General features: G+C 67.4%; 51 protein-coding genes, 1 tRNA gene and 1 pseudogene. 25 read left to right on the top strand and 28 right to left on the bottom strand.

Going from position 1 to position 54,907, the window contains the following annotated elements; all coding sequences use genetic code 11:
- Window positions 1-207: 207 nt before the first annotated feature.
- From ACZ5IK_RS09415 to ACZ5IK_RS09395, 5 genes are read right to left on the bottom strand one after another with little or no spacing between them, the layout of a single operon-like run.
- Window positions 208-852, bottom strand: coding sequence for a response regulator transcription factor (locus ACZ5IK_RS09415; protein WP_410605567.1), 645 nt, complete (start codon window positions 850-852; stop codon window positions 208-210).
- Window positions 853-869: 17 nt separating this feature from the next.
- Entirely contained in the window at window positions 870-2,135 is a 1,266-nt protein-coding gene (locus ACZ5IK_RS09410; protein WP_465487302.1) for a sensor histidine kinase, read from the bottom strand.
- A 47-nt stretch (window positions 2,136-2,182) separates the two neighbouring features.
- Window positions 2,183-2,386, bottom strand: a complete 204-nt coding sequence (locus tag ACZ5IK_RS09405) for a hypothetical protein (protein WP_101609572.1) — start codon at window positions 2,384-2,386, stop codon at window positions 2,183-2,185.
- 10 nt (window positions 2,387-2,396) lie between these two features.
- Window positions 2,397-3,512, bottom strand: coding sequence for a fatty acid desaturase family protein (locus tag ACZ5IK_RS09400; RefSeq protein WP_465487301.1), 1,116 nt, complete (start codon window positions 3,510-3,512; stop codon window positions 2,397-2,399).
- 12 nt (window positions 3,513-3,524) lie between these two features.
- A complete protein-coding gene (locus ACZ5IK_RS09395) occupies window positions 3,525-4,616 on the bottom strand; it encodes a ferredoxin reductase (protein WP_465487300.1) in 1,092 nt (363 codons plus the stop codon).
- Window positions 4,617-4,705: 89 nt separating this feature from the next.
- Here ACZ5IK_RS09395 and ACZ5IK_RS09390 point away from each other — a divergent pair, with 89 nt between their 5' ends.
- The 5 genes from ACZ5IK_RS09390 (at window position 4,706) to ACZ5IK_RS09370 (ending at window position 9,131) form a co-directional block, all read left to right on the top strand.
- Window positions 4,706-5,362 (top strand): TetR family transcriptional regulator, encoded by a 657-nt coding sequence (locus tag ACZ5IK_RS09390; RefSeq protein ID WP_465487299.1) that lies wholly within the window; start codon window positions 4,706-4,708, stop codon window positions 5,360-5,362.
- Window positions 5,363-5,588: 226 nt separating this feature from the next.
- The gene (locus ACZ5IK_RS09385) at window positions 5,589-6,707 is read left to right on the top strand and encodes a Re/Si-specific NAD(P)(+) transhydrogenase subunit alpha (RefSeq protein WP_465487298.1); all 1,119 of its coding nucleotides are present in this window, start codon (window positions 5,589-5,591) and stop codon (window positions 6,705-6,707) included.
- Window positions 6,707-7,006 (top strand): NAD(P) transhydrogenase subunit alpha part 2, encoded by a 300-nt coding sequence (locus ACZ5IK_RS09380; RefSeq protein ID WP_007032801.1) that lies wholly within the window; start codon window positions 6,707-6,709, stop codon window positions 7,004-7,006. Before ACZ5IK_RS09385 ends, ACZ5IK_RS09380 begins: the two co-directional genes overlap by 1 nt.
- On the top strand, window positions 7,003-8,388 hold the full coding sequence (locus ACZ5IK_RS09375; protein WP_101609567.1) for an NAD(P)(+) transhydrogenase (Re/Si-specific) subunit beta: 1,386 nt from the start codon (window positions 7,003-7,005) through the stop codon (window positions 8,386-8,388). Before ACZ5IK_RS09380 ends, ACZ5IK_RS09375 begins: the two co-directional genes overlap by 4 nt.
- A complete protein-coding gene (locus ACZ5IK_RS09370) occupies window positions 8,385-9,131 on the top strand; it encodes a lipoate--protein ligase family protein (protein ID WP_465487297.1) in 747 nt (248 codons plus the stop codon). Before ACZ5IK_RS09375 ends, ACZ5IK_RS09370 begins: the two co-directional genes overlap by 4 nt.
- Window positions 9,132-9,214: 83 nt before the next feature.
- Here ACZ5IK_RS09370 and ACZ5IK_RS09365 read toward each other — a convergent pair whose 3' ends face one another.
- Window positions 9,215-9,943: an Lsr2 dimerization domain-containing protein gene (locus tag ACZ5IK_RS09365; protein WP_465487296.1), complete on the bottom strand. Its 729-nt coding sequence runs from the start codon at window positions 9,941-9,943 to the stop codon at window positions 9,215-9,217.
- A 157-nt stretch (window positions 9,944-10,100) separates the two neighbouring features.
- Here ACZ5IK_RS09365 and ACZ5IK_RS09360 point away from each other — a divergent pair, with 157 nt between their 5' ends.
- A complete protein-coding gene (locus ACZ5IK_RS09360) occupies window positions 10,101-11,474 on the top strand; it encodes a dihydrolipoyl dehydrogenase family protein (protein ID WP_465487295.1) in 1,374 nt (457 codons plus the stop codon).
- On the opposite strand, the gene ACZ5IK_RS09355 is transcribed toward ACZ5IK_RS09360, so the two are convergent.
- Window positions 11,471-12,928 carry a hypothetical protein gene (locus ACZ5IK_RS09355; protein ID WP_465487294.1) on the bottom strand — a complete coding sequence of 486 codons (1,458 nt, stop codon included), beginning with the start codon at window positions 12,926-12,928 and terminating at the stop codon, window positions 11,471-11,473. The two genes, ACZ5IK_RS09360 and ACZ5IK_RS09355, sit on opposite strands and share 4 nt — an antisense overlap.
- A gap of 535 nt (window positions 12,929-13,463) precedes the next feature.
- Between ACZ5IK_RS09355 and ACZ5IK_RS09350 the strand changes: the two genes are divergently transcribed.
- The 3 genes from ACZ5IK_RS09350 (at window position 13,464) to ACZ5IK_RS09340 (ending at window position 17,029) form a co-directional block, all read left to right on the top strand.
- On the top strand, window positions 13,464-13,967 hold the full coding sequence (locus ACZ5IK_RS09350) for a DUF3145 domain-containing protein (protein ID WP_005154552.1): 504 nt from the start codon (window positions 13,464-13,466) through the stop codon (window positions 13,965-13,967).
- A gap of 41 nt (window positions 13,968-14,008) precedes the next feature.
- Window positions 14,009-14,602 (top strand): hypothetical protein, encoded by a 594-nt coding sequence (locus ACZ5IK_RS09345; protein ID WP_465487293.1) that lies wholly within the window; start codon window positions 14,009-14,011, stop codon window positions 14,600-14,602.
- Window positions 14,603-14,668: 66 nt separating this feature from the next.
- Entirely contained in the window at window positions 14,669-17,029 is a 2,361-nt protein-coding gene (locus ACZ5IK_RS09340; protein ID WP_465487292.1) for a cation-translocating P-type ATPase, read from the top strand.
- A 92-nt stretch (window positions 17,030-17,121) separates the two neighbouring features.
- Here ACZ5IK_RS09340 and ACZ5IK_RS09335 read toward each other — a convergent pair whose 3' ends face one another.
- The 5 genes from ACZ5IK_RS09335 to ACZ5IK_RS09315 all read right to left on the bottom strand — a co-directional run bounded on the left by ACZ5IK_RS09335 (window position 17,122) and on the right by ACZ5IK_RS09315 (window position 22,029).
- Window positions 17,122-18,372 carry a beta-ketoacyl-[acyl-carrier-protein] synthase family protein gene (locus ACZ5IK_RS09335; protein ID WP_465487291.1) on the bottom strand — a complete coding sequence of 417 codons (1,251 nt, stop codon included), beginning with the start codon at window positions 18,370-18,372 and terminating at the stop codon, window positions 17,122-17,124.
- Window positions 18,373-18,412: 40 nt separating this feature from the next.
- On the bottom strand, window positions 18,413-18,658 hold the full coding sequence (locus ACZ5IK_RS09330) for an acyl carrier protein (RefSeq protein WP_004559006.1): 246 nt from the start codon (window positions 18,656-18,658) through the stop codon (window positions 18,413-18,415).
- A gap of 68 nt (window positions 18,659-18,726) precedes the next feature.
- Window positions 18,727-19,710 (bottom strand): beta-ketoacyl-ACP synthase III, encoded by a 984-nt coding sequence (locus ACZ5IK_RS09325; protein WP_465487290.1) that lies wholly within the window; start codon window positions 19,708-19,710, stop codon window positions 18,727-18,729.
- Complete coding sequence (locus ACZ5IK_RS09320; RefSeq protein WP_465487289.1) at window positions 19,707-20,633, bottom strand: ACP S-malonyltransferase; 927 nt, start codon at window positions 20,631-20,633, stop codon at window positions 19,707-19,709. Before ACZ5IK_RS09320 ends, ACZ5IK_RS09325 begins: the two co-directional genes overlap by 4 nt.
- Window positions 20,634-20,814: 181 nt before the next feature.
- Window positions 20,815-22,029 carry a PucR family transcriptional regulator gene (locus ACZ5IK_RS09315; RefSeq protein WP_465487288.1) on the bottom strand — a complete coding sequence of 405 codons (1,215 nt, stop codon included), beginning with the start codon at window positions 22,027-22,029 and terminating at the stop codon, window positions 20,815-20,817.
- 341 nt (window positions 22,030-22,370) lie between these two features.
- Between ACZ5IK_RS09315 and ACZ5IK_RS09310 the strand changes: the two genes are divergently transcribed.
- Both ACZ5IK_RS09310 and ACZ5IK_RS09305 read left to right on the top strand, forming a co-directional pair.
- Window positions 22,371-23,108, top strand: a complete 738-nt coding sequence (locus ACZ5IK_RS09310) for a mechanosensitive ion channel family protein (RefSeq protein ID WP_101609558.1) — start codon at window positions 22,371-22,373, stop codon at window positions 23,106-23,108.
- A 237-nt stretch (window positions 23,109-23,345) separates the two neighbouring features.
- Complete coding sequence (locus ACZ5IK_RS09305; protein ID WP_465487643.1) at window positions 23,346-23,990, top strand: nicotinamide mononucleotide transporter family protein; 645 nt, start codon at window positions 23,346-23,348, stop codon at window positions 23,988-23,990.
- Here ACZ5IK_RS09305 and ACZ5IK_RS09300 read toward each other — a convergent pair.
- Together ACZ5IK_RS09300 and aceE are read right to left on the bottom strand one after the other, a co-directional pair.
- Entirely contained in the window at window positions 23,962-25,173 is a 1,212-nt protein-coding gene (locus tag ACZ5IK_RS09300) for an alpha-hydroxy acid oxidase (RefSeq protein ID WP_465487287.1), read from the bottom strand. The two genes, ACZ5IK_RS09305 and ACZ5IK_RS09300, sit on opposite strands and share 29 nt — an antisense overlap.
- Window positions 25,174-25,299: 126 nt before the next feature.
- Window positions 25,300-28,095 (bottom strand): pyruvate dehydrogenase (acetyl-transferring), homodimeric type, encoded by a 2,796-nt coding sequence (aceE, locus tag ACZ5IK_RS09295; protein ID WP_465487286.1) that lies wholly within the window; start codon window positions 28,093-28,095, stop codon window positions 25,300-25,302.
- A 401-nt stretch (window positions 28,096-28,496) separates the two neighbouring features.
- On the opposite strand from aceE, the gene ACZ5IK_RS09290 reads away from it, so the two are divergent.
- From ACZ5IK_RS09290 to ACZ5IK_RS09275, 4 genes are all read left to right on the top strand, one after another.
- Window positions 28,497-28,928, top strand: a complete 432-nt coding sequence (locus ACZ5IK_RS09290; RefSeq protein WP_034311133.1) for a DUF3052 domain-containing protein — start codon at window positions 28,497-28,499, stop codon at window positions 28,926-28,928.
- A 77-nt stretch (window positions 28,929-29,005) separates the two neighbouring features.
- The gene (locus ACZ5IK_RS09285; RefSeq protein WP_101609554.1) at window positions 29,006-29,467 is read left to right on the top strand and encodes a peroxiredoxin; all 462 of its coding nucleotides are present in this window, start codon (window positions 29,006-29,008) and stop codon (window positions 29,465-29,467) included.
- Window positions 29,468-29,506: 39 nt separating this feature from the next.
- A tRNA-Val gene (locus tag ACZ5IK_RS09280) sits at window positions 29,507-29,581 on the top strand.
- 76 nt (window positions 29,582-29,657) lie between these two features.
- On the top strand, window positions 29,658-30,188 hold the full coding sequence (locus tag ACZ5IK_RS09275) for a hypothetical protein (protein ID WP_465487285.1): 531 nt from the start codon (window positions 29,658-29,660) through the stop codon (window positions 30,186-30,188).
- Window positions 30,189-30,377: 189 nt separating this feature from the next.
- Here the strand turns inward: ACZ5IK_RS09275 and ACZ5IK_RS09270 are convergent, their stop codons facing one another.
- The 3 genes from ACZ5IK_RS09270 to ACZ5IK_RS09260 are packed head-to-tail and all read right to left on the bottom strand — an operon-like array spanning window position 30,378 to window position 31,485.
- The gene (locus ACZ5IK_RS09270; RefSeq protein WP_465487284.1) at window positions 30,378-30,800 is read right to left on the bottom strand and encodes a hypothetical protein; all 423 of its coding nucleotides are present in this window, start codon (window positions 30,798-30,800) and stop codon (window positions 30,378-30,380) included.
- Window positions 30,797-31,084 carry a hypothetical protein gene (locus ACZ5IK_RS09265; RefSeq protein WP_465487283.1) on the bottom strand — a complete coding sequence of 96 codons (288 nt, stop codon included), beginning with the start codon at window positions 31,082-31,084 and terminating at the stop codon, window positions 30,797-30,799. Before ACZ5IK_RS09265 ends, ACZ5IK_RS09270 begins: the two co-directional genes overlap by 4 nt.
- Window positions 31,081-31,485 carry a recombinase family protein gene (locus ACZ5IK_RS09260; protein WP_465487282.1) on the bottom strand — a complete coding sequence of 135 codons (405 nt, stop codon included), beginning with the start codon at window positions 31,483-31,485 and terminating at the stop codon, window positions 31,081-31,083. Before ACZ5IK_RS09260 ends, ACZ5IK_RS09265 begins: the two co-directional genes overlap by 4 nt.
- A 534-nt stretch (window positions 31,486-32,019) precedes the next feature.
- On the opposite strand from ACZ5IK_RS09260, the gene ACZ5IK_RS09255 reads away from it, so the two are divergent.
- The 5 genes from ACZ5IK_RS09255 (at window position 32,020) to ACZ5IK_RS09235 (ending at window position 38,865) form a co-directional block, all read left to right on the top strand.
- Entirely contained in the window at window positions 32,020-33,405 is a 1,386-nt protein-coding gene (locus tag ACZ5IK_RS09255) for a helix-turn-helix domain-containing protein (RefSeq protein WP_465487281.1), read from the top strand.
- Entirely contained in the window at window positions 33,402-33,956 is a 555-nt protein-coding gene (locus tag ACZ5IK_RS09250) for an NUDIX domain-containing protein (protein ID WP_465487280.1), read from the top strand. Before ACZ5IK_RS09255 ends, ACZ5IK_RS09250 begins: the two co-directional genes overlap by 4 nt.
- 395 nt (window positions 33,957-34,351) lie before the next feature.
- On the top strand, window positions 34,352-36,520 hold the full coding sequence (locus ACZ5IK_RS09245; RefSeq protein WP_465487279.1) for a hypothetical protein: 2,169 nt from the start codon (window positions 34,352-34,354) through the stop codon (window positions 36,518-36,520).
- Window positions 36,521-36,587: 67 nt separating this feature from the next.
- The gene (locus ACZ5IK_RS09240; protein WP_465487278.1) at window positions 36,588-37,430 is read left to right on the top strand and encodes a hypothetical protein; all 843 of its coding nucleotides are present in this window, start codon (window positions 36,588-36,590) and stop codon (window positions 37,428-37,430) included.
- A 934-nt stretch (window positions 37,431-38,364) separates the two neighbouring features.
- A complete protein-coding gene (locus ACZ5IK_RS09235) occupies window positions 38,365-38,865 on the top strand; it encodes a hypothetical protein (RefSeq protein ID WP_465487277.1) in 501 nt (166 codons plus the stop codon).
- A 170-nt stretch (window positions 38,866-39,035) separates the two neighbouring features.
- Here the strand turns inward: ACZ5IK_RS09235 and ACZ5IK_RS09230 are convergent, their stop codons facing one another.
- Window positions 39,036-40,487, bottom strand: a complete 1,452-nt coding sequence (locus tag ACZ5IK_RS09230) for an amidase (RefSeq protein ID WP_465487276.1) — start codon at window positions 40,485-40,487, stop codon at window positions 39,036-39,038.
- A gap of 113 nt (window positions 40,488-40,600) precedes the next feature.
- Between ACZ5IK_RS09230 and ACZ5IK_RS09225 the strand changes: the two genes are divergently transcribed.
- Entirely contained in the window at window positions 40,601-41,566 is a 966-nt protein-coding gene (locus tag ACZ5IK_RS09225) for a GNAT family N-acetyltransferase (RefSeq protein ID WP_465487275.1), read from the top strand.
- A gap of 245 nt (window positions 41,567-41,811) precedes the next feature.
- Here the strand turns inward: ACZ5IK_RS09225 and ACZ5IK_RS09220 are convergent, their stop codons facing one another.
- Window positions 41,812-42,315: a carboxymuconolactone decarboxylase family protein gene (locus ACZ5IK_RS09220; protein WP_465487274.1), complete on the bottom strand. Its 504-nt coding sequence runs from the start codon at window positions 42,313-42,315 to the stop codon at window positions 41,812-41,814.
- Between the two features lie 14 nt (window positions 42,316-42,329).
- Here ACZ5IK_RS09220 and ACZ5IK_RS09215 point away from each other — a divergent pair, with 14 nt between their 5' ends.
- Window positions 42,330-42,848, top strand: coding sequence for a MarR family winged helix-turn-helix transcriptional regulator (locus tag ACZ5IK_RS09215; protein WP_465487273.1), 519 nt, complete (start codon window positions 42,330-42,332; stop codon window positions 42,846-42,848).
- Window positions 42,849-42,854: 6 nt separating this feature from the next.
- Here the strand turns inward: ACZ5IK_RS09215 and ACZ5IK_RS09210 are convergent.
- From ACZ5IK_RS09210 to ACZ5IK_RS09200, 3 genes and pseudogenes are all read right to left on the bottom strand, one after another.
- Window positions 42,855-42,962 (bottom strand): annotated as a pseudogene (locus ACZ5IK_RS09210) (cupin); the annotation flags it as partial.
- A gap of 11 nt (window positions 42,963-42,973) precedes the next feature.
- Window positions 42,974-44,470, bottom strand: a complete 1,497-nt coding sequence (locus ACZ5IK_RS09205) for an AMP-binding protein (protein WP_465487272.1) — start codon at window positions 44,468-44,470, stop codon at window positions 42,974-42,976.
- Entirely contained in the window at window positions 44,467-45,093 is a 627-nt protein-coding gene (locus tag ACZ5IK_RS09200) for a TetR/AcrR family transcriptional regulator (RefSeq protein WP_465487271.1), read from the bottom strand. Before ACZ5IK_RS09200 ends, ACZ5IK_RS09205 begins: the two co-directional genes overlap by 4 nt.
- A 63-nt stretch (window positions 45,094-45,156) precedes the next feature.
- Between ACZ5IK_RS09200 and ACZ5IK_RS09195 the strand changes: the two genes are divergently transcribed.
- Window positions 45,157-45,648 (top strand): DUF1453 domain-containing protein, encoded by a 492-nt coding sequence (locus tag ACZ5IK_RS09195; protein WP_465487270.1) that lies wholly within the window; start codon window positions 45,157-45,159, stop codon window positions 45,646-45,648.
- Here ACZ5IK_RS09195 and ACZ5IK_RS09190 read toward each other — a convergent pair.
- Complete coding sequence (locus tag ACZ5IK_RS09190) at window positions 45,645-46,823, bottom strand: aminotransferase class V-fold PLP-dependent enzyme (protein WP_465487269.1); 1,179 nt, start codon at window positions 46,821-46,823, stop codon at window positions 45,645-45,647. The two genes, ACZ5IK_RS09195 and ACZ5IK_RS09190, sit on opposite strands and share 4 nt — an antisense overlap.
- 46 nt (window positions 46,824-46,869) lie before the next feature.
- Here ACZ5IK_RS09190 and ACZ5IK_RS09185 point away from each other — a divergent pair, with 46 nt between their 5' ends.
- Together ACZ5IK_RS09185 and ACZ5IK_RS09180 are read left to right on the top strand one after the other, a co-directional pair.
- Window positions 46,870-47,499, top strand: coding sequence for a GntR family transcriptional regulator (locus ACZ5IK_RS09185; protein ID WP_465487268.1), 630 nt, complete (start codon window positions 46,870-46,872; stop codon window positions 47,497-47,499).
- Window positions 47,500-47,503: 4 nt separating this feature from the next.
- Window positions 47,504-48,265 carry a metallophosphoesterase gene (locus ACZ5IK_RS09180; protein ID WP_465487267.1) on the top strand — a complete coding sequence of 254 codons (762 nt, stop codon included), beginning with the start codon at window positions 47,504-47,506 and terminating at the stop codon, window positions 48,263-48,265.
- Here ACZ5IK_RS09180 and ACZ5IK_RS09175 read toward each other — a convergent pair.
- From ACZ5IK_RS09175 to ACZ5IK_RS09155, 5 genes are all read right to left on the bottom strand, one after another.
- Complete coding sequence (locus ACZ5IK_RS09175; protein WP_465487266.1) at window positions 48,262-49,884, bottom strand: CocE/NonD family hydrolase; 1,623 nt, start codon at window positions 49,882-49,884, stop codon at window positions 48,262-48,264. The genes ACZ5IK_RS09180 and ACZ5IK_RS09175 overlap by 4 nt on opposite strands.
- Window positions 49,885-50,078: 194 nt before the next feature.
- On the bottom strand, window positions 50,079-51,467 hold the full coding sequence (gene aspA, locus ACZ5IK_RS09170) for an aspartate ammonia-lyase (protein ID WP_465487265.1): 1,389 nt from the start codon (window positions 51,465-51,467) through the stop codon (window positions 50,079-50,081).
- A 10-nt stretch (window positions 51,468-51,477) separates the two neighbouring features.
- The gene (locus tag ACZ5IK_RS09165; protein ID WP_465487264.1) at window positions 51,478-52,431 is read right to left on the bottom strand and encodes an asparaginase; all 954 of its coding nucleotides are present in this window, start codon (window positions 52,429-52,431) and stop codon (window positions 51,478-51,480) included.
- Complete coding sequence (locus tag ACZ5IK_RS09160; RefSeq protein ID WP_465487263.1) at window positions 52,428-53,867, bottom strand: amino acid permease; 1,440 nt, start codon at window positions 53,865-53,867, stop codon at window positions 52,428-52,430. Before ACZ5IK_RS09160 ends, ACZ5IK_RS09165 begins: the two co-directional genes overlap by 4 nt.
- A 4-nt stretch (window positions 53,868-53,871) precedes the next feature.
- A complete protein-coding gene (locus ACZ5IK_RS09155) occupies window positions 53,872-54,543 on the bottom strand; it encodes a FadR/GntR family transcriptional regulator (RefSeq protein WP_465487642.1) in 672 nt (223 codons plus the stop codon).
- Window positions 54,544-54,907 lie beyond the last annotated feature (364 nt).

Here is a 54,907-nt window from a genome sequence, read left to right as displayed (position 1 = left end):
AAAAAAGCGCTCTGTGGAAGGGGAGGAAAAAGGATACGGGGGGGAAGGGGGGGGGAAAAAAAACAGGGGAAAAAAGGGGGGGGGCCCCCCCCCCCCCCCCCCCAACACCCCGTCCCGCAACCGACGCCGAAGGACGGAACGAGCACGCCACGTTTGACTTACCCCTCGTAAAATCGCCGACGTCGTCGCGAAACTGGAAACCCTGGTCTAGGACTCCAGGTACCGGAGCACGGCGAGCACCCGCCGGTTGTCCCCTTCGGACTGGGGCAGCGCCAATTTCCCGAAGATGCTCGACACGTACTTCTCCACCGAGCCCGCCGAAAGGAACAGTGCCGTCGCGATGGCCGAGTTCGACCGGCCCTCGGCCATCAGACCCAGCACCTCCCGCTCCCGTGGGGTCAGCCCGGCGAGCGCGTCCGTTTTCCGTGTGGCGCTGAAGAGTTGGCTGACCACCTCGGGGTCGAGCACGGTCTCGCCCTCGGCGACCCGCCGAAGCGCGTCGAGGAAGTCCGACACCTCCGCGACGCGGTCCTTCAGCAGGTAGCCGACACCGCCCGCGCGGTCGGCCAGCAGTTCCGTCGCGTACTGCGTCTCGACGTACTGCGAGAAGAGCAGGATCGCGCACCCCGGCATTTCCGCGCGCAGCGCGATGGACGCGCGGAGGCCTTCGTCGGTGTGCGTCGGCGGCATTCGGATGTCCACAATGGACACGTCCGGCCGGTGTTCGCGGACCGCCGCGCACAGGCTGTCGCCGTCGGCGACGGCCGCGACGACCTCGTGCCCCCGAAGGTTCAGCAGTTCGACCAGCCCCGCCCGCAGGATGGCCGAATCCTCCGCGATCACGACGCGCACGCCGCCCCCCAATGTTCCTATGTCCGTAGTGGTATCTCAGCGCTGATCACCGTAGGCCCTCCGGGAGGGCTGTCGATGTCGAGCCTGCCGTCCACCGTCGCGAGCCGCTCGGCGATCCCGGCGAGGCCGCCGCCCCGTTCCGGCCTCGCCCCGCCCTCGCCGTCGTCCCGCACGACGAGCCGCAGGCCGTCACCGAAGATACCCACATCGACCTCGATCGCGGCCGAAGTGTGTTTGGCGGCATTGGTCAGCAGTTCGGCGACGGTGAAGTAGGCGATGGTCTCGATCGACGGCGACGGCCTGCTCGGCAGGGTCACGGTGATCCGCGCGTCTATGCCCGAGCCCGCGGCCAAAGTGGACAGTGCGACGTCGAGGCCGGCGTCGAGCGCGGCGGGGTGGATGCCGCGGGCGAGATCGCGCAGTTCGACCAGCGCCTGTTTCGCGTTGACGTGCGCGGCGGTGACCAGGGCGGTGACCTGTGCGACATCGGCGCCGTCCGAGGCGAGTTCGTCCTTCGCGATGCCGAGCTTCATCGCCAGCGCGACCAGCTGGGCCTGCGCGCCGTCGTGCAGGTCGCGTTCGATCCGGCGCAGCCGCCGCGTCGCGTCGTCGACGGCGGCCGCCCGGCTGCGTTCGAGGTCGCGCACGCGTTTGGAGAGGTCTTCGGCGCCGAGGACGCCGCGCACCAGCAGGCGGTCGAGTTCGGTCAGGCCGTGGACCACCCACGGCGTCGCCAGCAGCACGGCCAGCCCGGTGAGGGCGAGCGGCAGGGTCAGGAGCCAGGTGTCGACGCGGAGGTCGAACGTCGGCATGGCTTCGCCGTTCAGGGTGAACCAGAACAGCGGGTACGTCAGCGCGCTGACGGCGTACGTGAGCAGGGTCGCGACCAGGAAGAACTCGATGAACGACAGCGGCAGCCGGATCACCAGGTAGGCGATCGACCGCCAGCCGATCGGATCCCCGATCTTGCTCTTGACGCCGTTCCACAGACCCGGCCGCAGTTCGGGCCGGGCGGGCGGGGTGACCGTGGTCCCGAGCAGGGCCCGCGCCAGGGCGATATGCGCGGCGCCGATCAGCCGCGCGCCCGCCAGGACACCGATGAGCACCGGCAGTCCGACGGTGAGCAGGCTCAGGCCGATCCCGAGGACCAGCCCGACGACGACGAGCGCGACGAACACCAGTGTCAGCGGCGCGCCGATGATCACCCACGCCAGTTCCGCCCAGTACGCGCGGCTCAGCTGTGCGCTGAGGACGCGTCGTGGCAGAGCGAAACGGGTGGTCACGGCTTCACCTTGCCGTGACCACCCGCCTCGTGCCCATCCAGGTTTCCCTAGTCTTCGCGGTGCTCTTCGTCCGCCTGCGCCCGCTGGGACGCCTCGCGCATCTCGATGACGTCCGTCAGCCAGTCGCCGGTTTCGCGGGCGATGTCCCGGATCGCGCCGGTGATGATCGTCGCGATGTTGCCGATGTGGGTGGCCGCCGACTCGGTGACCTCTTGGACCACGTCCTTGGTGCTTTCGAACTGACCGACCATGTCAGACACCTTAAGCCGCTCGGAGGGTCTTGTCGCTCTCCACGGTAGCGGGAGTGCGGGGTTCACCGTTCCAGGGCATGGCGAGTTTCACGATCTTCTTGGCCACCGAGAACAACTGCTTGTGCAGGGGGCCGGTGTTGTACGGCAGGCCGTACTTCTCGCAGATCGCCCGCACCTCGCCCGCGATCTCCGGGTAGCGGCGCGCCGGGATGTCCGGGAAGAGGTGGTGCTCGATCTGGTGCGAGAGGTTCCCGGTCATGATGTGGAAGAGCTTGCCGCCGGTGATGTTCGCCGACCCGAGGATCTGCCGCAGGTACCACTGGCCCCGCGACTCGTTCTCGGTCTCTTCCTCGGTGAAGCTCTCGACGTCGGCGGGGAAGTGCCCGCAGAAGATGATCGAGAACGACCACAGGTTGCGGGTCAGGTTCGCGGTCGCGTTGCCGAGGAAGGTCAGCGGCGCGAGCGGACCGGTCAGCAGCGGGAAGAGCACGTAGTCCTTGCCGACCTGGCGGCCCGCCTTCTTGATCATCTTCAGGCCGACCTCCTTGTTGTCCGACCACTTGCGCTCGCCCTTGACGATGCGGTCGAACTCGAGGTCGTGCAGCATGACGCCCCACTGGAACATGAACGCCAGCGCCAGGGCGTACACCGGGTTGCCGAGGTAGTACGGGTGCCATTTCTGCGCCGGGTCCATCCGCAGGACGCCGTAACCGATGTCGCGGTCCTTGTCGAGGATGTTGGTGTAGGTGTGGTGCATGTAGTTGTGCGAATGACGCCAGTTCTCGGCGGGCGCGACGTTGTCCCACTCGAACTTCTGCGAGCTCAGCGCCGGGTCACGCGTCCAGTCGTACTGGCCGTGCATGACGTTGTGGCCGATCTCCATGTTGTCGAGGATCTTCGCCACCGAAAGCGCGGTCACGCCGGCGATCCACGCGGGCGGGAAGAACCCGGCGAACAGCAGCCCGCGGCCCGCGACCTCGAGCGCGCGCTGGGTCTTGATGATGTTGTGGATGTAGTCGACGTCGACCTGGCCGAGATCGGCGACGATCCGCTGCCGGATCTCGTCCAGTTCGCGGCCGAACTCCTCGACCTGGGCGGGGGTCAGTTTGTCCTGCAAGCCTGTCATCGCGGCTCCCTTCTAAGCGTTGATCTCGACGTCCCCGACCGGGACGGAGATGCAGAGCTGGATCTCTTCGTTCTCTTCGCTGGAGGTCTCGCCGGTCTTGGCGTTCCGCACACAGCCCGACGTCTTGACCTGCGTGCAGGAGAAGCAGATGCCCATCCGGCAACCGTGTTCCGGGCTCAGCCCGCCGTCTTCGGCCTGCTCCAGCAACGGCTTCCCGGAGTTCTCGAACTCGCGGCCGCTGCGCGCGAACCGGACCTGCCCCTCGGCGTTCTCGGTGTCGAAGGTGAGCGCCGGCGGCGTGAACTCCTCGGTGTGCAGATGTGTGCCGAGGCCGTCGGCCTCGAACGCCTCGCGGACCGAATCCATCAGCGGCTTCGGACCGCAGAGGAAGGTCTCGGCGTCGGGGTACCAGGGCGCGGCCTCCGCGAGGTGGTCCTTCGAGAAGAACCCGTGCAGGTCGCCGCCGGTTTTCGCGTGAGTGAACGCGTGTATCAACCGCAGGCCGGGCAGGCGTCGGGCCAGGTCGGCGAGTTCGGCGCGGTAGAGCGCGTCTTCGGCGCCGTTGGAGTAGTGCAGGAAGGCGATGTCGCCCTCGTGGCGCTCGTCGGCCAGCGTGCGCAGCATCGACAGGACGGGCGTGATCCCGCTCCCGCCGCTCACCAGCAGGATCCGCCGCGGCCTCGGCGAGGGCAGGGTGAACTCACCGTCCGGAGTGGACAGACCGAGTACCGAACCGATCGTGACCGTGCGGTTCAGGTGCCGTGAGACGAGGCCCTGCGGATCGGCCTTGATGGTCAGTTCCAGTGTTCCGTCGTGCTCCGAACCGGCGGGCGAGTAGCAGCGGGTCCGGCGGACGCCGTCGATCTCGACGGTCACCCGCACGTACTGCCCCGCGACGAATCCCCGCCAGGCCCGGGTCGGCCGGATGGTCAGCGTGACCGTGTCGGGTGTTTGCCGCCGGACGCCGGTGACCAGGCCGCGGATTTCGCGGCGGACCAGCATCGGGTCGACGAGTTCGAGGTAGCGGTCCATTCCGTGGGGCGTGAGCAGGGCCTCGGCCAGCGAGGCCAGCCGCCTGGCCCTGCGCGGTACCAGTGCCGTCATCACATCTCCAGAATTCAGTGAACGCTTGTACACTGAACAGTGAAGTGGCGATGGTCGCGCTTGTCAACGCGAGAGGAGGGCGATGTGACGTGGGTGATAGTGCGGAGGCGATTACGCTGTCCGTCGTGACAACAGAGCCCGTTTCCCGGCAGGAGCGCAAACAGCGCACGCGGCAGGCGCTGCTGGACGCCGCCCTGGATCTGGTGGCGGAACGAGGGTTCTCCGGGCTGAGCCTGCGTGAGGTGGCGAAACAGGCCGGGATCGTGCCGACGGCGTTCTATCGCCATTTCGCATCGATGGACGAACTGGGCGTCGCGCTGGTGGAAGAGTCGATGCGCACTTTGCGCACGATGATCCGCTCCGCGCGCACCAGGCCCGCCGCGTACAACGACATGATCCGGATGTCCGTGCGCATCCTGCGCGAGCATGTGCGCGCGCACGAGGACCACTTCCACTTCCTGACGCGCGAGCGTTACGGCGGCACCGGACCGGTCCGGCAGGCGATCGGTTTCGAACTCAAGCTCTTCGTCAGCGAACTCGCCGTCGACCTGGCTCGGTTCGACAATCTCCGCGAATGGCTGACCGAGGATCTGCACCTGCTGGCCGACCTGATCGTGACGACCATGCTCACGACGGTGCTGGAACTGCTCGAAGCGCCTTCGCGTGACGACGAGATCGGCCACACCGCCGAACGGCGGCTGCGGTTGATCTTTCTGGGGGTGCCGAACTGGCGCAGCGTTCCGTGATGCGGAAAGTCGTTGCTCCGTAAGTGTCACAAGGGGTCCCCATAGGACGGCAACCGTCCTATGGGGACCCCTTATGACGTCGCACACCTGGATCGATGGCTGGATCGATCGTGATGAGCGATGTCACGGAAAGATGCCGTCCGGATACGTTCAGCCAGGAAAGTTGTCGGTCGGACGTGGTAAACAGTGCGGGTTCGTGTGGTCCTCTCCAGCGAGGAGGTCGCCTGTGGCGGCAGAAAACGAGCAGCTCACGGTCGGTGTTGTCCGGGAGACCGGACAAGGTGAACGCCGCGTCGCGCTGGTACCGAAGCTCATCGAGCGCGTCTCAGGACGCGGACTGCGGGTGGTGGTCGAGCCCGGTGCGGGCGCCGGCGCGCTGCTCGCCGACGAGGTCTTCGAGCAGGCGGGCGCGGTGATCGGCGATCCGTGGGATGCCGACATCGTGGTGAAGGTGGCGCCTCCGAGCGCGGCCGAAGTCGCGAAGCTCAAGCAGGGCACCATCCTCATCGGCTTCCTGAATCCCCGGGGCGATCCGGACGGGATAGCGGCGCTGGAGTCGGCGGGCGTCCGCGCCTTCGCCGTCGAGGCGATCCCCCGGATCTCGCGCGCGCAGGCCATGGACGCGTTGTCGTCACAGAGCAGCGTCGCGGGTTATCGCGCGGTTCTGCTGGCAGCGGAGAAGCTCACCCGCTTCTTCCCGATGCTCACCACCGCGGCCGGAACGGTGCCGCCGGCGAAGGTGCTCGTGCTCGGCGCGGGTGTCGCCGGGCTGCAGGCCTTGGCGACGGCGAAACGGCTCGGCGCGCAGACCACCGGCTACGACGTCCGGCCCGAGGTCGGCGAGCAGGTGAAGTCGATCGGCGCGAAATTCCTCGCCCTCGGCATCGAGGCGGCCGGCGAAGGCGGGTACGCCCGCGAGCTGACCGAGGAGGAAAAGGCCGAGCAGCAACGCAGGCTCACCGAGGCGATCACGAGGTTCGACGTGGTGATCACCACCGCGCTCGTCCCCGGCCGCAAGGCGCCGATCCTCGTCACCGCCGACGCGGTGAAGGGGATGCCCGCCGGTGGTGTCGTGGTCGACCTCGCCGGCGAGTCCGGCGGCAACTGTGAACTGACGAAACCGGGCGAGGAGATCGTCGAGCACGACGTCACCATCTGCTCGCCGCTGAACCTGGCGGCGGAAATGCCGGCGCACTCCAGCGAGCTCTACGCGCGCAACGTCACCGAGTTGCTGGAACTGCTCGTCGACAAGGAGGGCAAGCTCGCGCTCGACTTCTCCGACGAGATCGTCGCCGGGGCCTGCGTGGCCGGAGCTCGCGATTCCGAAAAGCAAGGGGGCGAGTGATGCTCGTAGGCAGCCTGGCGATCCTCGTACTCGCCGGATTCGTGGGATTCACCGTCATCTCGAAGGTGCCCAACACCCTGCACACCCCGCTCATGTCGGGGACCAACGCCATCCACGGCATCGTCCTGCTCGGCGGGCTGATCGTGCTCGGCCTCGGGGTGGACGGCGTACTCAACAAGATCCTGCTGGTGATCGCGATCGCCTTCGGCACGATCAACGTGGTCGGCGGCTTCCTCGTCACCGACCGGATGCTTTCGATGTTCAAGGCGAAGAAGCCGGAAGACGGTGGTGACAAGTGACGACCTTCATCGCCGTCCTCTACATCATTTCCTTCGCACTGTTCATCTACGGCCTGATGGGCCTGACCGGTCCGCGCACCGCGGTGCGCGGCAACTGGATCGCCGCGGTCGGCATGGGCATCGCGGTGATCGCGACGCTTTTGACGCCCGGTATGAGCAACTGGCTCTTGATCGCCCTCGGCGTCGCGATCGGTGTCGTCGTCGGCGTGCCGTCCGCGCGCAAGGTCAAGATGACCGCGATGCCGCAGATGGTGGCGCTGTTCAACGGCGTCGGCGGCGGGGCGGTGGCCCTGATCGCCTGGGTCGAGTTCCGCACCACGGAGGGCTACGCGCACGAGCCCGCGTACGTCGCGATCGCGTCGCTCTTCGCCGCGATCGTCGGTTCGGTGTCCTTCTGGGGCTCCAACATCGCGTTCGGGAAACTGCAGGAACTCATCTCCGGCCGCCCGATCACCCTCGGCAAGCTGCAGCAGCCGGTCAACGCGCTGGTGCTGATCGCCGCGATCGTCTTCGCGGTCGTCATCGCCACCGGCGGTGACGCCGAACTGCTGATGATCGGCCTGCTGGTCGCGGCGGGCGTGCTCGGCGTGGTGGTCGTGCTGCCGATCGGCGGCGCGGACATGCCGGTCGTCATCTCCCTGCTGAACGCGCTCACCGGGTTGTCGGCGGCGGCCATGGGGCTCGCGCTCGACAACACCGCGCTGATCGTGGCGGGCATGATCGTCGGCGCGTCGGGTTCGATCCTGACGAACCTGATGGCGAAGGCGATGAACCGGTCGATCCCGGCCATCGTCGCCGGTGGGTTCGGCGGCGGCACGGCGGTCGCGAGCAGCGGGTCCGGCGAGGTCCGGCCGGTACGCAGCACCAGCGCGTCCGACACCGCTATCCAGATGGCGTACGCGAACAAGGTCGTGGTCGTCCCCGGTTACGGCATGGCCGTCGCGCAGGCGCAGCACGTGGTCCGCGAGATGGCGAAGCTCCTGGAGGCCAAGGGGATCACCGTCGAATACGCCATCCACCCGGTGGCGGGCCGGATGCCGGGGCACATGAACGTGCTCCTCGCCGAGGCCGACGTCCCGTACGAACAGCTCAAGGAAATGGACGAGATCAACTCCGAGTTCGCCCAGACCGACGTCGCGCTGGTGATCGGCGCGAACGACGTCACGAACCCGGCCGCGGAGACCGATCCGGGCTCGCCCATCTACGGGATGCCGATCCTCAAGGTGAACCACAGCCGGTCGGTGATCGTGCTCAAGCGCTCGATGAGCTCGGGCTTCGCGGGCATCGACAACGAGCTCTTCTACGATGCGAAGACAAGCATGCTCTTCGGCGACGCCAAATCGTCGGTGGGCGAGATCGTGGAGGAACTCAAAGCACTGTGACCGGTCCTTCGGAAGTCGTCGCTTCGTTCGACGACCCGGCCGACAACCTCGCGTTCGACGAAGCCCTCCTGCGTGCCGCACCGGAGGCGCCGGTCCTGTGGATCTGGCGCAACACCGACAGTGTGGTCGTGGGGCGGGGGCAGAAGATCGAACGCGAGGTCAAGGCCGAAGTCTGTGCGAGCGACGGCGTCCCGGTGCTGCGCCGGGCCAGCGGCGGCGGCACGGTGTTCCACGATCCCGGCAATCTCAACATCACCCTCGTCCTGCCGGGGCTCGGTCTCTCGGGGAACAACGTCAAACCGCTCGAAGCGCTCGGGGAACTGATGACCGCGACGGTGGCCGGACTCGGGCTGCCGTCGCGGCTCGGTGATCGGGGCCTGTTCGTCGGTGACTCGAAGTTGTGCGGTTTCGCCGTGTTCCGGACGAGAACGGGCTTGCTCGCGCATTCCACCCTGCTCGTTTCGACCGCGGCCGAACGGGTCGGCCGGTACCTCACTTCGGCACCCGCGGATCCCCGTCCGCTCGACTCCCACCGGAGCCCGGTGGCGTCGCTCGCCGACCATGGCCTGCGCAAAGGTGTTGCCGACGTCACGGCCGCGGTCCGCGCGGCGGCGGCCGCGCAACTGGGTGAACTCACCACCCGGAAGCCCTCGGCGGCGGAGCGGGAGTGGCACCGCTCGCTCCGGCACACGCGGTACCACTACCCGGAATGGCATTCCGAGGGTTCTCAACGAGCTTCTTGATCGGCGACGACGATATCGCCGATCGCGAAACAAAAGGGCCCATTCGCTACTCGAGCGAATGGGGCCCCTTTTGTTTCGGAGAACTACTTTTCCGTGGCCGAGAAAGTGACGGCGGGCACCTTGCGGGTGGCCCGGCTGGTCTTCTTCGGCTCGGCAGCCTTCTTCACCGGCGCCTTGGCGGCGGCCTTCGGCGCGGCCTTGGCGGCGGTCGGCTTCGCGGCCGCGGCCTTCGGAGCGGCTTTCGCGGTCACCGTCTTGGCGGCGGTCTTCGGGGCGGCCTTGGCCGGGGTCTTCGCCGCGGCGGCGGCCTTCGCGCGGCCGGCCGGAGCCTTGGCCGCGGTGGTTTTCGCCGCGGTGCCGCGGGCCGACTTCGCCTTGGCCGCGGTGGCTTTCGCCGTGGTCTTGGCGGGTGTCTTGGCTTCCGCCTTGGGGGCGGCGGCCTTCGCGGCAGTGGTCTTGGGAGCGGCCTTGGCGGCGGCGGGCTTGCGGCCGGCGACGCCCTTCGCGGCGGGTTTGCGACCCGGCTTCGCGGCGGTCTTCGCTTCGGCCTTCGCGGCGGTCGCCGCGGTCTTCGGCGTCGACTTCGCCACCCGCGCGCCCTTGGGCCGCTGCACGATCCGCGGCCGCAGTTTCCGTCCACCGATCCGGCGGCCGCTCTCCACATAAGCACTTAGGATTTCCCGGAGTGCCGTGGCGTTGTCGGCCGAAAGGTCGATGTCGTAAGCGATTCCGTCCAGACCGAAAGCGACCGTTTCTTCGGCCGCCTCGCCGGTCAGATCATCCAGCAAATGCACAGCAGTGTTCCTGGCCATGAAAAAACCTCCCGCGCTCGATCGTTCTACTGCGCAACCGGCACGGTGCAACCTGAACCCGCGGCTGATGACTCACGCAGCGACACGAGGATAGCGGCAGGTTGCGCGAAGCTGCGCGGTGGTGTGCGCTGAATGCATGTCAGCACAGACTTTTGACGTGATCGTGATCGGAGGCGGCCCGGTCGGCGAGGTCGCCGCCGAACGAGCCGCGCGTGGTGGTCTTCAGGTCGCCCTCGTCGAACACGAGCGCTTCGGCGGCGAATGTTCTTACTGGGCCTGCATTCCGAGCAAGGCGTTGCTGCGGCCGGGGAACCTCCTCGCCGCCGCCAAACGCGTCCCCGGCGTCCCGGTGGGCGACGCGGTCGACCCGGCCAAGGTGTTCGCGCGCCGGGACTGGTTCACCGGCAAGGGAGACGACACCGGACAGGTCGAGTGGGCCGAAGGCGCCGGGATCGCCCCGATCCGCGGGCACGGCCGGATCACCGGTGAGCGGGAGGTCACGATCGACGGCGGTGACGTGCTGACCGCACGGCACGCCGTGATCGTCGCCACCGGCAGCGTCCCGCGCACGCCGTCGATCCCCGGGCTGGACACCGTTTCCCCGTGGGGCTCGCGAGAGGCGACCTCGGCGGAAGAGGTCCCGCGCCGTCTCGGCGTCCTCGGCGGCGGAGTCGTCGGCGTCGAAATGGCGCAGGCCTTCGCCACCCTCGGCGCCGAAGTCCACCTGATCATTTCGGGGGCGCGCCCCCTGCCGCGGCTGCCGGACTTCGCGGGTGACGCCGTCATCGCGGGACTCCGCGAAGCCGGTGTCGTCGTGCACACCGGCTCGGGTCTCGACTCCGTGTCCGCTGTGGACGGTGGTAAGGAATTGGCGCTGAAAGGCGGTGAGCGGTTGCTCGTCGACGAACTGCTCGTCGCCACCGGCCGCGGCCCGGCGACCGGCGGGCTCGGCGTCGAGGCGCTCGGGCTCGAAGCGGGCGCGCCGCTCACGACGGACGACAACGGCCGAGTGTCCGCTGTGGACGGTGACTGGCTGTTCGCCGTCGGGGACGTCACCGGCCGGGCGCCGCTGACCCACCAGGGCAAGTACGCCGCCCGGGCCACCGGGGACGCGGTGGCCGCGCAGGCCGCGGGCAAGCCCGTCGATTCGGCCGCGTGGAGCGCGCACAGCGCCACGGCCGATCACCACGCCATCCCGCAGGTCGTCTTCACCGACCCCGAGGTCGCTTCGGTCGGGCTCGCCGGGCCCGAGGAGGGCAAGCCGCACCGCGTCGTCGACATCGACATCGCGGTCGCCGGTTCGTCGCTGCACGCGGACGGTTACGCGGGGAAGGCGCGGATCGTCGTCGACACCGAACGCGGGGTCCTGGTCGGCGCGACCTTCGTCGGGCAGGACGTGTCCGAGCTACTGCATTCGGCGACGATCGCGATCGTGGGCGAGGTCCCGCTGTCGCGGTTGTGGCACGCGGTCCCGTCGTTCCCCACGATCAGCGAGGTGTGGCTGCGCCTTCTGGAGGCGTACGGCCTTTAGCCGTTGACGGGGAGTTCGAGGGCGGCCTTCGCGCCTCGGACCAGGCCGGGATCGTCCGGAGTGGACGGTCCCGGCACCCAGACCACCTGGACCAGCCGGACGGATTTGCCGTCCAGGCCGCTCTGGTAGGCCGCGCCCTCGAACACCGGGACGTCGCCCTGCCACTGGTTGGTCTCGGTGGCGATGTCGAGGATTCCGCCGCCGCCGGGAGTGTCCGCGGTCGCCTTGAAGGCGCTCGCCTGCGTGGCGTCCGGGAAGTCCACGACGGCGATCGTCACCGCGGCGGCCCGGCCGTCGATGGAACTGGCGAAGCTGGCCCGTTTGACCGCGGAGCAACTCGTCCGCTGAAGGCTCGACTGGACGTCGCCGTACGCGTGCGACGCGCATTTCTGATCCGCGGCCGACGCCCGCGAGGTGAATTGGATGTTCTCCACCGCGCTGCTGCTCGGCGGCGGTGAACTGGTCGCCGGGGTCGGCGGCGGGGGAGTCTGCGTGGACGCGGTGTCGTCACCGCCGGAAGCGACGCTGATGGCCGCGACCAGCAACACGATGAGCAGGCCGATCGCGGCGACCGGAAGCCACTTCACCGTCTTGGACTGGTGCGGCGCCTTCGGCGGGGACTCGGCGGGAGCGGCGGGGGGCGGCGCCTGCCGGACCGGGGGAACGGGTTTCGCGGCGACGGCCTGGGGAGGGGGCTGAGGAAGCGGGGCGGGCTTGGCGGCCTGGACGGGCTTGGCGGGCGGAACGGCCGGTTTCGCCGGTCTTTTCACCTTGCCCGGATGCTGCACCGGAACCGTCGGGGCGATCGCGACGAGCGGGTTCTCACGGATCACCGTCGGCTCGTCGTCGGAGAAGGCGCTGAACCCCTCCCCGAGCAACATCTCCTCGGGCATCGGCGGTGCGTCCGGGGCGAGCGCGGCGATCAGGTCCCGCGCCTGCTGGACCGAGCGGGGCCGGGACGCGGTGGCCAGTGAGACCGTCGCGGCGAGCATCGTCTTCGCCGTCGGGTACAGGACCCGGACCGAGCCCGCGAGATCAGCGGCGGGCTGGTCGACCGTCTCCACATAGGGGCCGACGGCGATGATCGTGCCGATCGGCCCGGCGCCGGGGGCGACGTCCGCGATCTTGTGCGTGCACGCGGCGGACAGCGAGAGCGCGTCGGTGGCCGGGTTGATCGAGGTGTCGCCGTGGACCAGCGGCCAGCCGTCGGCCTTCCACGGGCCGCCGAGCGGGGCTTCGAGTTTCAGCGCCGGGTCCGGCAGGTCGACGCCGATGACGATGAGGACACCCTTGGGCATGACGACGACCGCTTCGACCGGCCGCCCTTCGACCGGGCTGGCGCCGACCAGGGCGACCCCGCCGACGACGTTGCTGCCGCGGCCGAGTGAAGCCAGCGCGGCGCGGACGTCCTCGGCCACCCGGGACGGCTGTTGAGCGAGGCGAACGAGTCGCACCGAACCCCTCCCCATCTCGTCGGTCTCGGTGCACAAAGTAGCGCCTCCATCCGGACTAACGGGCAGACACGTCGCAGGTCGGCGCGGTGATGTTGTTCCGAGAAGTTGTCATGGACGTGAGCGCCGTCACTCGTCCGGGTGTTACTCGTCGGTAGGTCACTGCTCCTTTGTCCCCTGTCACCAGGAGAAACGTCATGGCCGTATCTCGCCCTTGGATCTCGCCACCTACGTCGAGCTTCGACAAGGCCACCGGCCTGGTCGACACCTTCGCCGCCGCCCAGTCCCTCGGCGCCCAGGGTTAACCCAGGCGACGGCCTCGTGAGTGGCAAGGACGGTTAGAACCGCCTTTACCACTCACGAGACCGTGAGTCCCACGTCCCAATCAGGTGCGACTTGTGGTGTTCATGTGGCCAAACAGCACAGTTGGGGTGCACAATGTGCTCACGCGTACCGGGAGGCGGCACGAGCCACCTGACCAGCGCAGCTCGCGAGGTCGTAGGGGAAGACGCCCCTCGTCGAGTAGCGGAGGTCAGCAGTGAGCACCCGTGGCAACACCCGTGGCGTGGTGTACGTCCACTCGTCGCCGTCTGCGGTCTGTCCGCACGTCGAGTGGGCTATTTCGGGCACCCTGGGTGCCCGAGTCGAGTTGAAGTGGACGGCGCAGCCCGCCAGTCCAGGACAGCTCCGCGCCGAATGTGGTTGGCGTGCGCCTTCGGGCACCGGCGGAAAGCTGGCGTCCGCGCTCAAGGCGTGGCCGATGATCCGGTTCGAAGTCACCGAAGAGCCCAGTGCGGGGGTCGACGGCGAGAGGTTCTGTTTCGCTCCAGGCCTCGGCCTGTGGCACGGCAGGACCAGTGCCAACGGCGACATCGTCGTGGGCGAAGACCAGCTGCGCGCGCTCGTGAGCAAGGTGCGTGCCGGCGAATCCTTGGCACACAAGCTCGACGAGCTCCTCGCCGCCAATTGGGACGAAGCGCTCGAACCGTACCGGCACGCCGGTGACGGTGCTCCGGTCACCTGGCTGCACCAGGTCGGGTAGACGGAGTGAAGCCGGAAGAGGCGGGCGGCTAACCTTTCAGGGTGACCGCCCAGCCTCGCCCTCTCTCTCGCCAGCGGTGGCTGATCCCCGTCCTCGTGGTGGTGATCTCCCTGACCGTCGGCGTCGGGCTGCTGGCACGCGATCTCTACCTCCGCCCGGAGGCCGAACCCACCGCGCCGGTCGTCAGCGAATCGCCGACGTCGGTCGCCCCCGGCGAGCAGCCCGGCTCGGGCGCCGTCGAGGTGACTCCCGACGTCTTCGCGCATCCGCATTACCAGAGCGTGCGGCAGGTACTGCAGGGGTATTTCGACTCCATCAACCATCGCGACTATCTGAAGTGGACTTCGGTGGTCAGCCGGGACCGGGCCAAGACCAAGACCGCGGCGGAGTGGAAGAAGGACTATCAGTCCACTCGGGACGGCAGCATCCTCGTCTACCGCATCGAGCCGGGCGCGCCGACCACGCTCCGGGTACTCGTCGCCTTCACCAGCACGCAGGACGTCGAGGACGCGCCGGTGTACCTGGCGGAGGGGTGCATCCGCTGGCGGCTGGTGCTGCCGCTGCGGCTGGAGAGCGGATCCTGGCGGGTCGACACCACCGACGGCGGCACCAACCCCGAACACGAAAGATGCTGAAGTAGGGGACGACATGGTCCCCCAGGCTGACGCGTGCGCGAGCGGGGGCGGAATAGAGTCGCGGGCATGGCAATTGATCAGCCGGCCCTGCTGACCGACGCCTCGAGGGGGCTCTCCAGCGAAGAGGTCGCCCAGCGGGTGGCCGCGGGCCAGACCAACGCGGTCTCGACGAAGACCAGCCGGACCACCGGCGAGATCATCCGCGCGAACGTCTTCACCCGGATCAACGCGATCTACGGTGTGCTGTTCGTGCTCATCCTGTCGACCGGGTACTTCATCGACGGGCTGTTCGGCGGACTGATCATCGTCAACAGCGCGGTCGGCATCATCCAGGAACTCCGGGCGAAACGGACCCTGGAACGGCTCGCCATCGTGGGGCAGGCGAAGCCGACCGTCCGCCGTGACGGAAAGAGCGCCGAGATCGCCCCGGAGGACGTCGTCCTCGGTGACCTCGTCGAACTGGGGCCGGGCGACAAGATCGTCGTCGACGGCCCGGCACTGACGGCCGAAGCGCTGGAAGTCGACGAGTCGCTGCTGACCGGGGAATCCGATCCGGTGGTCAAGCAGCCCGGCGACAAGGTCCTTTCGGGCAGCTTCGTCGTCGCGGGCAGCGGCACCTACCGCGCGGACATCATCGGCAACGAGTCCTACGCCGCGAAACTGGCCGCGGAGGCCAGCAAGTTCACCCTGGTGAAGTCGGAACTGCGGCAGGGCATCGACAAGATCCTCAAGTTCATCACCTACCTGCTCGTCCCGGCGGGCGCGCTCACCATCTACAACCAGCTCGCGGGCGACCAGGCGTGGCCGGACGCGCTGCGCGGCATGGTCGCGGCGCTCGTGCCGATGGTGCCCGAAGGCCTGGTGCTGATGACCAGTGTCGCGCTGGCGGTCGGCGTCATCCGGCTCGGCAAGCGCCAATGCCTGGTGCAGGAACTCCCGGCGATCGAGGGACTCGCCCGCGTCGACGTGGTGTGCGCGGACAAGACCGGCACGCTCACCGAGAACGCGATGCGGCTCTCCGAGGTCCGCGAGATCACGCCGGGCCACCCGGTGGACGACGCGCTGGCCGCGCTCGCCGCCGCCGACCCCCGCCCGAACGCGAGCCTGCAGGCGATCGCGGAGGCGCACCGGACCGATCCGGGCTGGCGGATCTCCACGACCATGCCGTTCTCCTCGGCGCGCAAGTGGAGCGGTGCGTCGTTCAGCGGCAACGGCGACTGGGTGCTCGGCGCCGCCGACGTCCTGCTGCCCGAGGGCGAGCACCGTGCGGAGGCCGAGAAGATCGGCTCGCGCGGTCTTCGCGTCCTGCTGCTGGGCCGTGCCGAGCGGGCCGTCGATGCCGCCGAAGGCCCCGGTGACATCGAACCGGTGGCTCTCGTGGTGCTGGAGCAGAAGGTCCGCCCGGACGCCAAGGACACCCTGGACTTCTTCGCGCACCAGGACGTCGCGGTCAAGGTCATCTCCGGCGACAACGCCATCTCGGTGGGCGCGGTCGCGGGCACCCTCGACCTGCCCGGCGCGGACAAGCCCGTCGACGCGCGGAAACTGCCGGACGACGCCGAGAAGCTGGCCGACACCGTGGAGGATCGCGCCGTCTTCGGCCGCGTGACGCCGCTGCAGAAACGCGCGATGGTCGGCGCGCTGCAGTCGAAGGGGCACACCGTCGCGATGACCGGCGACGGCGTGAACGACGTCCTCGCGCTGAAGGACGCGGACATCGGCGTCGCCATGGGCGCGGGCAGCCCGGCCACCCGCGCGGTCGCGCAGATCGTGCTGCTGGACGACAAGTTCGCCACCCTGCCGTACGTCGTCGCCGAGGGGCGGCGGGTGATCGGCAACATCGAGCGCGTCTCGAACCTGTTCCTCACCAAGACGGTCTACTCGGTGCTGCTGGCGCTGATGGTCGGCATCGCGCAGGTGCCGTTCCCGTTCCTGCCGCGGCACATCACGATCACCGCGTGGTTCACGATCGGCCTTCCCGCCTTCGTGCTCTCGCTGGCGCCGAACAACGAACGCGCCCGCAGCGGCTTCGTCGGCAGGGTGATGCGGATGGCCGTCCCGGCCGGGCTGGTCATCGCCACCGCGACGTTCGTCAGTTACCTGCTGGTGTACAAGGGATCCGGCCAGTCCGAAGTGGACAAGATCCAGGCGGGGACGACCGCGCTGATCACGCTCATCGCGATCGCGCTGTGGGTGCTCGGGATCGTAGCGCGGCCCTACAAGTGGTGGAAGATCCTGCTGATCGGCGGGATGGTCGTGCTGACGCTCGCGCTGTTCCTGATCCCGTTCACGCAGAAGTTCTTCGCGCTGGACCCGAGTGTGAGCGCGTACACGCTCTCGGCGTTCGCCTGCGCCGGGGTGGGGATCGTGCTGGTGGAGGCCGCCTGGTGGATCGGCCGTCACTTGGTGAAGCGTTCGGAAGCCTGATCGCCTGCGGGTTCCGTTCCCGCGCGTGCGATGAAAGGCCCGTTACTTGCAAATTTTGCAAGTAACGGGCCTTTCATGGCACTTGACCAGCGTCAGGCGGCCGGGGTGAACAGCAGCGCCGTGTTGTGCCCGCCGAAACCGAACGAGTTGCTGATCGCCGCGCCCAGCTCGATCTTGCGCGCCTCACCGGAGACGACGTCGAGCTGCACCTTCGGGTCCAGGTTCTCGAGGTTCAGCGTCGCCGGGACGAGACCGTGGTAGATCGCCAGGATCGTGGCGATGCCCTCGACCGCGCCCGCACCGCCGACCAGGTGGCCGAGCGCGCCCTTGGGCGCGGTCACCACGACGTGCTCGCCGACGGCGTTGCGGATCGCCGCGGCCTCGCCGACGTCGCCGACGACCGTGGAGGTCGCGTGCGCGTTGACGTGGCCGACGTCGGCAGGGGAGACCCCGGCCATCGTCATCGCCTGCCGCATGGCGGCGATCTGGCCGACGCCCTCCGGGTGGTTGCCCGTGATGTGATAGGCGTCCGAAGTGATCCCGTACCCGCTCAGCTGCGCGTAGATCCGCGCGTTGCGGGCCTTGGCGCGGTCCGCCCGCTCCAGGATCACGACGCCGGAGCCCTCGCCGAGGACGAAACCGTCACGGTTCACGTCGAACGGCCGGGACGCCTTCGTCGGGTCGTCGTTGCGGGTGGACACCGTCCGCGCCTGGGCGAAACCGGCGAGGGTGATCGGGTGGATGCACGATTCGGCACCACCGGCGACCACGACATCGGCGCGGCCCGAGCGGATCATCTCGTAGCCTGCGGCGATGCCTTCCGCGCCCGACGCGCAGGCCGACGCGGGCGAGTGCACGCCGGCGCGGGCCTTCAGGTCGATCCCGACGTGTGCGGCGGGGCCGTTCGGCATCAGCATCGGCACGGTCAGCGGGGAGACCTTGCGGAGTCCCTGCTTGTGCAGAAGGTCGTTCTGGGAGATCAGGGTGACCGGACCGCCGACACCGGTACCGATGGTCACCCCGAGGCGCTCGGGTTCCACATCCTGATGCTCATCGGTCGGCTGTTCGAAGCCCGCGTCGGCCCATGCCTGACGGGCGGCGATGATCGCCACCTGTTCGCAGCGGTCCAGCCGCCGGGCCTGGACCCGCGGCAGGACTTCGGACGGGTCGACGGCGAGCATGGCGCCGATCTTCACCGGCAGCTCGAGTTCGTCGACCCAGTCGGCTTCGATGCGGCGGATCCCGCTCGCCCCGGCGAGCAGGCCGTCCCACGTGGACGCGACGTCCCCGCCGAGCGGCGTGGTCGCGCCCATCCCGGTGATCACGACGTCGATGTTGCTCATTGGAGTCTCCCCAAGGTCGGCGCCAATCAAGAACTCGGACTTACTTGGAGTTGGCCGACACGTAGTTCACCGCGTCGCCAACGGTCTTCAGGTTCGCGAGCTCGTCGTCCGGGATCTTGACGCCGAACTTGTCCTCGGCCTGAACAGCGATCTCCACCATGGACAGCGAGTCGATGTCGAGGTCGTCCACGAAGGACTTCTCGGCGGTCACGTCGTCCTGCGCCACACCGGCGACCTCTTCGACGATCTCGGCGAGGCCGGCGAGGATCTCTGCGTTGTCTGCCACTGGTTGTTCCCTTCTCGGTGATGCTTTCGGCTGCCCCGCGGACACGGTGTCCGCAGGGGAAGTATTCATCACGGGCAGATGAAGGCCTGGCCCGCGTAGGAGAGTCCGGCCCCGAAGCCGACGGCGAGTACGACGTCGCCCTGCTTCGCGGTGCCCGCCTTGCGCATGTGGTCCAGCGCGAGGGGGATGGACGCGGACGAGGTGTTGCCCGAGTACTTGATGTCGTCGGCCACGACCATGTCCTCGCGGGCGCCCTTGGCCCGCAGCTTCTTGGCGATGGCTTCGACGATGCGCAGGTTGGCCTGGTGCGGGATCAGGACGTCCACATCGGACGGTTCGAGCCCGGACAGTTCCAGCGCGTGCAAGGCGATCGGCGCGATCTGCGTGGTCGCCCACCGGAAGACCGACTGGCCTTCCTGGTAGATCCACTTGTCGTCGCGCATGTAGATGAGGTCGACGTGCTCACCGGCACTGCCCCAGGCGACCGGGCCGATCTGCGCCGTGTCGGCCGCGCCGACCACCGCCGCGCCCGCGCCGTCGGCGAAGATGATCGCGTTCGCGCGGTCGACCGGGTCGACGTGGTCGGTGAGCTTCTCGGCGCCGATGACGAGCGCCTTCTTCGCGCTGCCCGCCCGGATGAGGTCCGACGCGACACCGAGGCCGTAGCAGAAGCCGGCGCAAGCGGCGTTGAGGTCGAACGCGGCGGGGTGCGTGATGCCGATCCGGTCGGCCACCTGGGCGGCGGCGTTCGGGATCTGGGTGGGCATCGTGCAGTTCGGCAGGATGACCGTGTCCACTTCGGACGGATCCACCCCGGCGTCGGCGAGCGCGGCGGTGCCCGCCTTGACCGCCATGTCGACCAGCGACTCGTCCTTCTCGGCGAACCGGCGCTCGACGATGCCGACCCGCTCACGGATCCACTGGTCGTTGGTGTCCATGGTCTTCGAGAGATCGTCGTTGGTCACGATCTTCTCGGGCTGGAAACTCCCGACACCGAGGATGCGGGTCCCGGCGGCGCCCTGCGCCTGCCGCAAGGTGGATCGGTCGGTCACGAAGCGTCCTCCTGCCCCTGAAGCTTCGCCAGCTCGGCCGGCGTCTTCAGCGCGATGGTCGTGGTCACGGTTCCCTTGAGCTGCCGCTTGACCAGTCCGGTCAGCGTGCCCGCCGGCGGCAGTTCGAGCGTCGAGGTGACGCCCGCGGAGACCAGACCGTCCATGGTCAGGTCCCAGCGCACCGGGCTCGTGACCTGCTTGACCAGCCGGTCGAGGTATTCGGCCCCGCTGGTGACGACCTGGCCGTCGGCGTTCGACAGCAGCGGACGCGTCGGGTCCGCCGGGGTGATCTTCGCAGCGTGGGCGGCCAGCGCTTCACGCGCGGGTGCCATGTAGGACGTGTGGAACGCGCCCGCGACCTTGAGCGCGCGGACCTTGGTGCCCTCCAGCGGCTCGGCCACGATCTTCTCGATCGCGCCGACGGCGCCGGAAGCGACGATCTGGCCTGCACCGTTGCGGTTCGCCGCGGTGAGACCTTGGCCTTCGAGCCACGCGACGACCTGCTCCGGGTCGCCGAGCATGACCGCGGCCATGCTCGTGGGCTCCAGCGCGCACGCCTTCGCCATCTCCGCGCCGCGGACCGCGGCCAATGCGACCGCGTCCTCAGGGCTCAGCACCCCGGCGATGGCGGCCGCGGCCAGCTCGCCGACGGAGTGCCCGGCGACCGGCGCGTCCGCGGCGATCGGGGCCTCGCGCTGCACGTGTTCGAACGCCAGCAGTGACAGCGCCACGATCAGCGGCTGCGTGATCGCGGTGTCCTGGATCTCTTCGGCGTCCGCTTCGGTGCCGAGGCGGACGAGATCGAGACCGGCCCTCTCGGACCAGGCTTCGACGCGCGCGCGGGCGCCGTCGAGCTCGAGCCAAGGGGAGAGCATGCCTGGGGCTTGGGAACCCTGACCGGGGGCGAGCACTGCTGCTGTCACCCCATTAGAAAACACTCTCGGCCACCATGGTCGTGATGCCGACGCTCACCAAGTCCGGCCGACGTAATTGTCGGAACCCTCCAAAAGTGCCTTCCTGATCTCTGCGCTTAACCCAAAAGCCTTGTCGGGTTCAACCAGCTTTCCCTATGAGGTCCATCACTGCGCAGAGTTACCAACGGGTTTACCAGAGGCCGCGGGCGCGGGCCAGCCGTCCGACCGTCAGTGCCACCTTCAGCACCCACGCGTCGCGTGATTCGGCGGCGTGGCGGCCGGTGAGTTCGGCCGCCTTCCGCAGCCGGTACCGGACGGTGTTCGGATGCACGAACAGCGTCCGCGCGCAGGTCTCCAGGACGCCGCCGCTGTCGAGGTAGGTCTCCACCGTCCGCAGCAGTGCCGGGCCCGCCTCCTCCAGCGGCCGGGCGATCTGCTCGACGAGCAGGCGTTCCGCCTCGGGGTCGCCGGACAACGCGCGTTCCGGCAGCAGGTCGATCGATCTCGCGGGCCGTGGCGCGCCGGGCCAGCCGACGACGGCGCGCAGGCCGGAGAGCGCTTCGGTCGCGCTGTGGTGCGCCTCGGCGAGGGTGGGCACCGTCGGCCCGGCGACGACCGGGCCCTCGGCGAAGGCGACGGACAGCTTGGTGAGGATTTCGCGGTCCTTGACGCTGCCGTCGGTGGGGCCCGCGACGACCACGACCAGGCGGGAGCCCTGCACCGAGAGCAGGACGGGACGCCCGACCCTGGCGGCACGGCTGCGCACCTCGAACACCACGGCGGGCGGATCGTCCGACGTCGGGGTGCCGACCAGCGCGGTGGCGGGCGCGGCCGGATCCCAGCCGAGCGCGGCGGCGCGGGAGAGCACCGCCTCCTCGGCGTCGCCGCGGACGATGCCGTCGACGACCAGCGCTTCCAGCCTCGCGTCCCAGGCGCCGCGCGCCTCGGCGGCGGCCGCGTAGGAGTTGGCGGCGGCGAACGCGATCTCCCTGCCGTAGCGCAGGATCCCCTCGATCAGCGCGGCGCGTTCCGCCTCGTTCGCGGCGAACTCCGGCAGCTGCTCCTCGAACACCTCGATCGCCAGCCGCACCATGCCGACGGCCTGCCGCAGGCTCACCCAGCGGGACAGTTCGGCAGGCGCGTCGCGGAACGCTTCGGTGGTGAGTGAGAGGGCTTCCTTCGTGTCTCGGAGCCAGTCGACGAAACCGGCGGCACCCGCCTGGGTGATCAGCAGGACGCTCGCGCGCTGGTCGGCGGGGAGGCGGGCGAACCAGCTCAGCCGCTCCTCCATCACCGCCACGCTCGCGCTCGCGAGCCGGCCGGAGGCGTGCTCGAGCCGCCGGAGGGTCTTGGCGGACAGCCCGTGGTGCTTGGGGACATGCCGTCCGGAAGTCGCATCAGCCATGGTCAGCCGATCCTAGTCCGCCCGGCCGAGGTGGCCCTCGTCCTGCGGTACTACCGGCTTCGCGTCCGAAGTGGACAGACGTCGCGTGATACGCGGCGATGAATGGTGAAAGGTGTTTGCATAAAACTCGAGGCCGCCCGGCGCTTGCGTTTTACGCCGCGCCGAGCGGCCTCGTCTCCCCGGTCCCCACCGGTAGAACAAGTATGCGACTTGTGGATCTTTTCCCGCTAGTTCACTCACTCGATCGTGGGGTGCCGAGTTGCCGGTCAGGTGCCCGTGATCAACGATCCCTCGCAAGCCGCGCCGGGTTCGGCGCGGATGCGCCGAGGAGGGAGTTCGCCGTGGGCGAGCAGCTGAAAGACGGTCTGGGGCAAGCATGGAACCTTGTCGCCACCTTCGTGCCGAAACTGGTCGGATTCCTGATCATCCTGCTCATCGGCTGGTTGATCGCGAAGGCCGTGTCAAAGGCATTGGGACTGGTTCTGTCGAAGATCGGTTTCGGCAAGCTCATCGAGAAGACCGGCCTCACCGGAACGCTCAAACAAGCGAATGTCGACGCGGGCGGGATCCTTGTCAAACTCGTGTACTACTTCATTCTCCTGATCGCGCTGCAACTCGCGTTCGGCGTATTCGGTGAGACCAATCCGGTCAGCGCGCTGCTCAACGAGATCATCGCGTTCCTGCCGCGCATCCTGGTGGCCCTGGTGCTGGTGATCGTCGCGGCCGCCATCGCGAAGGTCGTCCGCGACCTGGTGACCGGCGCGCTGTCCACGCGGCCCGCGGGACGGCTGCTCGGCACGGTCGCCTACTGGCTGATCATGGCGTTCGGCATCATCGCCGCGCTCGGCCAGGTGAACATCGCGACCGCGGTCACCGGACCGATCCTGGTCGCCGTGCTGGCCACCATCGGCGGGGTGATCGTCGTCGGCTTCGGCGGTGGCCTGATCAAGCCGGCGCAGGACCGCTGGCAGGGCTGGCTGGCCAACCTGCAGGGCCAGCTGGAGGCCGGAAACGGCAAGCAAGAGGTCCGTTCGGAGCCGCCGACTTCGCCCGTCGGGATCGGTCGCGTAGATTCCTGATCATCCCGGGGGCCCGGTGATCGAGGAAGGCACCGGGCCCGCGTGGAGCTGAAGGGGCCCTTCGCCGCATAACACGCGGCGAAGGGCCCTTTCGTCACATCTCACGCGGGCAAAGTCCCCTTCGGCTACTCCACCTCAGCGGCTCTCGAGCCCGTCCCCTGTTCCGCACCTCACACTCTCTAGGGAATGGTGCCGCGGCGGAGCATGTTGGAGCGGGAGACGGAGAGGGGCGAGGACGTGGACTTCCTGCTGCACAACGGTGTCACGGTGCTCGGACAGTGGATCTCCTTCGCCGAACTGGCGGGGCAGATCTTCGCGCTGGCCGTGGTCTTCCTGGCACAACGCCGCACGTTGTGGACCTGGCCGGTCCAGGTCGGCGCCACCGTGCTGTTGTTCTCCGTCTACCTCTCCGCGCACCTCGGCGGGCTCGCCACCAGGCAGGTCGCGATCCTCGCCATCTCGATCTACGGCTGGTGGGCCTGGTCCCGCCGCAGCGACCCGGTCTACGGCGTCGTCGTCCGCAAGGGCCGCCTCGGCGAGCGCCTGGCGATGCTCGGCGCGTTCGCGATCGGCACCACCGCGATGGCTCTGGTCCTGGACGCGCTGAACGCCTCGTGGGCGCCCTGGCCGGACGCCGCGATCTTCGTCGGCACGCTGGTCGCCTTCGCCGCGCAGGGGGCTGGTCTCGTCGAGTTCTGGCTGGTGTGGCTGGTCGTCGACGCGATCGGCGTGCCGCTGCAGCTCTCGTCGGGCCTGTACTTCTCCGCCGCGGTCTACATCGTGTTCGCCGGGCTGGTCGTCCACGGCTGGTGGAGCTGGAACCGGACGGCGAAGCAGGTCCGCACCGAGGTGGTCAGCGCACCGTCGCGTGTGAAGGCTTGAGGTCGGCGAGGGTGCGGACGCCCAGCAGCTGCATGGTCCTGACCATCTCGGCGCGCAGGATGTCCACGCACCGCTGAACGCCGCGCTCGCCCCCGGCCATCAGGCCGTACAGGAACGCGCGCCCGATGAGCACCGCGTCGGCTCCGCGCGCGATCGCGGCCACGATGTCGCCGCCGGAGAGGATGCCGGTGTCGACCCACACCTCGGCGTCGCCCTGGATCTCGTCGAGCACCGCGGGCAGCAGTTCGATCGGCGTCGGCGCGCGGTCGAGCTGGCGCCCGCCGTGGTTGGACAGCAGCACCGCGTCGGCGCCGTGCTTGACCACGTCCCGCGCGTCGTCGACGTTCTGGATCCCCTTGACCACGAGCTTGCCGGGCCAGGTTTGGCGGACCCGGTCGAGGTCGTCGAAGTTCAAGGTCGGGTCGAAGAGCTGGTTGAGCAGTTCGGCGACCGTGCCGTCGAAGTGGCTCAACGACGCGAAGGTCAGCGGCTCGGTGGTCAGCAGGTTGAACCACCACGCCGGATGCATCGCGCCGTCGACGAACGTCTTGAGGGTGAGCGCGGGCGGGATGGTCAGCCCGTTGCGGACGTCGCGCAGCCGCGCGCCCGCGACCGGGGTGTCCACCGTCAGCATGAGCGTGTCGAACCCGGCGGCCCAGGCGCGATTCATCAGATCTTCGCCCGCCTTGTGGTCGCGCCAGACGTAGAGCTGGAACCACTTGCGAGCCTCCGGCGCGGCCGCCGCGAGGTCTTCGATCGACGTCGTCGCCATCGTCGACAGCCCCATCGGGATCCCGTTGCGCTGCGCGACCCGGCCTACCGCGGACTCGCCCTCGTGGTTCATCATCCGCGTGAACCCGGTCGGCGCGAACGCGAAAGGCAGCGCCGAACGCTTGCCGAGGATCTCCTTGCTCGTGTCCACATCGGACACCCCGCGCAGGACGTTCGGGTGGAATTCCACGCTGCGGAAGGCTTGCCGGGCGCGGCGCAGGCTGTCTTCCAGCTCCGCGGCGCCGTCGGTGTAGTCGAACGCCGCCCGGGGCGTCCGCTTGCGGGCGAGCATCCGCAGGTCGGCGATCGTGTGCGCGCCCGCCAGCCGTCGCTCGGTCGGATTGAGCACGATCGGCTTCGGCCGCAGGATCTGCTTCAGCTCACTCGGCTTCGGCAGTCGACGCTTCGTCACACTCGCTCACCTTCTCGATTCGCCCCCGGAAACATCCGATGTCTCACTCTAGACCGGTCGGTGCCGGATGCAATGAAAGGCCCGTTACTTGCAAAATTTGCAAGTAACGGGCCTTTCATAGCGTCGCTACGCGCTACCGGAGTCCGACAACTGCGGTCCCGCGGCGGTGACGTCGTCGAGGCGGTACTTGCGCGCCGCCTCGGCCACCTTCGCCTGGTCGACCTCGCCGCGCTTGGCGAGCGCGCTCAGCGTGCCGACCACGATCGACTGCGCGTCGACCAGGAACTTCCGCCGGGCGGCGGGGCGGGTGTCGGAGAACCCGAACCCGTCGGTGCCCAGCGTCAGCATGTCGTTCGGCACCCACGGGCGGATCAGGTCCGGGACGGCGCGCATCCAGTCCGAAACCGCGACGACCGGTCCGCTCGCGCCGGACAGCTTCTGCGTGATGTACGGCACACGCGGGGTGTCGCCCGCGTGGAGCAGGTTGTCGTGGTCGACCTCGACGGCTTCGCGCCGCAGCTCGGTCCACGACGTCGCCGACCACACGGCCGCGCGTACGCCCCACTCCTCGGCCAGCATCTGCTGCGCCCGCAGCGCGTCCGGCATGGTGACACCGGACACCAGGATCTGCGCCTCCGGGCCGTCGCCCGACGGGGCGTCGGCGTAGCGGTACAAACCCTTGAGCAGGCCGTCGACGTCGAGGTTCTCAGGCTCGGCCGGATGCTGGTACGGCTCGTTGTAGATCGTCATGTAGTAGAAGATGTTCTCGCCGTTGCCGTCCGGCCCGGTCTCGCCGTACATCCGGCGCAGCCCGTCCCGCACGATGTGGGCGATCTCGAACGACCACGCCGCGTCGTAGGCCACGACGGCCGGGTTGGTCGCCGCGAGCAGCAGCGAGTGCCCGTCCGCGTGCTGCAGGCCCTCACCGGTCAGCGTGGTGCGGCCGGCGGTGGCGCCGAGCACGAACCCGCGGGCCATCTGGTCCGCCGCCGCGTAGAGGCCGTCACCGGTCCGCTGGAACCCGAACATCGAGTAGAAGATGTAGATCGGGATCATCGGCTCGCCGTGCGTGGCGTACGAGGTGCCGACGGCGGTGAACGACGCGGTGGAGCCCGCCTCGTTGATGCCCTCGTGCAGGATGACGCCCTTTTCGGACTCCTTGTAGGCCAGCATCAGGCTCGCGTCGACCGACGTGTACGTCTGGCCGTGCGGGTTGTAGATCTTGGCCGTCGGGAACATCGAGTCGAGGCCGAAGGTGCGCGCCTCGTCCGGGATGATCGGGACGATCCGCTTGCCGATCTCGGAGTCCTTCGCCAGCTCGCGGACGAGCCGGACGAACGCCATCGTGGTGGCGACCTCCTGCTTGCCCGAGCCCTTCCGGATGCCTTCGTAGACCTTGTCGCCGGGCAGCACGAGCGCCTTGGAGGCCTTCGGGCGGCGCTCCGGCAGGAAGCCGCCGAGCGCCTTGCGGCGGCCGATCATGTACTCGATCTCCGCCGAGTCCTTGCCGGGGTGGTAGTACGGCGGCAGCTTCGGGTCGCGCTCGAGTTCCTCGTCGCTGATCGGGATGCGCTGGGCGTCCCGGAACAGCTTGAGGTCGTCGAGGGTGAGCTTCTTCATCTGGTGCGTGGCGTTGCGGCCCTCGAAGGACGGCCCGAGGCCGTATCCCTTGATGGTGTGGGCCAGGATCACCGTCGGCTGGCCGTGGTGCTCCAGCGACGACTTGTAGGCCGCGTAGACCTTGCGGTAGTCGTGGCCGCCGCGCTTGAGGTTCCAGACGTCGGCGTCGGTGAGGTCCTTGACCAGTTCCTTGGTCCGCGGGTCGCGGCCGAAGAAGTGCTCGCGGACGAAGGCGCCGTCGTTGGCCTTGTAGGTCTGGAAGTCGCCGTCCGGCGTGGTATTCATGAGGTTGACCAGGGCGCCGTCGCGGTCCGCGTGCAGCAGCGAGTCCCACTCGCGGCCCCAGATGACCTTGATGACGTTCCAGCCGGCGCCGCGGAAGTACGACTCCAGCTCCTGGATGATCTTGCCGTTCCCGCGCACCGGGCCGTCGAGCCGCTGCAGGTTGCAGTTGATCACGAAGGTCAGGTTGTCGAGGCCCTCGCTCGCGGCCACGTGGATGAGGCCGCGCGATTCCGGCTCGTCCATCTCGCCGTCGCCGAGGAACGCCCAGACGTGCTGGTCGCCGGTGTCCTTGATGCCGCGATCGCGCAGGTAGCGGTTGAACCGCGCCTGGTAGATCGCGTTCATCGGGCCGAGGCCCATGGACACGGTCGGGTTCTCCCAGAACTCCGGCATCAGCCGCGGGTGCGGGTACGACGGCAGGCCGCCGCCCTCGCCCGCGTGCGAGAACTCCTGGCGGAACCCGTCCAGCTGGTTCTCGGTCAGCCTGCCCTCGAGGAACGCGCGAGCGTAGATGCCGGGGGAGGCGTGACCCTGGATGAAGATCTGGTCGCCACCGCTGGAGTGGTCCTTGCCGCGGAAGAAGTGGTTGAAGCCCACTTCGTACAGCGCCGCGGACGAGCCGTAGGTCGAGATGTGACCGCCGACACCGACGCCGGGACGCTGCGCGCGGTGCACCATGATCGCGGCGTTCCACCGGATGTAGGCGCGGTAGCGGCGCTCGATCTCCTCGTCACCGGGGAACCAGGGTTCGTTCTCGGTGGGGATGGTGTTGACGTAGTCCGTCGACGTCAGCGCCGGAACGCCGACGTGGCGTTCCCTGGCCCGCTCGAGGATGCGCAGCATCAGGTACCGGGCGCGCTGCTGACCACCCCTGGCCAGCGCCTCGTCGAAGGAATCCAGCCATTCGGCAGTCTCCTCCGGGTCGATGTCGGGCAGGTGCGCCGCCAGTCCGTCACGGATGACGCGGACGCGTGCCGGGGTCTCCTTGCCGGAGGCGCCGTCGTTCTGCGGGGCCAAGGGGTCTCCTTGCGAAAGGTGGTAGCTGGTTCTGCTCGTACGCGGACGTGTCGCCTTCCATCGTCGTCCTCCGGTTCCGTTCGCGTCACCGCTACTGATCGGTAACGTTCGCGTACCCGATCGCGACACGTCTCGCGCGCGCCTGTACTCGCGCGCGCGTTTTCTCTCCCACCCTAAAGCAGGGTGTTCGGCGGTGCCCAAGTGCGCCTGAATTGACCACCCACGAGTGGGCCGAATGTCCGTACGCTGCGACACGAGTTGTTCAAGATCCGGTGTGGACGGTTGCGCGCAGCGCCTCACCAGTGTTCGCTAACGGGCATCGTGTACCCGAGTGTGGTGCCCGCCCGGTCGATCCGGCCGAGGCGACACCACGCTCCGTCGTAGTTGGAGGAGTGACAGCAGTGGTCGCCGCGGGAGACGCTGATCAGAGCAGCGTCGCCGAAAGGCTTGGGATCAAGCCGGACATGGTGGTCCAAGAGATCGGCTGGGACGAGGACGTCGACGACGACCTCCGAGCGGCGATCGAGGAGCAGATCGGCGGCGACATCCTCGACGAGGACGCCGACGAGGTCATCGACGTTGTGCTGCTTTGGTGGCGCGAGGACGACGGTGATCTCGGAGACACGCTGATCGAGGTCCGGACCCCCTTGAACGAGAACGGTGTGATCTGGGTACTGACCCCGAAGACGGGACAGCCAGGGCACGTCGAGCCGAGCGAGATCGCCGAAGCGGTGCCGCAGGTCGGGTTGGCGCAGACGGCCAACATCAGTGCGGGCCCGAAGTGGGCAGGCACCCGGCTGGTATCGCCGAAGTCGTCCAAGACCAAGCGGTGACCTCCGGAGCCGCGCGATCGACACGATAGGGTTGTCGTCGCAGGCCCCTGTTCGCTCTTTGAGAGGAAACCGCCGGTATGGCCGTCGAGGTCGGATCGCAAGCCCCGGACTTCACGCTCAACGACTACAACAAGCAGGCCGTGAAGCTGTCGTCCTTCCAGGGTGACAAGCCGGTCCTGCTGGTGTTCTACCCGTTCGCGTTCAGCGGTATCTGCACCGGCGAGCTGTGCCAGCTCCGCGACGAGTTCGCGGACTACGACGGCGAAGGTGTCCAGGTCATCGGTGTGTCCGTGGACACCCCGTTCTCGCTCAAGGCGTGGGCCGAGCAGGAGGGCTACCAGTTCCCGCTGCTCTCGGACTTCTGGCCGCACGGTGAGGTCGCGAAGGCCTACGGCGTCTTCAACGAGGCGGCCGGCCTGGCCACCCGCGGCACCTTCCTGATCGACAAGGACGGCGTCGTGCGGTTCGCCGAGGTCAACCAGCCCGGCGAGGCGCGCGACCAGCAGGCGTGGAAGAAGGCCGTGGCCGCCCTGGCCTGAGTCTTCACCGGTGGCACCCGTGCGCGGGTGTCACCTTCCGGGCGCATAGCTCAGCGGGAGAGCACTCGGTTTACACCCGAGCGGTCGTAGGTTCGATCCCTACTGCGCCCACCATATAGGTCTTATTCACACCGTTAGCAAACAAAACGACGTCACCTTGTGTGACGTCGTTTTTGCTTTCTGTCACGTCGTGATGGGCATCACACAATTCGCCAAACATCCCGGCTGCTATCTGGGCCATCGCGTTGGTGCGGGCCACGGCGCGATCCTGGCCCGTCGTGGCGTCCCCTGTCGCGTCGCCCCCGCGATCTCGGGTGGCCGATTGGCCGGGGGCGAGCAGGACCGCGAACGGCTCTGTCAGCTCGGCCTGTTTCACGGTTCCATCTCGGCCGATCAGCAGCTTCACGAAGAAGCCTTGATTGATCTGGCGCCGGATGGCGGGTGGCGCCGTGGCGTAGGCGCGGTGGCAGTGGCCCGCTGCGATCAGCGCGGCGGACAACGTGGTCTCCACGTCGGCGGAAGTGGCACTCGCGGCTTTGATCTCAACTTCAGCTTCGGCCAGTGCGCGGGTGAGCCGGTTCATCTCCGAACCGAGCAGATCTTGCGGTACGGCCCCGGCGTAGTGGGCCTGGAGGAGTTTTTGGCGTTCGTCGGTGAGCCGGGTCCTGCGCTTCGCTGCTCGGGTCGCGTTTTGCGTGGCCTCCACCTGTCGCTGGGCTAGTTCGCGGCGCACCCCAGACCGGATTTCGGTGCCCGGCGATGTCCGATAGCGCTTGGCCAACTGCTGGGCGGTGGGAAGAGCCGCGTGCCACGGTGAGCTTTCGTTGGTCAGCTCACGCCTGATGAGGTGGGCAATCACCTCAGGGAGGGTGGAGCGGTGGGCTCCGCGGCCGATGATGGGACTGGACATTTACCGTTCTTCTCGGTGAGGGCTGTTGAGTGGGTCGTCAGGCAACGCCTCCAACGCCTTAAGCACCCGCCGCATCAGTGCGGGATCTGGCGGGGGCAAAGGCTGCCGAGGGGAGGGCGTCGGCGTTCGCGGCGCGGGGCGGGGCTGGCGCTTCGGCAACGCCACCGGCGGCAGCCGCTGCGTCGGCACGTCCTCGGGCGAGACCACCGGCAGAACTTCCGTGGGTGCTTCGGCCGCCTGCTCGTCGGCGCGTTCCTGGCGAACCCGCGCGACAATGGCGTTGACGTGCCACGGGTCGCCGCCCTGCTGGGTCCCGATGCGAGCCCGCCGCCGGGTTCGCAGCAGGTCCGCCACCACCCACCGGATGACCAGCCCCACCGGCAGCGACAAGATGACGAGGGCGTAGACGCCCCACCAGGTCATGGCCCCGGTTGGTCGGGCGGCTCGAACAGGTCCGGCCCCTCCGCGGGCGCCGGCGGGGTGTCCAGCTGGGCTGGTAGCTGAAGACCGGAGGACGCCGGGATGACACCGCTCTCCTGGTGATCCGCGTGGCTTTCAAGCAGTTCGGCCAGTCCCGTCAGTAGTCCGGCAAACTGGCGCTGTCGGTCCGGCGACAAGGTGCCCGCGAGCAGCTCGGTCGTCACCTGGGGGACGTGCTTGGTCACGCCGGTCAGGGCCCGGACGAGTTCGGCGGTCTGGCGGTTCACCGGCGGACCTCATCTGTCAGGACGCGCAGGGAGGAGCCGGTGCGGCGGATGGCCGCTGCCAGCTGCTTGATCTCCTCGGGCTGGCGCGACAGATGCCGCTTCTCCACCACCAGGGCCAAAGCGGCCTCCGGGAATTGAAGCACGTCGAGCAATCCGGTGAAGCCGGGTCGAATCAGCTGGTGGGCGCAGGGCCCGACATCGCGGAAGACCGCGCCGAGCTGCCAGCTGCGAGTCGCCGCCCACCAGCGGAGCAGATCGCCGCACGCGTCGGCGTATCCCGGTTCGGGTCGAGCCGTCCGCACATAGCCGTACACCAGCACCGGTTTCGTCGCCGGAGCCGCCGCCGCGCGCTCCTGGAGCTGCGAGGCCAGCCGCCGGAGTTCGGGAAACTCTGGCCTCATGGCTAGAACCCCTCCCGCAGGCGGTACGCCAAGCGGGCCGAGCGGCACGGCCACGGCTGGTCGCAGCTGACGCAGCGACCGGACAACGAACTGGCCTCCGGCGGCGGGGCGTGCAGCTGGAGATACAGAACGATTAAGGCGTACAGCTGCGCCGGTTGCGGTACCCGTGGCTGCGGCACCACAGTCAGGCCGTTGCGGCCGCGCTGCCAGCTGGCTGGGACAACCAACTGAGCGGTGGTGAGTGTCCGTCCGGTCATGTGCCTGTCCTCTTCGTCCTTGTCGGAGCGGGTGGACGACACACCCAGCGGCCGGGACGAATGACCACGAACAGCGGTATTGCATGCGGGAGCCGTCCGGGCCGGGGAGAGGCGAAGATGTGTCAACCGACCGCCGGGATGCCGTAGATGACCTTTGCCGGGCGGATACCGCCGGACCATGGCGCGAATCCCGCAGATCTTGTTCGGGAACCTTGCATACCGGGGTCTGACCTGCGGTAATGTGGCGTCGCTACGATACGTACCGGTTAGGACACCCATGGCAATCAAGCGTGTTGGTCTGGCCCGGACCCGTAAGGCCGCCGGGTACACCCAAGAGACGCTCGCCTATGCCCTGAACGTGGACCCCAGCACGGTGAATCGCTGGGAGAGCGGCACAACCGAGCCCTTGCCGTACAAGCGACCGAAGTTGGCGCGGCTGCTGCGCATCTCGGGTGCACGGCTGGAGACGTTGCTACGCGAGGGTTCGGCCGAGTCGCCGCCTGCGTCCCGGAAACCGCGCGCGGTGGTGGTCACGGCGCAAACCAGCAGCCCGCCGTCCACGTCGAACGTGACTCCGACCTATTCAGCGTCGCTTGACGACGCCCTCACCAACCTCGCCGCCATTGCGCAGGCGGACGACAGCGGCTTCGTCAGCCCCACGGCGAGCACATTCGCCGACGACCTCCCCGCCGGAGCCATCCTGTCGTGGTTGGTGGGCGCAGCCCGCAATGACGTGTTGCCCTCCGGCCGCCCGGCGACAGTGCGCGACATCGACGAGATTGTCACCACCACCAAGACGCTGGACAACCTGGACCGCCAGTTCGGCGGCGACTACAGCCGCGGCCTGGCCGTCAAGTACCTCACTGGCCGTGTGCTGCCGCTCCTGCGCAGCCCAGCTTCGGCCTCCGTGCGTCGCGAGTTGTTCCAGGCCGCGGCCGTGTTGTGTGAAGTCATTGGCTACATGGCCTACGACGCCCAGCTGCACGGGCTGGCTCAGCACTACTTCGTCCAAGCGCTTCGTTTGGCCAAGGAAGCCGACAACCCGACGTACGGCTCATTTGTGCTCGCCACCATGAGCCACCAAGCTCTCTACCTCGATCGGCCCGATCAGGCCTTGACGCTGGCTCAGGCAGCGCAGCAGAGCGCGCAGTCCGGTTCGCTGGCGGCCGTCACGACGGAGGCGGCCATGCTCGAAGCCACGGCCAGCGCCGCGCTCGGCGATCACAGCGGCAGCACCGACGCTCTTCGTCGGGCTGAAGTCTCGTACCACCGGCACCGTCCGGCGGACGAGACGCCCTACTGGATGGCTCATTGGGACGACGCCGTGTTTGCCAGCTTCGCCAGCACCACGTGGCTTGATCTCGGCGATCTCGCAGCTGCTGCACCGTACCTGGATGTGTTGTGGGGCAACACGCGTCAGCAGGTCCGACGGCAAGTCTTCGCAGCCGGCCAGCTGGCCAAAGCAGCACTGTTGGAGCAAGACGTGGAGCGGTCTGTGCACTATGGCACCATGGCGGCCGAAGCCGCTGCGGCCGCCAAGTCGAAGCGCTCGCACCAAATCGTTCGTGACCTGCTGGCTCGTCTCGACGGGCATCGACAGCTGCGTCCGGTGCGGGAGCTGACAGACAAGGTGGCCGCGCTCCTACCAAGCGAGGCACCGTGAGCGAAGAGCAGCCCAACCACTGCGGCGACCGTGTGGTGTTCGCGCATGACCTGCGGGACGAGGGTGAGCCGGAAGCCGAGTTCAACCCCGGCATCGCCGAACGGCTGCCCCGCAAGAACGTGGCCGCTGGCGCACTGATTCGCGACGAAGCTGGACGGGTGCTGTTCGTATCGCCGACCTACAAGCCGTTTCTCGAAATCCCCGGCGGCCTGACCGAAGATGAGGAATCGCCGCTGGCCGCCTGCCGCCGTGAGGTCCGTGAAGAACTCGGCATTGACCTGACCGTGGGGCGGCTGCTGCTCGTGGATTGGATGCCGACGCACGGAGTGTGGCGCGACAGTCTTCAGCTCATCTTCGACGGCGGCGAGCTCAGCGAAGAGCAGATCAAGCACATCCAGCCGGCGGCGGACGAACTCAGCCGCTTCGAGTTCCTGGAGCTCGACGCCGCCAAGCTGCGGCTGCGGCCGTCCATGGCTCGGCGGGTTGAGCTGGCCCACCGTGCGCTGATCGATGGTGATGCGTTGTACGGGGAGTTTGGGCGCGGAGCCTAACTCAAGGAGGTGGCAGTCCACCTCAGCATAAGCGTCGAAGTGATCAGCTGACGCCTCAACATGGCAGGTGCCCTGACGCACGTGGCGCGGATGCGACATATCGTCATGGGCTAGCAACGCCTCGGGTGACGCTGAGCCGTTGGACGATGTACCGGTGTACGACTCGTTCTTTTCGAGTTGAGTTCGCAGCTGCGTAGATGTGGTCAGGTCGGGCATCAGACTGAACAGATCGCGCCCAGGTAGACGAGTGGTAACAAACCACTACACGCCGTAACGATTGCCCGCCTCGATCCCGAGTGCTTACATAGCTGGGTTAGACAAAATCAGAGCATGGCCAACTCGGCGCGAGGAGGCGAGGGCACCAAAGCCCTCATCCAACGGCTTCGTGAGGTGACATGACAATCTTGGAGACGTTAATCGTTCACGATGGCCGTCTACCGGGTGGGCTCGGAGCAACGGTGCTAGCGCGCTTGCTGCGCCGATCGAAACAGGCTGTCACACTTGAGTCGCTGGGAGCCGGGCGAAGTGCTACCTCTTTTTGGCATGACCATATCGAGACAATCCTCCAAAGGCCGGGGGCTGGCGAAGCAAGAATAGTGATCTTCGGCTTAACTTTCTATGATCTGGACCCCGCGCTATGTGTAAGAAAGCTGCGGCTCTTGCTGGATAAGTATGCCGAAGTTGAAATTTGGTCGCACCGCTGGCCAGACGGATACCATGAGCACCTTAATGATCAAACACTTCCCGAGATTAGGATTCTGATACCACCGGACGATATCGTCTATGGCCCGCTAGGGGTGGATCTCCAGGCTCATGAGAAGTTGCTCCTGCGCTATTCTCTCGTTTCAGCTAGGGCGATACCCGCCAATCACTCCAGCTCTGACCTTGACGATACGAGATCGTTAAAGAAGTGGATTGACTCTGATCCAGAAATCCACTGGCGCCTCCTTCTTGAAAGTCAGCCGCTGGAACAGGTAGTCGATACGGCAACGAGCGAATCTTCTTTGATGAATATTTCCGAGGGGGTTGAGTACCTCGAGAACTACGATGGCGAGGACGTAACGGTCGAGATCAAGATCCTTGGTAGCCGCACAACTCAGGAAATTGAAATTCTTGAGGGAATCTGTGACGTGGAGAACCCTCCATCCTCGACGGTCTTTTTGGTTTGGTTAGGCGACGATCGTGTTTTGCTATATCGACGTGATCTTGAGGCGGCTCTTCCATCTCTTCGTTGGCTGATTGAGAATCGTTACTCGTCCGAAGTGCCTCCCGTCATAGCAGGTAAGCACTACGGCACCCAAGATGCGGTGTACTTCAAGATTGATGACAGTGCAGGGTTTAGACGAACGTGGGGGCGTAAGCTAAAAACTCTGGCAAGAACGCTCGCGGCCGCACAAACGGGTGGCCGCTACCTCACTGCGGGGCTCGCACGAGATCTAGCCGACCTAGCAAACGGCGTTTTTTCGGCAGTCGACCTGCGTGGGTCGTACACAGATAATTCGCAGCCAAAGATCGAAGTCGTCGCCACGGATCTTTATGAGCTGATACATACTAGTAGCCGTACGAACGAGAAGCGTAAAACCCTGACGGTACCAGTGCAAGTGCATAGCGCTGAAGCTACAGCCTTCCTATTCCGAGATGGGGGGTATAACCTTCAGAAGGCTGAAATGCTCCTTGAAGGTGCCGTGACCGGACTTGGGAAGAGACGTTTGCCGTGGTTGGGCAATCAGAGTATTCCGCGCCGCCTTCGAGTCGATATACGCCCTCCAGTTCCTGGTCACGACAGTGGCGAGTATATGGCTGCTGTGCGGGCTGCACTTTCTGCACCGCGAATGGGGACACTTCACGCGGATAATGGTTACGTTTCCGGAGACTCGGTAATCGGAAAGTTTCTCAACTATTGCGGAATGAACTCGCTTGTCTGTTTTAATGAGTCGGAAACCATCGGGCCCTCCGTTGCGCATGCAATGACACTGCACGCTGCTGCGACGGCGATCAAGGATGGGACCCCTGGAGCAATGGTTCTCGACCTTTTTTCAGGGAGCGGTGTAGCAAATAGATTGCTTTCAAAACATAGTCATTCAGTGATATCTGTTGATCTCTATGTTGCTGCAGGGGCTGTGCAAGTTGCCCCAGATGGAGGTGATGGTTTGTGGCTGCAGACCGATGCTCGTGCAGTACTAAAAGATTCAAATCCCTTGATAGAGCAGAAATTTGATGTAATCGGACTCGATCCGCCGCACGCTGAGCTTTTAGACCTACTATTTGGGGCGGCCGAACATCCTTCTTTAGTCCAGCTATGCGCAAAACGTTCCGATTTGATCGTCATGTATCAGGGGCACACGACGCAAAGGGGGCGTCTTGCGTTGGTGCGCGCTGGCCTTGCTCAGGCTGGCTGGCCCAACGTTGCAGTCTTGCAGGTCGAAGAAGAACTGATCGTACTTGCCGCTACAAAGAATATCGCCAGTGAGAGATTTCGAATGCTGACAACGCACGTGATGTCCGACATAATAAGCTTCGCCTTGCGGCACATAGGCGAAGTCAATGTATCAGAGGTTAAGTGACCCGGATCACAAGCCTAGTTAGAGAGGGTGATAAGATATGATCACTTAACTATATTTGCATTAATGCATGAAGGGCGTAAGTGTGCCTCCTGAAGGTTCTGGCTTTCAACGACCGGATGGCTTTGCCGAACTTCCTGCTGACCGACAGGGCAGCCAGTCTGTCGTGTCCGTCCGTGGGCGGCGCGATAGTGCGCAAGTTCTTAAGCGAGCTGCCCTCGGGCGGGGTCTTACTATTCATGAGGCTCAAGTCGCTGTGGTCAACCTGGGTATCTACCGAGATGAACTCAGTCTTGGCGGCTGGAATATTCCCGCAGTGGCTGAAACGGCAATCGTCGGCAATGGTGAAGCTGTCGAAGTATGGATTACCGATCAATATGTACCTGGTGGTGATATTGCGACACTTAGCTTCAGGGACTCTAGGGTTCGTAAAGCGTTACTGCAGATCGTTGGCACCCTTTCCTCGGTTGTCTGTCAACCATCTTCGATAGTCGCTAATAAGACAACAAGGTTATCCGCGATGCCCTATGGTATCGACCTTAAGCCAAGCAATATTATTGTCCATCCAAGAAATGGGTTGGCATACTTGGTTGATACATTCCCTCCCTTAAACCTTTCCGAGAATGGATCGTTCGCATTCTACAACTCCAAAGTGCATAAGTTTTCAGAAGATATGCTGATGGCCGTATGTGCGACTCGCGAGGGATCCATTCTTCGGTTTTGGCGACTCCTTGAACGCCAGTGGGGTCTTGGTGTTGCTGACGCTCAGGGCATGAGACAAGTACTCGCAGAGATCTTGCACGAGTCGCCAATGCCCCAGTCAAGCGTCAAAATTATTCTAGAACAGATAGAAACGAACTACTCACTGTTGGATCTCTACTACACAGGAGTGCTGCGATCCAGTGCGGATTAGCTTGGTCTTAGGTGAAGGTTCCTTTGTGGAAGATTCAGCGTTCGCGCTCGTTTGTGTCTCGCATCCGGATGCCAACTTCCATGAGTTGTCGCTGCACGATGGTCGCCGTCGTGTCGAACTTTTCGGCAACCCGAGCTAGCGACTAGCCTGATCGATAAGGCCTGCCGACCTCGGGTACGTCGTCCGGATGAAAGTCTGGAGATTTAGGATTGATGCCCCCGATACCGAAGGTGGTTACGAACGGCGCCCAGCTTTCACCGAATCGTGCGGCTAGTGCGTAGACCGTGCGGCTGAACGTCGCCCGCCCGGTCGTAGCTGGATGCCTGCTCGCAGTAGATGTACCCGGATCGTGGTGTCACTGACTCCGTACCGTCTGGCGAGATGCTCAAGAGTCGCGCCGTCGCGGTAGAGCTGACCAGCCTCCGAGATCATCTTGACTGTGAGCCGGAGCTGTCGTGTGTCTATACTTCGAAGCTCAAGGTGGCGGCCAACGGTGCAGCGAGCTACTCCGAATGTGGCAGCAAGCTGGAGGACTGTAGCCCCTGAGCGGTAACCGTCAACCAGCGCATCCACCGCATCAGGGCGTAACTGGCGGGCGCTGCGGTGCTTGACCGGCTCAGCAGGGGAGAGGCTTGGTAGGTCGGGCCAGGCCGCAGCCATTTTCAGCAACCGTTGAACTTGATGAGACGGGTGTGTAAAGACCTCAACTCCGCCCACCAACCGCGCTTATCGAAGCCCTGATCGGTGAATCTTTCGCCGGTCGGGGTTTCTTTGTGTAAGCCGCCTCTGGCGTCGTCAAACGTCGTCCGGCAGCTAGGTGACGTTCTAGCCACGAGCGGCCATCCCTCGTAACAGCAAGCGACAGCGTGTCGACCTGTAGGCATCGTTGTCGAGGTGTTTGAGCAACAGGGAGCTTGCAGGAACGGAGAGCGGCATGACGGACGTCGGCACCAAGGTGCGTGCATGGTTCACAGGTATCCTGCTCGCCATCATGACGGGCTGGTTGGTCGTGGTCGCCCTCACGCTCGACATTCCCATAACCAAGGCCGCCGATGGATCGGTCCTGGATGTATTCGAGCGCTCCAAGGATGTCCTGTTGGTGGTCACGCCGTTGCTGACCACTGCTCTCGGCTACTGGTTCGGCTCCGCTGGCCGACACGAAGCCCAGGACGCCGCCAAAGCGGCTCGCGTTGAGGCCGAAACGGCGCAAGGGCAACTCGCTGGCGTCCTCGACAGTTCTTCGGAACCTGGCTTGCTGGTCAAGGCCAAGGAGGCGAATCCTGCAGTGTTCCCGACCGTACCGCCAGTCGGCCAGAACGATCCGAGCCCGAATCCGGCCGAGGTGGCCGGCGCTGGTAATCAGCCAGTGAGCCCACCCCAGAATTCTGGGGCCAAGGACAAAGGCTGGCGAAAGTGGTTGCCGGGCAACCGGTAGGTCTTTCTGCTGCCGGCTTCGCCGGGGTAGCCGTTCCTTGTCGCTGGGGGTGACCGGTCCAGTCACGCGAGACTGTGTGGATTTCTGGTCATCCAACGCACCAAAATCCACACAGTCGGCGGTAGAGGTCCGGTGTCGCGTAGAGCCGCAGACCCCACCACACTCAATTGCTACCTCGGTGCCTGGAAACCGCCGATCTCCTGCTCCAGGAGTTCGGCCAGCCGCAGCGGGGTGCGGTCCTCGAACATCGGGCCGATGAGCTGCACGCCCACCGGCAGGCCCTCGGGAGACCGGCCCGCCGGGATGGCAGTGGCCGGTAGGCCGGGCATGGTGGCCACACCGGCCATGACGAGCTGGTCGAAGTACGGGTACTCGACGCCGTCGATGTCGATCCGGCGTGCCAGCGGATCCGGATTGTGATCGTGCGGGAACGCGGGAGTGGGCGTGATCGGGCACACCACGGCGTCGAATTCGGCGAAGAACCGCCGCCAGCCGTGACGGTGGAGCTCGCGGCGGGTGTTCGCCTCCATCCAGTCGCGGTGGGTGAACACCATGGCGCGCAGCCGCGTCGCGTCGAGGCTCTGGTCGTCCGCGCTCAGTTCGGCGGCGCGGGCCTGCAGCTGCTCGTACCCGTCGACGGGGAACCGTGCGACGGAGCTCGAGAACATCAACTGCGTGTAGAGCGTCGCGGCTTCGGTCAGATCGGGCAGCAGCGGGGTGTGCCGTTCGACGCGGGCACCGCCGTCGGCGAGCGCGTCGGCCACCCGGTTCACGCCCGCCCGCACCGCGGACCCGGTCGGGATGAACGGATGCTCCTCGATGATCAAGACCCGGAAGTCGCGGAGCCGCTCGTGGCGCGCGGGTGGCAGCGTCACGTGGTGTGCCTTGCCGAGCGTCAGCGGATCCGTTCCGGTCATCACGTCGAGCAGGAGCGTGAGGTCGCGGGCGGAGCGCGCCATCGGCCCGACGACGGCGAGGTCGAGTTCGATCGGCAGGGGAGGTGACGGCGGCGCGACCATGCCGCGGGTCGCCGCCAGCCCAAGGGTCGGCTTGTGCGCGTAGATGCCGCAGAAATGCGCGGGGGTGCGCAGTGAACCGGCGAGGTCGGAGCCGAGGGACAGCGCGCCGAATCCGGACGCCAGGGCCGCCGCCGATCCGCCGGAGGAACCACCCGGCGTGCGCTCGTGGTCCCACGGATTGTTGGTGGTGCCGTAGATCTCGTTGAAGCTCTGGATGTCCTGCAGCCCCAACGGCACGTTGGTCTTGCCCAGCACCACCGCGCCCGCGGCCTTGAGCCGCGACACCTGGACCGCGTCCTCGGCGGGCACGTAATCCCGGTGCGGCGGCATGCCCCAGGTCGTGGGCAGCCCGGCCATGTCGTAGGACTCCTTGACCGTCACCGGGATGCCGAGCAGCGGCCGGTCTTCGCCGCGGGCGAGCGCTTCGTCGGCATCTCGCGCGGCGGCCCGCGCACGGTCGAAGTCCGGTACACAGATCGCGTTGATCGTCTTGTCGTCGCGCTCGATACGGGCGATCGCGTCGTCGGTCAGCTCCGCCGAAGTCACGTCACCGGCACGCAAAGCGGCCGCGAGTTCTTCGGCCGTGTGAAAGTTCCACTCCATGAAAATCGACCGTACGGGCACCTTGAGCAGGTCATAAAATGCCGTTTCGCGCAAACGGCCACGCCCACCGAAAACCCGGAGACACCCCGCCCTCGCGGGGATACCGTCGCCGCATGCGCGACACCCTGACGTGGCGGCCGCTCGCCCGCGAGGACGCCAAGGCGTCGGCCGACCTCCTCAACGCCATCGAGACCGTGGACGGCATCGGCGAGAACTACACCGAGGAAGACACCCTCCAGGAGTTGATCGACCCGTACGCGGACCTGGATCGGGCGAGCCTCGCCGCCTTCGACGGCGACGTGATGGCGGGCTACATGAAGATCCGCTTCAAGCCGTCCGCGGAAGAGGTCCATCGGGTTTTCCTCGACGGTGGAGTGCATCCCGGGTATCGCCGTCAGGGGCTCGGAACCGCGCTCGTCGACGCGGGGGTCGAGGCGGCCAAAGTGGTGCACGCGCTGCATCATCCGGCCTCGAAGCTCGTGGTGGACGTCAACCGGCCCGAGCGGATCACCGGCCTGGCCGAGCTCCTCCGGAGCCGGGGATTCGCGGCGGTGCGCTACTTCCAGCGCATGGAGCAGCCGCTCGGAGGCGCGCTCGGCGAGGTGGAGATCCCGGACGGGTTCCGGATCGAGCCGTGGTGGGAGCGGAACGACGAGGACTTCCGGAGCGTCCGGAACGAGGCGTACCGGGATTACTGGGGTGCGGTGCCGATGCCCGTGGACCTGTGGAAGAACAAGATCACCAACCAGACCTTCCGGCCCGGGGTGAGCTTCCTGCTCCGGGAGGTGGCGACGGGCGCACCGGTGGGAATGCTGGTGACCATGTTCTGGGAGGCCGACACGGAGGCCACCGGTGTTCGCGACGCGCACTTCATGCTCGTCGGAACGCTCCGGGAGTACCGGAGGCGGGGCATCGCTGGAGCGCTGATGGGGCACGCGCTGCGGGCCGCCGCCGAACAGGGCTACCACCGTGCCAGCTTGAACGTGGACTCGGCGAGCCCGTCCGGCGCGTTCGGGGTCTTCGAGAAGGCGGGCTTCGCGCCGACGATGCGGTACGTGCGGTGGGCGCTCGAAATTTGAGCCGTAGACACGTGAAGGCCCCTCCACTCGACTGAGCCGAGTGAAGGGGTCTTCACGCACCCCCAGCCCCCTGTGGAACGTCTTGATCTTCGGCGGTCTGGTCTGCCCCCTCGGCAGGCCAGACCGCCGTGCGCCGCGCCGCGGGTGGCGAACTTTCGGCTGCACAAGACAAGAGACGGTCGGGACTGCCCAGATACATCAAGATCGGCGGCCAAAGGAGTGACATCGGTGATCACGGAAAGCGACTAGGCCCGGGTGAGCCTGTTCGCCAGGGTCGACATCGTGTAGGTCCCGATGCCCATGACGACTTCGAGGGCGTTCCGCTCGGTGTAGCCGTGTCCGAGGAAGGTCCGCAGCGTCTCGTCGCCCACGCCGCCGGCGGTTTCGAGCACCGCCAGCGTGAACTGCCGGACTGCTTCCAGGCGCTCGTCGGGGACGGGCTTCTCCGTGCGAAGCGCCGCGATGACGTCGTCGTCCGCGTGAAGTCCTTTCAGCTTGCCGGTGTGCATCTCGATGCACACTTCGCAGCCGTTGCGCGTCGCCACGGTCATCACGATCGTCTCCCGCGCGAGCGGTTCGAGCGTGGTCTTCTCGAAACTCGCGCTGAGCTTCAAGAACCCGTCGAGCAGCTCTGGCGACGACGCCAGCCGGGCGACTGCGGTGGGGAGGTGGCCCAGATGCCGGATGGTCGCCTCCATCGGGCGACGCGAGGCTTCGGGCGCGGTTTCGAGGGTGTGATCGGTGAACAAGGCAGCCCCTTAGGATGGTCAACGTGGTTGACGAAAAGGTAAACCAGGTTGTCGAACAAGGCAAGCGGATTTCCGACGCGCCCGGGTTCGAGCTGCCGCTGCTGCTGTTCGCGGGCTTCCGCTCGATCATCGACCGGCTGCACGCCGAGCTGGCCGAGCAGGGGCATCCCGACGTCCGACCGGCGTACGGCTTCGCCATGCAGGCGATCGGCCGCGACGGCGCGACGGCGAGCGAGATCGGGCGGCGGCTCGGGGTCAGCAAGCAGGCGGCGGGCAAGACCGTCGACAAGCTGGAGCAGCTCGGTTACGTCGAGCGCGCCGACGATCCGGCCGACGCGCGGCGCAAGGTCGTGCGGCTCACCGGCCGCGGGGTCGACTCACTCGGCCGGAGTGCGGCGATCTTCGAGGAGCTGCGCAAGGACTGGGTGGGCGCGCTGGGGGCCGACAGGGTCCGCGCGCTCGAAGCCGATCTCCGCACGATGGCGCCGGCGGACGGCTTCCGTCTCGACGTCGCAGGCTGGTTCGGAGCCTAGAACGGGCAGCCCGCCGTCGTGGTAGTGCCAGCCGGTGTACCCGCCGGGCTGGATGACGACCTCGCGCAGTACGTAGTCGGTGTCCCCGACCGTCTTCTGCTCGAAGATCTGCCCGAAAGGGCTGTTCAGGTCGCCCGAAGCGTCCGCCGCAGCATTTTGCCGCTCTCCGTCCTCGGCAGCCGCTCCCGGAAGTCGAACCGGCGCGGCGTCTTGAATCCGGCGAGTTCGGCCCGGCAGTGCTCCTCGAGCCGTTTCGCCAGCGCGGAGTCCCCGGCGACGTCCTCGACAGGTTGGACGACGGCGACGACCCGTTGCCCCCACTCGGGATCCGGCTCCCCGATCACCGCGACGTCGGCGACGTCGGGATGGCTCAGCAGCCGCGCTTCGATCTCGGCCGGGTAGATGTTCACCCCGCCGGACAGGATGAGATCCGTCCGCCGGTCGCACAGGAAGACCCGGCCCCCGGCGTCGAGATAGCCGACGTCGCCGACGGTGACGAACTCCCCGGAGCGCGCGGCGGCCGTCTTGTCCGGATCATCGTGATAGTCGAATTTCGTGTGCGCGGAACTGAAGTAGAGCGTCCCGGTCTCGCCCGCGGGGAGTTCCCGGCCGTCGTCGTCGAGGATCTTCACCCGCACACCGTCCAGCGGCTTGCCGACCGTGCCCGGTTCGGCGAGCCATTCGCGAGCGTGCACCGCCGTGATCAGTCCCTCGGACGCGCCGTAGTACTCGTGGACCACCGGCCCGAGCCAGGCGAGCATGCGCTCTTTGACTTCGCGCGGGCACGGCGCGGCGCCGTGGATCACCGAGACCAGGCTCGACAGGTCGTGGCGCGCACGGACGTCCTCGGGCAGCCGCAGCATGCGGTGGAACATCGTCGGCACCAGATGCGTGCTCGTGACGCGGTGCTTTTCGGTGAGCCGCAACGTTTCCCCGGCGTCGAACCGGTCCGTCAGCACGAGCGTGTGCCCGAGATGCAGGATCGCGGTCGAGAACATGCCCGGTGCCGCGTGATAGAGCGGGCAGGCGACGAGGTGCACACCGTGCTCCGGCAGGACGTCCAGGCGTTCGAGGACGTGCGCGTGGATCGGGTGCAGCGCGGGCGGCCGTCCGGACAGGGCACGCCGGACGCCTTTGGGCCGCCCCGTCGTGCCGGAGGTGTACACCATCGTCTGCCCGGCCGTCCGATGCGGCGGCGTGGTGGTGGGCGAGTCCGCGCCCCAGGCCGCGTAATCCGCCCAGCCGGGCGTTTCGCCGCGCGAAAACCGGTGCAGGTCCTCCAGTTCCGCGGTGCACGTGGCCGCGACGTCCGCGTCCGCGACGGCCACTTTGGCTCCACTGTTGGCCGCGATGTAGGCGATCTCGCCCGGTGAGGACCGGTGGTTGACCGGGGTGAAGTAGATCCCTGCCTGCAGGGTCGCCAGCAGCAGTTCGTAATAGGCGAGTCCGTTGTGGATGATCGCGACGACGCCGTCGCCTTCGCCGAGACCGAGCGCCCGTAAGGCGTGGGTCAGCTGGTTCGCTCGCGCCGACAGTTCGCCGAAAGTGGTCTCCCGCCCGTCGACGTCGATCACCGCGACGCGGCCGGGATCCCGGGCCGCGACTTCGTAGAACGTGCTCATCCCGCCACCGTGCCATCCGGGCCGGGTCGCCGCAGGCTCTCCAGGTGCCGCCGGAGCACCGTCCGCATCATCTCCGGTGAAGTCCGGCCCGCCGACAGGGCGAGGCCGTCCAGCAGCGCGGCCAGCCGTTCGGTCTCGACGGCCAGGTCGAGCCCGTCGAGCAGGCCACCCGCACCGTGCGCACCGTCGAGGACTCGCCGGACGAGGGCGCGGACCCCTTCATACGTGCGAGTGGCCTCCTCGGCGAGGTCCGGGCGGCTTTTGGCGGCGGCCGTGAACGCCAGCCAGACGTCGGTTTCGGCCCGGGTCTGCTCGGTGAGCGGGAGCAGTTCGCCGAGTAGCGCTTCGGTGAGTTCCAGCCGCCGTGAGCGTGGCGTCGAGGGGCCGAGATCCGGGAGGTGCGCCAGCAGTCTGGCGATCACCCGGTCGCCGAGCGCGCGCATGGCGAACACGATCAGCTCGTCGTGCCCCTTGAAGTAGTGCCGCACCGAACCGATCGCCAGCCCGGCCTCGTCGGCCACGCTCCTGAGCGACGCCTGCGCGAGACCGTCCCGCTGGATCACGCGGAAGACGGCTTCGGCTATCTCCAGGCGACGGGTCTCGGGGTCGACGATCTTGGGCACGTTGCCTTTATAGCACGCCCTTGCTATTTTATTTGGCACAGGCATGCTACAAAGGGGGAGTTCATGAGGACCTGGCTACTGGTCGCGCTGGCGATCGCCGTGGTGATCGCGATCGTCGTGCGAAGGCTGCGAGGGGAGCCGCTGGTCGCCCGCGACGTGTTCGGGGTGCCGGTGATCCTGATCGGGATCGGGATCTACGGCCTGACGAAACTCGACGCCTTCACGTTCACGGACGGTCTTTGGCTCGTGCTGGGCGCCTTGGTCGGTTGCGGCCTCGGCGCGGTGCGTGCCACCACCACGAAGCTGTTCGAGCGCGAGGGCGTGCTCTGGCTGCGCTACACCGGCTGGACATTCGGCGTCTGGGTGCTGTCGATGGCGGTGAACTTCGGGATCGGTTTCCTGGCCGCGATGTCGGGGGCGCATCCCGACGCCAGGCCGATCACGCTGTCGATCGGTGTCAGCCTGCTGGGGGAGGCACTCGTGATCGGCATGCGCGCGAAGACGGCGGGGCTGCCGTACGCCCCGCCGTCCGAGTCGGTGCTTTCTCGCCGTTAGGCCAGTTTCCCGACTTCGTCCACGAGGAGTGCGAGCTCGTCTTCGGTGTTGAAGTAGTGCACCGAAGACCGGACCATCTTCGGCAGGCCTCGTGCGACGAAGTCGAACTGGGCGGACGACGCCTCCACGACGCTGACGTTGATCTTCGCCGCCGCCAGGCGCTGTTTCACTTCCGGTGACGGCGTTTTCGCGACGCTGAACGTGACGATCCCGCACTGCCGCGCGCCCTGGTCGTGGACGGAGACGCCAGGGATCTCGCGGAGCGCGTCACGCAGTGTCGCCGCGAGCGCGGTGACCCGGGCTTCGATGGCGGGCATGCCCCACTCGAGGGCGTAGTCGATCGCCGCGCCGAGGCCGTGCACCGCGGCGTGATCGCGTTCCCAGACCTCGAACATCTTCGCCGTCGGATCGACTTCGTAACTCTCGGGCGCGGTCCACGCGGCCGAGTGAAGATCGAGCATCGCGGGCTCCACGCGTTCGCGCAGCCGCGGGTGCGCGTAGAGGAAGCCGGTGCCGCGAGGCCCGCGCAGGTACTTGCGGCCGGTCACGCTGAGCGCGTCACAGTTCAGGCGCGCGACGTCGAGGTCGATCTGGCCGGCGCTCTGGCACGCGTCCAGCAGGAACGGGATCCCGGCCTCGCGCGCGACCGCGCCGATCTCCTCGGCGGGGTTCACCAGCCCGCCCTGGGTCGGCACGTGGGAGACGGCGATCAGCTTGACGTCGCCGTCGACGCGGCGCTTCAGGTCCTCGACGTCCAGCTGCCCGGACTCGTCGTTCTCGACCACCTCGACGACGGCGCCGGTGCGCTTCGCGAGCTGCAGGTAGGAGATGACGTTGCTCGCGTACTCGGACTTCGCCGTCAGGATCCGGTCTCCCGCGGCGAACGGCAGCGCGTAGAAGACGGCCTGCCAGGACCGGGTCGCGTTGTCGGTCAGGGCGATGTCGTCGGGTTCGGCGCCGACGAGCCGCGCGGCCGAGGCGTAGACGCCGTCCATCCGCTCCAAGGTGGCCGCGGCCTGCTCGTATCCGCCGACCAGGGCTTCCTCTCGCAGGTAACCGACGACGGTGTCGGTCACTCGTGCGGGGGGCAGCGACGATCCGGCGTTGTTGAGGTGGACCACCTCCGCGCAGCCCGGCGTTTCGGCGCGAGCGCGGTTTACATCGAAGTCCGTCATGCCTAACTGAATACAGTACGGCCGAAGTGCATGCAATACTGCCCGCATGACGAGGAACCTGCTCCGGAGCGACCTGGCGGAGGAGATCACCGCCCGGGTGCTCGACGGCCGGCTCGCCGCGGACAGCCGGATCAACGAGGTGCACCTCGCCCGCGAGCTGGGTGTCAGCCGGACACCGCTGCGCGAGGCGCTGATCGGGCTGGCCGACCGCGGCCTGCTGGTCTCGGCGCCGGGGCGCGGTTTCCTGGTGCCGCCGTTCGACCCCGAAGAGGCCCGGCGGCTGTACCCGCTCGTCGCGGAACTGGAAGCGCTCGCGTTGCGCTGGAGCTCGCCGCAGGACCTCGCCGGGCTCACCGGCGGCCTCGACCGGATCGCCGACGAGATGACCGCGGAACTCGGACGCCGGGGTGATCTGTCCGAATTGGACGATCGCTGGCACGCGCTGCTGGTCTCGCGGTGCACGAATCCGCATCTGCTGCGCTTGATCGAACAGACCAAGCCGCTCCTGAAACGTTATGACACTTCGTATTTCGGTGGCACCGAACGCTCGCTGGAGAGTATCGACGAGCACCGCCGGATCGCCGAGGCGATCCGCGTCTCCGACCACGCGACGGCAGCGGAGCTGCTCGTGCGGAACTGGGTGAAGACGTTGGCATATCTGGAGAACATGGGGTGAAGCGATGTTCGTGACGGCACATCTGAGTGACAACCATCTCGACGGCGGGGAACGCGCCGACGAACGCACCGCGCGGGTCATGCGGTACCTGGAGAACCTGGCGAAGCCGGTCGACGCGATCCTGGTGACCGGCGACATCGCCGACCACGGCACGCTCGAGGAGTACCGGCGCGCGGCCGAACTGTTCAAGACCGCCGTCCCGTTGTTCACCTGCCCCGGAAACCACGACAAACGCGGCCCGTTCCGCGAAGGGCTGCTCGGCCAGGCACCGGACGACGCCCCGGTCAACGAGGCGCACACGGTCGGCGACGTCACGTTCGTGATGGCCGACTCGAGCATCCCCGGCAAGCCGGACGGGCGGTTAGACGACGAGACCATGGCCTGGCTGGACGGCGTCCTGGCCGACGGTGACGGCCCCGCTTTCGTCGCCTTCCACCATCCGCCGGTCGCGCTCGGCCTGCCGTTGGTGGACGCGATGCGCCAGCACGGCGAGGACAGGCTGGCCGAGGTGCTCGCCCGCCACCCGCGCGTGGGGGCCCTGCTCTGCGGACACGTCCACGCCTCGTCGTCGACGACGTTCGCCGGGCTGCCGCTGCGGTCGGCGCCCTCGGTCGGATCGAGCATCCTGCTCCCGTGGGAGGAGAACGGGCTGCGGCCGTGGGGAGAAGGCGGGCCGATCGACTACGACCTGCCGCCGTCGCTGCTGTTCCACGTCCTGCACGACGACGGCAGGCTGACCACCCACCACCGGGTGGTCCCGGGCTAACCCGAGAACACCGGCAGCGTGATCGCGGACGGGCGCGCGGGGTCGTGGAAGATCTCGAACCGCGCGGGTTTTCCGTCCACCGCACTGAAAACGGGCTCGCCGGTGCCGTGGTTGCGGGCGAAGCGGGGGAACGCTCCGCCCGCGACCTGCAGCCGCAGCCGGTGTCCGCGCCGGAACCGGTAGGCCGTCGGATCGAGCCGGAACTCCGCCGCGACCACACCGTCCTCATCGGACCCGGGACTGCCAGGGCGCAGCCGGAGGATGCCGTCGGTGACGTTGCGGGAGACATCGCGACCGTCCACATCGCACAGCCGGACGAAGACGTCGCCGTGCCCGAGGTCGGTCCGGACGTGCACCAGCGCGGAGACCTCGCCGATGACGTCGAGGTCTCGCTCCAACGTGTCGCCGGTGAAGAGCAGCACGTCCGGGCGCTCCTCGACTGCCTTGTTGTCGCGCTGTTTCTGCGTGCCCGAAAGCAGGGGTCCGCCCACGGACGGCGTCGGATCGGCCGGGTCGAAGGTGAACGTCCCGGGTTTCGCCTCCAGCGGTCCGGCGGTGGAAAGCCCGCCCGGACGCAGGAAATACGGGGTGGCGCCGGACTCCGGCGGCCAGCTTTCGAAGTCCAGCCAGCGTCCGGCGCCCTGGAGGTACAGGCGCACCGGGGCTTGGCGCAGCGGCGCGCTGTCGCCGTGAAGGTGGGCGGAGAGGAAGCCGATCTGGTCGGTGATCAGGGTTTTGAGGCTGGCCGGTTCGCCGTGCGCCCAGGGGCCGACGGTGATCCTCGGCTCGCGTCCCGCCGCGGCGAGTTCCTTGAAGTCGCGCAGCTGCGCGGAGATGAACAGGTCGTACCAGCCGGTCACCATCGTCACCGGGGTCGTCAGCGCGGCGACCTCGGCGCTGTGGTCCGACGGGGCCCAGAAGTCGTCTCCCGGCTCGGCGTGCCCGGAGACGTCCTGCAGGAATCGCACCTGTTCGCCGATGGCCGCGACGTCCGCGCCGGAAACCGGCAGATGCGCCATGGCCTGGCGGGTTTTCTTCGTCTGCCAGGGGTTCGGCAGGCCGGCGAACCGGCCTTCCTGGCGGCCGATCAGCGCCGACCACGAAACCATGTTGTCGACGGCGAGGATCCCGCCCGGATAGAACGTCGAGACGAACTCCGACGCGGTGACGCCGAGGCACAGCGCTTCGAGCGGTTCGTCGAGGTACGGCGCGACGGCCCACTGCGTGTGACCGAGGTAGCTCGCGCCCGCCATCGCGACCCGCCCGTCGCACCACGGCTGCTCGCGCAGCCAGGCGACGGTGTCGAGGCCGTCCTCCTTCTCCAGGTGGAACGGCCGGAACTCGCCGCCGGAGCCGAAGGTGCCGCGCGTGCTCTGAAGGACCGTCTGCAGGCCGTGCCGGGCGAACGTCTCGCCGAAGATCTTGCCCATCACCCCCTTGCGGCCGTACGGCGTGCGGATCAGCACGACCGGCCGGGGCTCGCCGCCGGGGACGGCGTAGCGGTCGGCCAGCAGCCGGACGCCGTCGGACATCGGGACGGGGATCCCCTTGGTCGCCACGGGAGCGGGGCCTTCGGCCGGGGGGAGACCGAGGAATCGGTCGAGGAGTCGGTCGAGCACGCCTGGCCGCCTTTCGTGCGGATGATCATCGTCCGCTTACGACCGTACCCGCGTCGCGGCCGGAGGGGTGGTCACTCGTCCGGGGGTGAGCTGCGGGCATGTCATGAAAGGGGCTTTCAGGACGAAAAGCGTCTTGAAAGCCCCTTTCATGACATCGGGCGCGGGGCGGACCGCCCGGTACCGCCCCGCGGGTCTCAGCGAAGCCGCGCGAGTGTCTCCGGCTTCAGCAGCTTCGCCAGTTCTTCGGCGGGAAGAAGGCCCTTCTCGACGACGAGTTCCGCCACTCCGCGCCCGGTCTCCAGCGCTTCCTTGGCGATCTCGGTCGCCGCCGCGTACCCGATGCTCGGGTTCAGCGCGGTCACCAGCCCGATCGAGTTCTCGACGTAGCCCCGCATCACGTCGGCGTTCGCGGTGATCCCGGAAACGCACCGCTCCGCCAGCACCACGCAGGCCGACCGCAGATGCGTGATGCTCTCCGAGAGCGAGTGCAGGATCAGCGGCTCGAAGGCGTTGAGCTGCAACTGTCCGGCTTCCGCCGCCATCGTGACGGCGACGTCGTTGCCGATGACCTCGAAGGCGACCTGGTTGACCACCTCGGGGATCACCGGGTTGATCTTGCCCGGCATGATCGACGACCCGGCCTGCACCGGCGGCAGGTTGATCTCGTTGAGCCCGGCCCGCGGTCCCGACGAAAGCAGCCGCAGATCGTTGCAGCTCTTCGAAAGTTTCACCGCGATCCGCTTGAGCACACCGGAAAGGTGCACGAAGGCGCCGCAGTCCTGCGTCGCCTCGACGAGGTCGGCGGCGGTCACGACGGGCAGCCCGGTGATCTCGCGCAGATGCGCGACGGCGGCTTCGGCGTATCCGGGCGCGGCGTTGAGGCCGGTGCCGATCGCGGTCGCGCCGAGGTTGATCTCGTGCAGCAGCGCCACCGCCTCGGTGAGCCGCAGCCGGTCTTCGCCGAGCATGACCGCGTAGGTCCCGAATTCCTGCCCGAGCGTCATCGGGACCGCGTCCTGCAGCTGGGTCCGGCCCATCTTCAGCAGATCGTGGAACTCGACGGCCTTGGCGGCGAACGCCCGCTCCAGCACGACCATCGCTTCGGCGAGCTCGCGGACGGCGATGATCGTCGCGACGTTGACCGCGGTCGGGTAGGCGTCGTTCGTCGACTGCCCGAGGTTCACGTGCTCGTTCGGGTGCACACGGGCGTAGTCGCCCTTCTCGTGGCCGAGCAGTTCGAGCGCGCGGTTCGCGATCACCTCGTTGGCGTTCATGTTCGTCGAGGTGCCCGCGCCGCCCTGGATGACGTCGACGACGAACTGGTCGTGCAGCGCGCCTTCCCGGATCTCCCGGCACGCCCGGCAGATCGCGTCGGCGACATCCGGGCTCAGCAGGCCGAGACCCGCGTTGGCGCGGGCGGCGGCCTCCTTGACCGAGGCGAGCGCCTCGATCAGATGCGGGTACGCGGAGATCGCGGTGCCGGTGATGGGGAAGTTCTCCCTGGCGCGCGCGGTGTGCACACCCCAGTAGGCGTCGGCCGGAACTTCCTTGTCTCCCAGCAGATCGTGTTCCACGCGGTGCATCGAAGGCTCCTCAGGCGGCAAGGTGGTGTCCGGCCAGCGCGTCCGTCACGCGCAAACCGGGGGTCGGCTCCAGTACGTCCTGCTCGACGCCGCACAGCGCGAGCGCGGCGGCGAGCACCGGCCGCCGCGCGCGGTCACCGCCGTCGGCGATCTTGATCGCGATCGCCGTCCCGTCCGGCAGGGCGGCGACCTGGACGGCTTCGAAACCGTCCTTCGCGATCAGGCCGGGAACCGCGCGCATGAGCGCGGTGACGTCGCGACGGGTGCCGGCGACCAGTTCCGGATGCTTCCGGATCCCTTCGGCGACAAGGCCTTCCGGAGTACCCGGCGCGGCGGCGGCGATCTTGCCGACGGCCTTGGCGAGCCCGCGCAGCGAGACCGCGAACAGGGGAGCGCCGCAACCGTCGACGGCGACCTTCGGGATCGGTTGCCCGGTCAGGTCTTCGACGCAGTCCGCGATCGCGCGCTGCAACGGGTGTCCCGGGTCCAGGTAGTCCTTGGTGGACCAGTCGTGCAGACGGCAGGTCGCGAGCATGGCCGCGTGCTTGCCGGAACAGTTGTGCGCCAGCTTCGAAGCGGTCCGCCCCGAGGCGACCCAGGTGTCCCGTTCGACCGGATCGAACGGCAGATCCTCCGGCGTCCGCAGATCCTCGGCGGTGAGCGCGGCACCGTCCAACGTCCTGAGGACCTCCGCGAGGTGGATTTCCTCGCCGGAGTGGCTGGCCGCGCCGACGGCGAACCCCGCCGGGCTCAGGTCGACCCCGAGCCGGGCCATCGCGGTGGCCTGCAAGGGTTTCGCCGCCGAACGCGGATAGAACGCCGCCTCGATGTCGCCCGCGGAGAACAGCACGCGGCCGTCGGGCGCCAGGATCACGGCCGAACCGTGGTGCACCCCCTCGACCATTCCGTCGCGGAGAAGGTGCACCAGCGGTTCGTGCGCGGGAACGCGGATCTCGGGGATCACAGCTTCGTCTTTTCGAAGACGTCCATGTTGATCCGCTTGCGGACCCCGAACCAGCCTCCCACCAGCGCCAGTCCGATGACAGGCAGGCAGAACAGGGTGATCCGGCCGACCTCGTCGAAGCCCATCAGCACGATGACGGCGACGAGGAAGAGCAGCGTCGCGATCTCGGTGTAGGGCGAGAACGGCAGGCGGTACGACGGGCGTTCCACCTCGCCGCGGTTGGCCTTGCGCACGAACAGCAGATGCGAAAGCACGATGATCGCCCAGGTGCCGAGGATGCCGACGGCCGCGAAGTTCAGCACGATCTCGAAGGCCTGGCTCGGCACGACGGCGTTCAGGCCGACACCGATCACGCAGACCGCGGAGGTGAGCAGGATCCCGCCGTAGGGCACGTGGTTCTTGTTCATCACACCGGTGAACTTCGGCGCCGATCCGGCCAGCGACATCGACCGCAGGATGCGGCCGGTCGAGTAGAGCCCCGAGTTCAGGCTGGACAGCGCGGCCGTCAGCACGACCAGGTTCATCACGTTGCCAGCCTGCGGCACCCCGACGTGCGAGAGCACGGTGACGAACGGGCTCTCGGTCTTCGAGTACGAGCTCCACGGCATCAGCATCGCCAGCAGGACCACCGAGCCGACGTAGAAGATCCCGATCCGCCACATGATCGAGTTGATCGCCTTCGGCATGATCTTGCGCGGGTTCTCCGTCTCACCGGCGGCGACGCCGACCAGTTCGACCGAGGCGTAGGCGAACACGACGCCCTGGACGATCAGCACCATCGGCAGCACCCCGGCGGGGAAGAAGCCGCCGTTGTCGGAGATCAGCGAGAAGCCGGGCACCTGGCCGTCGATCGGCTGCTGGGTGACCAGCAGCCAGATCCCGATCCCCATGAAGGTCACCAGCGCGGCGACCTTGATGATGGCGAACCAGAACTCCATCTCGCCGAACAGCTTGACCGACACCATGTTCAGCGCCAGCACCACCGCGAGCGCGATGAGCGCCAGCACCCACTGCGGGATCGGCGTGAAGAAGGACCAGAAATGCGCGTAGAGCGCGATCGCGGTGATGTCCGCGATACCGGTCGTCGACCAGTTCAGGAAGTGCATCCAGCCCGCGACGAAAGCGCCCTTCTCGCCCATGAACTCCCGGGCATAGGAAACGAAGGCGCCGGAGGAGGGGCGGTAGAGGATGAGCTCGCCGAGCGAGCGCACCACGAAGAACGCGAAGAGGCCGCAGACCGCGTACACGATCGCGAGTGCGGGGCCCGCCTGGGCGAGGCGTCCGCCCGCGCCGAGGAACAGACCGGTGCCGATGGCGCCGCCGATCGCGATCATGTTGACATGGCGGGGCTTCAGGGCCTTGTCGTAGCCGGCGTCACCGGCGTCGGCCGGCACCGGCGCGGACTTGTCGTCCGCGCTGAGGGTCTGTTCGGTCACGGTGTCAGTCGTCCTTGTTCTGGTGCGTCGTGTGGCTCGGCCGCACGATGGTGGTGAGCGCGTCCTCGACGTGTTCGAGATGGGAGGTCATCGCCGCGACGGCGTCCGCTTCGGAACCGGCGGCGATGGCGGTGACGATCTCACGGTGCTCGGTGTTCGAGCGGGTCCGACGTCCACCCAATTGGTTGAGAAATGCCGACTGGCGGGCCAGCGCGTCCCGGATCTCCTCGATCACCTTGCCGAACACCGGGTTGCCCGAGGACTGGGCGATGGTGATGTGGAACAGCGAGTCCAGCGCCACCCACGCGGTGTTGTCGGTTTCGAGGTCCATCCGCTCGACGAGGTGGCCGAGCAGATCGAGGTCGTCGGTGCTGCGGCGGACGGCCGCGTACCCGGCGACGGGGATCTCGACGTGGCGCCGGACCTCGAACAGGTCACGGGCCGAGTAGGTCCCGAAGGTGGGGTTCTCGACCGGCCCGGTGGCGGTCACGAAGGTCCCTTTGCCCGTTTTGGACACGGTCAGCCCGAGCGCCTGCAGTCCCCGCAGTGCTTCGCGGACGACCGAACGGCTGACCTCGAACTCCTTGCCGAGCGCGGATTCCGACGGCAGCTTGTGCCCGATGGGGTACTCGCCGCGCTCGATGGCGTCGCGGAGGTGGGCCAGAACGGCCTCCATCGCGCTGACGCGTCTTGGACCACCGTGTCCGGCTGTCTGGCTGTCAGACAGGTTCATGAGACGAGATCGTGCGGTCGGCCCAAAGCTTTGTCAAGCGATCAGGCGAGGGTCCCGATCCGCTGTGCGAGGACGGCGTCGATGGGGTAACCGGCGTCGGAATTGAAGGCCGTGCTGGGCGCTTGCGTCTGTCCGGAGTTCAGTGGTGGCACCGGATTTCGGCGCGGAGGTGGCCAGTGTCACAGCGGCGTCGAGCAGGGCGTCGAGTGGAGCGTCGGTACAGGTGGTCGTGGGGGGGGGGGGGGGGGGGGGGGAAAAAAACGCCCCCCCCCCCCCCCCCGGAGACTAAGCCCCCAGCAAAACGGTG

The sequence above is a fragment of the Amycolatopsis sp. NPDC031561 genome (genome assembly GCF_055580625.1).
This window is presented reverse-complemented; position numbering and strand designations above follow the sequence as displayed.

What these genes read in the sequence shown, in the direction of transcription:
- ACZ5IK_RS09405 (WP_101609572.1), bottom strand. Translation starts at nt 2,386, where the DNA reads ATGGTCGGTCAGTTCGAAAGCACCAAGGACGTGGTCCAAGAGGTCACC.
- ACZ5IK_RS09400 (WP_465487301.1), bottom strand. Translation starts at nt 3,512, where the DNA reads ATGACAGGCTTGCAGGACAAACTGACCCCCGCCCAGGTCGAGGAGTTC.
- ACZ5IK_RS09395 (WP_465487300.1), bottom strand. Translation starts at nt 4,616, where the DNA reads ATGACGGCACTGGTACCGCGCAGGGCCAGGCGGCTGGCCTCGCTGGCC.
- ACZ5IK_RS09380 (WP_007032801.1), top strand. Translation starts at nt 6,707, where the DNA reads ATGCTCGTAGGCAGCCTGGCGATCCTCGTACTCGCCGGATTCGTGGGA.
- ACZ5IK_RS09365 (WP_465487296.1), bottom strand. Translation starts at nt 9,943, where the DNA reads ATGGCCAGGAACACTGCTGTGCATTTGCTGGATGATCTGACCGGCGAG.
- ACZ5IK_RS09340 (WP_465487292.1), top strand. Translation starts at nt 14,669, where the DNA reads ATGGCAATTGATCAGCCGGCCCTGCTGACCGACGCCTCGAGGGGGCTC.
- ACZ5IK_RS09335 (WP_465487291.1), bottom strand. Translation starts at nt 18,372, where the DNA reads ATGAGCAACATCGACGTCGTGATCACCGGGATGGGCGCGACCACGCCG.
- ACZ5IK_RS09315 (WP_465487288.1), bottom strand. Translation starts at nt 22,029, where the DNA reads ATGGCTGATGCGACTTCCGGACGGCATGTCCCCAAGCACCACGGGCTG.
- ACZ5IK_RS09285 (WP_101609554.1), top strand. Translation starts at nt 29,006, where the DNA reads ATGGCCGTCGAGGTCGGATCGCAAGCCCCGGACTTCACGCTCAACGAC.
- ACZ5IK_RS09270 (WP_465487284.1), bottom strand. Translation starts at nt 30,800, where the DNA reads ATGACCTGGTGGGGCGTCTACGCCCTCGTCATCTTGTCGCTGCCGGTG.
- ACZ5IK_RS09260 (WP_465487282.1), bottom strand. Translation starts at nt 31,485, where the DNA reads ATGAGGCCAGAGTTTCCCGAACTCCGGCGGCTGGCCTCGCAGCTCCAG.
- ACZ5IK_RS09255 (WP_465487281.1), top strand. Translation starts at nt 32,020, where the DNA reads ATGGCAATCAAGCGTGTTGGTCTGGCCCGGACCCGTAAGGCCGCCGGG.
- ACZ5IK_RS09245 (WP_465487279.1), top strand. Translation starts at nt 34,352, where the DNA reads ATGACAATCTTGGAGACGTTAATCGTTCACGATGGCCGTCTACCGGGT.
- ACZ5IK_RS09240 (WP_465487278.1), top strand. Translation starts at nt 36,588, where the DNA reads ATGAAGGGCGTAAGTGTGCCTCCTGAAGGTTCTGGCTTTCAACGACCG.
- ACZ5IK_RS09235 (WP_465487277.1), top strand. Translation starts at nt 38,365, where the DNA reads ATGACGGACGTCGGCACCAAGGTGCGTGCATGGTTCACAGGTATCCTG.
- ACZ5IK_RS09230 (WP_465487276.1), bottom strand. Translation starts at nt 40,487, where the DNA reads ATGGAGTGGAACTTTCACACGGCCGAAGAACTCGCGGCCGCTTTGCGT.
- ACZ5IK_RS09225 (WP_465487275.1), top strand. Translation starts at nt 40,601, where the DNA reads ATGCGCGACACCCTGACGTGGCGGCCGCTCGCCCGCGAGGACGCCAAG.
- ACZ5IK_RS09215 (WP_465487273.1), top strand. Translation starts at nt 42,330, where the DNA reads ATGGTCAACGTGGTTGACGAAAAGGTAAACCAGGTTGTCGAACAAGGC.
- ACZ5IK_RS09205 (WP_465487272.1), bottom strand. Translation starts at nt 44,470, where the DNA reads ATGAGCACGTTCTACGAAGTCGCGGCCCGGGATCCCGGCCGCGTCGCG.
- ACZ5IK_RS09195 (WP_465487270.1), top strand. Translation starts at nt 45,157, where the DNA reads ATGAGGACCTGGCTACTGGTCGCGCTGGCGATCGCCGTGGTGATCGCG.
- ACZ5IK_RS09190 (WP_465487269.1), bottom strand. Translation starts at nt 46,823, where the DNA reads ATGACGGACTTCGATGTAAACCGCGCTCGCGCCGAAACGCCGGGCTGC.
- ACZ5IK_RS09185 (WP_465487268.1), top strand. Translation starts at nt 46,870, where the DNA reads ATGACGAGGAACCTGCTCCGGAGCGACCTGGCGGAGGAGATCACCGCC.
- ACZ5IK_RS09180 (WP_465487267.1), top strand. Translation starts at nt 47,504, where the DNA reads ATGTTCGTGACGGCACATCTGAGTGACAACCATCTCGACGGCGGGGAA.
- aspA (WP_465487265.1), bottom strand. Translation starts at nt 51,467, where the DNA reads ATGCACCGCGTGGAACACGATCTGCTGGGAGACAAGGAAGTTCCGGCC.
- ACZ5IK_RS09155 (WP_465487642.1), bottom strand. Translation starts at nt 54,543, where the DNA reads ATGGAGGCCGTTCTGGCCCACCTCCGCGACGCCATCGAGCGCGGCGAG.